The organism is Nocardia goodfellowii (assembly GCF_017875645.1).
Classification (GTDB): Bacteria; Actinomycetota; Actinomycetes; order Mycobacteriales; family Mycobacteriaceae; genus Nocardia; species Nocardia goodfellowii.
Map to the genome: position 1 here is coordinate 1 of NZ_JAGGMR010000001.1, position 57,671 is coordinate 57,671.

The following is a 57,671-nucleotide window of genomic DNA, read 5'->3' on the forward strand; positions in this document are numbered from 1 at the left end:
GGGGGCCTTTCGCAATGATGTTCCGGCGGTGTCCTACTCTCCCACACCCTGTCGAGTGCAGTACCATCGGCGCAGGTGGCCTTAGCTTCCGGGTTCGGAATGGGACCGGGCGTTTCCCCACCGCTATAGCCGCCGTAACTCTATGAAACTATCCACTCCGGAAACCGAACCGGCCCCCGCGCGGGGGTGGTTGGTTTCTGAAACGGTGTGTGTTGTTTCAGATACCGCACAGTGGACGCGTAGCTTCTTTGTTGGTAAGTCCTCGGCCGATTAGTACCAGTCACCTGCACCCGTTACCGGGCTTCCAGTTCTGGCCTATCAACCCCATGGTCTGTGGGGGGCCTTAACCCCTCGAAGGGGGTGAGAAACCTCATCTTGGAACAGGCTTCCCGCTTAGATGCTTTCAGCGGTTATCCCTTCCGAACGTAGCTAACCAGCAGTGCTCCTGGCGGAACAACTGGCACACCAGAGGTTCGTCCGTCCCGGTCCTCTCGTACTAGGGACAGCCTTCCTCAAGTTTCTTAACGCGCGCGGCGGATAGAGACCGAACTGTCTCACGACGTTCTAAACCCAGCTCGCGTGCCGCTTTAATGGGCGAACAGCCCAACCCTTGGGACCTACTCCAGCCCCAGGATGCGACGAGCCGACATCGAGGTGCCAAACCATCCCGTCGATATGGACTCTTGGGGAAGATCAGCCTGTTATCCCCGGGGTACCTTTTATCCGTTGAGCGACACCGCTTCCACTTGCCGGTGCCGGATCACTAGTCCCGACTTTCGTCCCTGCTCGAGCTGTCGCTCTCACAGTCAAGCTCCCTTGTGCACTTGCACTCGACACCTGATTGCCAACCAGGCTGAGGGAACCTTTGGGCGCCTCCGTTACATTTTAGGAGGCAACCGCCCCAGTTAAACTACCCACCAGGCACTGTCCCTGAACCAGATCATGGTCCGAGGTTAGAAGTCCAATACGATCAGAGTGGTATTTCAACGACGACTCCACAAACACTGGCGTGTCCGCTTCACAGTCTCCCACCTATCCTACACAAACCGTACCGAACACCAATACCAAGCTATAGTGAAGGTCCCGGGGTCTTTTCGTCCTGCCGCGCGTAACGAGCATCTTTACTCGTAATGCAATTTCGCCGAGTCTGTGGTTGAGACAGCTGAGAAGTCGTTACGCCATTCGTGCAGGTCGGAACTTACCCGACAAGGAATTTCGCTACCTTAGGATGGTTATAGTTACCACCGCCGTTTACCGGGGCTTAAATTCTCAGCTTCGCCCTTACGGGCTAACCGGTCCTCTTAACCTTCCGGCACCGGGCAGGCGTCAGTCCGTATACATCGTCTTACGACTTCGCACGGACCTGTGTTTTTAGTAAACAGTCGCTTCTCACTGGTCTCTGCGACCCAGCTCAGCTCAGGAAGCAAGTTCCGTCACCAAACCAGGTCCCCCTTCTCCCGAAGTTACGGGGGCATTTTGCCGAGTTCCTTAACCACAGTTCTCTCGATCGCCTTAGTATTCTCTACCTGATCACCTGTGTCGGTTTGGGGTACGGGCCGTGTACCAACTCACTAGAGGCTTTTCTCGGCAGCATAGGATCACTGAATTCGCCTCAATCGGCTACGCATCACCTCTCAGGATATATGTCTGACGGATTTGCCTATCAGACTCCCTACAGGCTTACACCAGTACAACCACTGACTGGCCCAGCTACCTTCCTGCGTCACCCCATCGCTTACCTACTACAGCGAAGGTCCCGTGCAGCAATCCTCCCTCTCACCCGAAGGTGAGATAAGAGAACATTTGGACGGTTAGTACCACTGATTCGGCATTGGGCGCGGATACACGGGTACGGGAATATCAACCCGTTGTCCATCGACTACGCCTGTCGGCCTCGCCTTAGGTCCCGACTCACCCTGGGCGGATTAACCTGGCCCAGGAACCCTTGATCATTCGGCGGACGAGTTTCTCACTCGTCTTTCGCTACTCATGCCTGCATTCTCACTCGCGTAGCCTCCACGGCTGGATCACTCCGCCGCTTCCATGGCTACACGACGCTCCCCTACCCACCCACACCACTGCATAAGTTTCCGCAGAAACAGATGAATGTCTTGTGTGAGTGCCGCGGCTTCGGCGGTGTACTTGAGCCCCGCTACATTGTCGGCGCAAAATCACTTGACCAGTGAGCTATTACGCACTCTTTCAAGGGTGGCTGCTTCTAAGCCAACCTCCTGGTTGTCTTCGCGACTTCACATCCTTTTCCACTTAGTACACGCTTAGGGGCCTTAGCCGGCGATCTGGGCTGTTTCCCTCTCGACTACGAAGCTTATCCCCCGCAGTCTCACTGCCGCGCTCTCACTCACCGGCATTCGGAGTTTGGCTGATTTCGGTAAGCTTGTAGGCCCCCTAGACCATCCAGTAGCTCTACCTCCGGTGAGAAACACGCGACGCTGCACCTAAATGCATTTCGGGGAGAACCAGCTATCACGGAGTTTGATTGGCCTTTCACCCCTACCCACAGCTCATCCCCTCAGTTTTCAACCTAAGTGGGTTCGGGCCTCCACGACGTCTTACCGTCGCTTCACCCTGGCCATGGGTAGATCACTCCGCTTCGGGTCTAGAACATGCGACTGTATCGCCCTATTCGGACTCGCTTTCGCTACGGCTACCCCACACGGGTTAACCTCGCCACATGCCACTAACTCGCAGGCTCATTCTTCAAAAGGCACGCCATCACCCCCAGCCGACCAAACGACTCAAAGGCTTTGACGGATTGTAAGCGCACGGTTTCAGGTACTATTTCACTCCCCTCCCGGGGTACTTTTCACCTTTCCCTCACGGTACTAGTCCGCTATCGGTCACCAGGGAGTATTCAGGCTTACCGGGTGGTCCCGGCAGATTCACAGCAGATTTCACGGGCCCGCTGCTACTCGGGAGACATCCACGAGAGCCTAGGAGTTTTCGTTTACCGGGCTATCACCGTCTACGGCCGGCCGTTCCAGACCACTTCAACTAACACCTAGGTTTCTGACTCTCGCTCCATCCGGCAGAATGAAGAAGAATGTTCCCACTACCCCAACCAGACAACCCCTGCCGGGTATCACATCTGGATGGTTTAGCCTCATCCGCTTTCGCTCGCCACTACTCACGGAATCACTATTGTTTTCTCTTCCTGTGGGTACTGAGATGTTTCACTTCCCCACGTTCCCTCCACACACCCTATATATTCAGGCGCGGGTAACACGACATCACTCGTGCTGGGTTTCCCCATTCGGAAATCCTCGGATCACAGCTCGGTTGACAGCTCCCCGAGGCTTATCGCAGCCTCCTACGTCCTTCATCGGCTCCTGGTGCCAAGGCATCCACCGTACGCTCTTAAACACTTACTAACAAAGATGCTCGCGTCCACTGTGCAGTTCTCAAACAACACACAAGAATGATCCAAAACTCAGCACCAGCCGGAGAAACATCTCCGCGGTATGAACTGAAGAACCAGTCTCGTCGTTTGTTTCGCCTTGAAAGAACGCGTGTTCTTTCAGGACCCAATAGTGTGCCGGTATATTCACCGCCAACCAGTCGTGTGACCGATTGATAGTGCGATGAATGCTGTCAGTGTTCCACCCATGAGCTCCGCCGGACTACATGTGAGTCCGAAACGGCTCTGCCAGTTGCTCATTCACCTACGTGAAGAACTCACTGGAGATGCTCCTTAGAAAGGAGGTGATCCAGCCGCACCTTCCGGTACGGCTACCTTGTTACGACTTCGTCCCAATCGCCGATCCCACCTTCGACGGCTCCCTCCCACAAGGGGTTGGGCCACCGGCTTCGGGTGTTACCGACTTTCATGACGTGACGGGCGGTGTGTACAAGGCCCGGGAACGTATTCACCGCAGCGTTGCTGATCTGCGATTACTAGCGACTCCAACTTCACGGGGTCGAGTTGCAGACCCCGATCCGAACTGAGACCGGCTTTAAGGGATTCGCTCCACCTCACGGTATCGCAGCCCTCTGTACCGGCCATTGTAGCATGTGTGAAGCCCTGGACATAAGGGGCATGATGACTTGACGTCGTCCCCACCTTCCTCCGAGTTGACCCCGGCAGTCTCTCACGAGTCCCCGCCATAACGCGCTGGCAACATAAGATAAGGGTTGCGCTCGTTGCGGGACTTAACCCAACATCTCACGACACGAGCTGACGACAGCCATGCACCACCTGTACACCAACCACAAGGGGGCACCTATCTCTAGGTGTTTCTGGTGTATGTCAAACCCAGGTAAGGTTCTTCGCGTTGCATCGAATTAATCCACATGCTCCGCCGCTTGTGCGGGCCCCCGTCAATTCCTTTGAGTTTTAGCCTTGCGGCCGTACTCCCCAGGCGGGGTACTTAATGCGTTAGCTACGGCACGGATCCCGTGGAAGGAAACCCACACCTAGTACCCACCGTTTACGGCGTGGACTACCAGGGTATCTAATCCTGTTCGCTACCCACGCTTTCGCTTCTCAGCGTCAGTTACTTCCCAGAGACCCGCCTTCGCCACCGGTGTTCCTCCTGATATCTGCGCATTTCACCGCTACACCAGGAATTCCAGTCTCCCCTGAAGTACTCTAGTCTGCCCGTATCGCCTGCAAGCTTGGGGTTGAGCCCCAAGTTTTCACAAACGACGCGACAAACCGCCTACAAGCTCTTTACGCCCAGTAATTCCGGACAACGCTCGCACCCTACGTATTACCGCGGCTGCTGGCACGTAGTTGGCCGGTGCTTCTTCTACAGGTACCGTCACTTGCGCTTCGTCCCTGTCGAAAGAGGTTTACAACCCGAAGGCCGTCATCCCTCACGCGGCGTCGCTGCATCAGGCTTTCGCCCATTGTGCAATATTCCCCACTGCTGCCTCCCGTAGGAGTCTGGGCCGTGTCTCAGTCCCAGTGTGGCCGGTCACCCTCTCAGGTCGGCTACCCGTCGTCGCCTTGGTAGGCCATTACCCCACCAACAAGCTGATAGGCCGCGGGCCCATCCTGTACCGATAAATCTTTCCACCCCAAAGCATGCACTCTGAGGTCATATCCGGTATTAGACCCAGTTTCCCAGGCTTATCCCGAAGTACAGGGCAGATCACCCACGTGTTACTCACCCGTTCGCCGCTCGTGTACCCCGAAGGGCCTTACCGCTCGACTTGCATGTGTTAAGCACGCCGCCAGCGTTCGTCCTGAGCCAGGATCAAACTCTCCGTTGAAGACTCTCGAAAAGCCTCGAAAGGCTAATCAAAAATATCTGAACTAGAGTCCGAAAACCTAGCAAAGCCAAACACCAGCAAAAAGATTCGCTGTTGTTAAATGTCCAACCATCCCAACCGGGGGGTATGAGATAGCTAGAACCAATAAAATATTGGCACTGACATTCATCGACACACTATTGAGTTCTCAAAGAACACACGCACACACATCCACCACTCGATCTCTCGGGGGGTTTCAGCGAGGCAACTTGAACAGCTTAGCTCAGCCAGGCGCCCAGGTTCAAATCCGGGGTTCCAGTCGAGCTAGTGTGATCGTCAGGCGCTCCTCGTACAACCTCGTGTCCCTCGCTCCGCGTCTCCGCTGAGGCTCCGGGTTGGTGTCCGTGTCGCTCTGACTCGATAAAAGTTACGTGGCGCGATGATCAATGTCAAATCGCCTGGTCACAACCAACTTTCGGCGTCAACCCGCGGTACGCGAGGTTAATTCGCCGCCCCGACGCGCTCCACCTGACCGCCCAGCGACTGCAACTTCTCGACGAAGTTCGGGTAGCCGCGGTCGATGTGGAAGACATCGTGCACCTCGGTGACTCCGTCCGCGCACAGGCCCGCCAGCACCAGGCCGGCGCCGGCGCGAATATCGGAGGACCAAACCGGGGCGCTGGACAGCCGCGGAATCCCGCGGACGACCGCGTGATGGCCGTCGGTCCGCGCATCGGCGCCCAGACGGATCATCTCCTCGACGAAGCGGAAACGCGCTTCGAAGATATTTTCGGTGATCATCGAGGTGCCGTCCGCGATCGCGGCCAGGCCGATGGCCATCGGCTGTAGATCGGTCGGGAAACCCGGGAACGGCAGGGTGGAGAAGTTGACCGCGCGCGGACGCTCCTGCTGCACCACGCGAAAACCGTCCACGTCGAAGGAGATTCGGGCACCGGCCGAGCGCAGCTTGTCCAGCACGAGTGACAAATGCTTGGGATTCACCCCGGTGACCTTCACATCGCCCATCGTCATGGACGCGGCGATCCCCCAGGTCGCGGCGACGATCCGGTCGCCGATGACGCGGTGGTCGGTCGGCTTCAGCGTCTTCACACCCTGGATCGTGAGCACGGACGTACCCGCGCCACTGACCCGCGCGCCCATCCGCACCAGCATGTTGCACAGATCGACGATGTCGGGTTCGCGCGCGGCGTTGTCGATGACCGTCTCCCCCTCGGCGAGCACCGCCGCCATGAGGATGTTCTCCGTCGCACCGACGGACGGGAAATCGAGCCGGATACGCGCACCCTGCAGCTGATCGGCCTGGGCGACGACACAACCGTGCTCGATTTCGCTGGTCGCGCCCAGCAGACGCAGACCGGTCTGGTGCATATCGAGCGGGCGGGAGCCGATGGCGTCACCGCCGGGCAGCGCGACGACGGCGCGCTTGCACCGCGCCATGAGCGGGCCGAGCACGCAGACCGAGGCACGGAACTGGGTGACCGCCGGAAAGTCGGCGTGGTACTTCGGCTCGGCGGGCGTCGTGATGGTCACCACCGAGCGGTCGCCCGGGGCGTCGTCGGTAATGGTGACCTCGCAGCCGAGACCGCGCAGTACCTCGGCCATCAGGGGGACGTCGAGGATGTCCGGGCAGTTGGTGATCGTCGACGTGCCCTCCGCCAGGAGGGCGGCGGCCATCAGCTTGAGGACGCTGTTCTTCGCGCCTCCCACTGTCACCTCGCCGACGAGCCGATTGCCGCCGGTGACCAGAAACCGTTCGCTCACGCCACAACCTCGCCGGCGCTCGGTTGTGGTGTGCCGGAGGGCGCAGTGCCCACGGTTCCCTCGCTTCGCTCGCTCACGGGGCTAGCTTATCCATCCACGAGACGGCACATGTGTGTGTACGCGATCCCGGTGCACGGCTGAGCGGTTTGCGTGAAATGCGCTACCCCGTCACCAAGCCGAAGAGACTGTAAATCCGGGCCTCTCGTTCTGCGGCACCGTTGCATTTCGACTACGCTACCGCCGAGTCAGTTCGCTCGATGTCGACAGACCAACCCGCGGCGCAGCGCGCCCACCCTGGTGTCGGCCGAGGTCGAATCCCCTACCGACACCACAGGATCGAGGAATTCTCCGTTGATCACCGGCATACCGGGTCGAGCAGTCCGACCCGGCGCTCTCCTATCCAACCCCTGCTGAGCCGCTATGGATATCCCCGCACTCCAATCGAGTTGGCGCGACGTCGAGAAGGTCGGCGACGAAGCGGTTCTGTACTTCTACTCACACCTGTTCATGGCGCATCCCGATGTGCGGGCCATGTTCCCGGTTTCGATGGCCACGCAGCGCGGCAAGTTCTTCGCCGCCCTCGGCCGCATCGTCAGCAATGTGGACAAGATCGGCGCCGACCCGAGCTTCGTGCAGCAGCTCGGCCGCGATCACCGCAAGTTCGAAGTCGTTGCTGATCATTACCCCGCCGCCGGCGCCTCGCTGCTCGCGACCCTGCAGTACTTCCTGGGCGCCGCCTGGACCGACAGCCTCGCCGCCGATTGGGCCGAGGCCTACGGCATCGTCGCCAAACTGATGGTCGTCGCCGCCGAGGACGACGAAGCCACCTCCCCCGCCTGGTGGGACGCCGAAGTCATCGGCACCGACCGCCGCAGCATCGATGTCGCGGTGCTGCGAATTCGCCCGACCGAGCCGTACCCGTATGTGGCCGGACAGTCGATGGCCGTGGAGATTCCGCAGCGGCCCAAGATGTGGCGTTACTACACTCCGGCGAACGCGCCGCGGGCCGACGGCACCATCGATCTCAATGTGCAGATCGTCGCGGGCGGGCACGTCAGCGCGCCCCTGGCCCGCGAGATCCGGCCCGGCGACACGGTGCGGCTCGGTGCGCCGATCGGCACTGCGCTCACCCTGGCCGACGATCTGCGCGGCGATCTCCTGATGGTCGCCGGCGGAACCGGCCTGGCGCCGATGAGCGCGGTCATCGAACAGCTGGACGCGGATTGGCGGGAAACCGGCCGAACCACGAATGTCCATCTGTTCCACGGGGTTCGGACGCAATGGAACCTCTACGAACATCATTTCCTCAGCGAGATGGCCAACACCCGGCCGTGGTTCCGCTACACGCCGGTCGTCTCCGAAGACCCGACCTACCCCGGCGCCAAGGGTGTCGTCGGAACCGTCGCCGCCCAGGCGCACCACTGGCAGGGCTACACCGCGCTGGTGTGCGGATCAACGCCGATGATCGAGCACACCACCACCGCGCTGGCCGCGGCGGGCATGCCGCGCTCGGCTATCAGGTTCGAACAGTTCGACACGGTCGCGGAGCAAGAGCCCGCAGCGGCCGAGGCACCGGCAGCGATCGGCGCCGACACTATTCCGGCGGGGGCCGGGCATGAGGTGACGACATGGCGCTGAAGCCACGCGATATCGAGAAGGCGAAGTTCAAGAGATCGGCTCTGGGGCGGCGCGGTTACGACGAGAACGACGTCGAGGAATTCCTGGAGCGGGTCGCGCGCGAGGTGTCGCGGCTCAATGCCACCAATAAGCGGCTCAGCCAGCAACTCGAGTTCAGCGGTGAGAAATCGCTGTTGTCGGACAACGATTATCTGGCCTCCCGGGTCGCCGATCTGGAACGCCAGCTCGCGATGTACAAGTCCTCGACACCCGCGGACACGTTCACCGTCGAGCAGCTGCGCTCCGATCTCGCGGCGGTGCGCCGGGAAAACCATCAGTTGCGTGAGGAAGCGCAGCACGACCTGCTCGGGGTCAACATCCGCGCGGTGAACATGCTGAGCCAGGCGCAGTTGTCGGCGGAGTCGACCGTGGCCGAGGCCGAGGTCTACGCTCGCGAGCTGGTCGCGGCGGCCCGGCAGCAATACGCGGACATTCTGCGCCAGGCACAGGAGTCCGCGGCGCAGGCGGCCGACGGAATCGCCTCGCTGACCAATGTGCCCACGGGGGCGCCGGATCCGGTGCCCGCCGAGATCGAGTACATCCGCACCTACGCGCAGATCGCGCAGAAGCAGATGCACACCATCGTCGAGGCGCTGTTCAGCGAGATCGACAAGCTCGGCGAGCCGAAAGCGCCGCAGCAGCAGAACGCTTCGCGTCCGGTGCAGGCCGAGATCTCGACGCCGGTCGAGGCCGTGGACAAGCCCGCTCCGGTGTCGTACTGGAGTCCGGCGCAGCTCACCTCTTCCGACGACTTCAGCCACTAGTGCCGCCGAATCCCAAGCTGCGAATCGAAATTCCTTGCGCTACAGTGCTTTTCGATTCGCGGCCGAGGTTCGAAACGGCCACGACGAATTGAGAAGGGTAAGCCTGCAATGGCGGATTCCATTTATGACCAGATCGGCGGGGCCGAGGCCATCGCCGCTGTCGTCGACGATTTCTACGTCCGGGTACTGGCCGACGAGGAACTGGCCAGGTTCTTCACCGGCGTGAACATGTCCCGGCTCAAGGGGCTGCAGACCGAATTCTTCTGCGCCGCCCTGGGCGGACCAGAGACCTACAGCGGCGCCGGGATGCGTGACGTGCACCAAGGCCGCGGGATCGCGCAGAAGCACTTCGACCTGGTCGCGGGGCACCTCATCGCCGCGTTGAGTGGCGCGGGCGTGCCCGACGACACCGTCGAGCAGATCATCGCGGCGATCGCGCCGCTGTCCGACGACATTGCCAGCGCGGGCGTGCAGAGCTGATCGACAAACGCCGAAAGGGCCCTTTCATCCCGCGCGGATGAAAGGGCCCTTCGTCGTTTCGCGGCCGACTACTACTTCGCGCCGCCGGGCTGCCAGAGCACATCGCCGCCAGGGTTGGTGACCCGGCTGAGAATGAACAGCAGATCCGACAACCGGTTCAGGTAACGCGCGGGCAGCACGCTGGTGTCGTCCGGATGCGCGTCCACCGCGGCCCACGCCGAACGCTCCGCGCGCCGGGCAACGGTGCGCGCGGTGTGCAGCAGCGCGGCCAACGGGGTGCCGCCGGGCAGAATGAACGAATTCAACGGCGCCAGTTCGGCATTGAACTCATCGCACCAGCCTTCCAGGCGGTCGATGTAGTCCTGCGTGATGCGCAGCGGGGGATATTTGGGCTCGGCCACCACCGGGGTGGACAGATCCGCGCCCGCGTCGAAGAGATCGTTCTGCACCTGGCGCAGCACCGCCAGAATCTCGGGTTCGGGATCGCCCAGTGCCACGGCCACGCCGATCGCGGCATTCGCTTCGTCGCAGTCGGCGTAGGCGGCCAGGCGGGGATCGTTCTTGGAGACCCGGGAGAAATCGCTGAGACCGGTGGTTCCGTCATCGCCGGTACGCGTGTAGATCCGCGTGAGGTGCACGTTCACGAGATCCAGCGTAGTGGCTGGCGGGATCAGAGCCCGCCGAGACGGCGGGTGCGGTCCGACGGGCGGGATTCGACCCAGGACAGGAAAGCCGCGCGAGCGCCCCGGTCCAAGGCGATCTCGAAGCCGCCGTGGGCATCGGATACGCCGGTGACGATGATTTCGTCGGTCATGATGTCGTATTCGTCGCCGACGGGGCCGCGCCGTTCGCCGATCTCGATCCCCTGCCGGCGAATCACGGAATCGGGGCCCAGCTTCAAGCTGGTGAGTTTGTAGAAGACGAGGCGATCCTCGTCATAGCGGATCAAACCGTGCCGCCAACCCTGGCCACCGTTGGCGGGCAAGACCCGTAACAAGGCGGAGGTGCCGCCGCGGCGCAGCATTAGCAGGCGGTAGGTAGAAATCAGGGCGAGCGCGACCAGCATCAATACCAGGGTGATCAGAACAATCATCCCGGTCTGCAATGCGGTCCGTCCTTTCGCCCGGCCACCAGGCGCGGCAGCCGTTACCCATCCGTTGCGATATTCAAACACGAGTCTACAAACAGGCGACCACGGGGTAGCCCTTGTCCGACCGAAAAGCATTGTCGGCGGCGAAGATAACCTTCGCCGCCGACCTGCGCTATGAAATTACAACCGTACTCTCGTCAGTGCTCGGCGAGCGCTTCGACCGCGCGCACCTGAGCCTGAGCCACCGTCCGGTCCTCCTCGGAGGCCTCGGCGTCGGCGAGCACCTTGCGGGCCGCGTCGACATCGACCTCACCGGCGAACTCGGCAGTCTCGGCCAGCACCCGGACCGTATTGGCCGTGACGGAGAAGAACCCGCCGTGCACCGCCGCGACGATCCGCTCACCCTCGACCGGAACGATGGTCACGGTGCCGCCCTCGACCAACTGGCCGAGCAGCGGCTCGTGTCCCGGCATGATGCCGATCTGGCCCTCGGTGGTCTGCGCGCTGACGAACGAGGCCTGGCCGGACCAGAGCCTGCGTTCGAGCGCGACGAGGTCAACTGACATGTCCTTGCTGGACTCAGCCATCGTGGACTACTTTCCGGCGATCTTCTTCGCGGCCGCCTCGACGTCGTCGAGACCACCGCAGGAGTTGAACGCCTGCTCCGGGAAGTGGTCGAACTCGCCCTTGCAGACCCGGTCGAAGTCGTCGATGGTCTGCTCCAGCGGCACGACCGAGCCCGGCTGACCGGTGAACTTCTCGGCCACGATGAAGTTCTGGCCGAGGAACTTCTCCAGACGACGGGCGCGGCCGACGAGGACCTTGTCCTCTTCGGAGAGCTCGTCCATACCCAGGATGGCGATGATGTCCTGCAGTTCCTTGTACTTCTGCAGGATCCGCTTGACCTCGTTGGCCACCGCGAAGTGCCGGTCGCCGACGATCGAAGCCTCGAGGATACGAGAGGTCGAGGTCAGCGGGTCGACAGCCGGGTAGATGCCCTTCTGCGAGATCGGGCGGGAAAGCTCGGTCGTCGCGTCCAGGTGGGCGAAGGTGGTGGCCGGCGCCGGGTCGGTGTAGTCGTCGGCGGGGACGTAGATCGCCTGCAGCGAGGTGATCGAGCGACCACGGGTCGAGGTGATGCGCTCCTGGAGCTCACCCATCTCGTCCGCCAGCGTCGGCTGGTAACCCACGGCGGAGGGCATACGACCCAGCAGGGTCGAGACCTCGGAACCGGCCTGGGTGAAACGGAAGATGTTGTCGATGAACAGCAGCACGTCCTGGTGCTGCACGTCGCGGAAGTACTCGGCCATGGTCAGAGCCGAGAGGGCGACGCGCATACGCGTGCCCGGCGGCTCGTCCATCTGGCCGAAGACCAGGGCGGTGTCCTGCAGGACGCCCATCTCTTCCATTTCCAGGTGCAGGTCGGTGCCCTCACGGGTGCGCTCACCGACGCCGGCGAACACCGACGTACCGGAGAACTCACGCGCGATACGGGTGATCATCTCCTGGATCAGCACGGTCTTGCCGACACCGGCGCCACCGAACAGACCGATCTTGCCGCCCTTCACGTACGGGGTCAGCAGGTCGATGACCTTGATGCCGGTCTCGAGCAGCTCGGTCTTGCCTTCGAGCTGATCGAAGCTCGGGGGCTTGCGGTGGATGCCCCACTGCTCGCCGTCGCGGCCCAGGCCCGGGCTGTCCAGGCAGTCACCAAGGGCGTTGAAGACGTGGCCCTTGACGATGTCACCGACGGGCACCGAGATCGGCTTACCGGTGTCGGAGACGCTCGCGCCACGGACCAGGCCGTCGGTCGGCTGCATCGAGATGGTGCGCACGATGCCGTCGCCGAGGTGCTGGGCGACCTCGAGGGTGAGGGTCTTGGCCACCGACTTCAGAGCGATGTCGGCGTGCAGAGCGTTGAACAGCTCGGGGATCGAGCCGCGCGGGAACTCGACGTCCACGACGGGGCCGATGACCCGGACGACGCGGCCTGCGGTGCCACCGGCCCGAGCCGTGGTGTCTTGAGAGACAGCTGCGGTCATTGGTTTGGTTTCTCTTCCTGCGCTTTAGTCGCGGTCGCCGCTCGCGGCCAGCGCGTTGACGCCACCCACGATTTCGCTGATTTCCTGCGTGATCTGGGCCTGACGCACCGAGTTCGCCTCGCGCTGCAGCACACTGGCCAGCTCGTTGGCGTTGTCGGTGGCGGCCTTCATTGCGGTGCGCCGAGCCGCGGACTCGGATGCCGCTGCCTCGAGCAACGATGAGTAGATACGCGTGTTGATGTACTTGGGCAGCAGCGCCGCCAGCAGCACATCGGCGTCGGGCTCGAACTCGTACTGGGCCTTGATGTCAGCGGTCTCGGAATCCGAGAAGCTGTCCTCGCCCATATCGAAGCTCTCTTCGATGAAGCTGACCTGGATCGGCGCCAGGCGGCGCACCTCCGGGGTCTGCGTCAGCATCGAGACGAACCGGGTGTAGACGACATGCAGTTCGTCGACACCGGCGATGTTGCCCTCACCGTTGGGTGCGGGCACCTCGCCGTCGGCTCCGGCCATGAACGCCTCGACCAGGTGGTTGCACGCGGCCGACGCATCGAGGTAGGTCGGCTGCTGGGAGAACCCGGTCCACGCGGCCACCGGCGGACGGCTGCGGAAGGTGTAGTACGTGAGGCCTTTGTTGCCCATCACATACAGCACCGGCTCCTTGCCCTCGTTGCGCAAGGTGGTCATCAGCTCTTCAGCGCGCCGGAACACGTTGGAGTTGTAACCACCGCACATGCCGCGGTCACTGCTGATCACCAGAACCGCTGCCCGGCGCGGGTTTTCCCGCTCGGTCAGCAGCGGGTGCGCCAGGTTCTTCGACGCACTCGCCAGCTCGGCCAGCGCCTTGGTGATCTCCTCGGCGTACGGCTTGGCGGCCGCGACCCGGGCCTGAGCCTTGGTGATTCGCGAGGTCGCGATCAGCTCTTGGGCCTTGGTGATCTTCTTGGTCGAATTCACACTGCGAATGCGGGAGCGCAATTCACGCAAGCTTGCCATTGGTCACCCTCCCTTCATTCGCCAGTTCCGAATAGCGCATCAGCTAGTCCGACTTACTTCTCGACGTGCTTGCGGGTAACCGACAGCTTCTCGACCTCTTCGTGGTCGAGCTCGCCGGCTTCCGCCTCGTTCACCACGCGGCTGCCGTCCGAAGCGAGGAAGCCCGCCTTGAACTTGTCGGTCGCCGACGTGATGGCCTCGGCCGCATCGCCGTCGAGCGGCTTGGCGCCACCCTGCAGCGAGTCGAACGCGTCCTGGGCGTTGCGGTGCAGGTCTTCGAGCAGCTCGCGGTTGAAGCGACGGATGTCGCCGACCGGAACCGAGTCGTAGTAGCCCTTGTCCACCAGGAAGATCGAGATGACCTGGTCCTCGACCGAAACCGGCGAGTACTGGTTCTGCTTGAGCAGCTCGACCCAGCGGGCGCCGCGCTCGAGCTGAGCCTTGGAGGCGGCATCCAGGTCGGAGGCGAAGGCGGAGAACGCCTCCAGCTCACGGAACTGGGCCAGCTCCAGACGCAGCGAACCGGCGACCTTCTTCATGGCCTTGGTCTGGGCGGCGCCACCGACACGGGAAACCGAGGTACCGACGTTGATCGCCGGGCGGACACCCTTGTTGAACAGGTCGGACTCGAGGAAGACCTGGCCGTCGGTGATGGAGATGACGTTGGTCGGGATGAACGCCGAGACGTCACCGGCCTTGGTCTCGATGATCGGCAGACCGGTCATCGAGCCCGCGCCCATGGCGTCGGAGAGCTTCGCGCAACGCTCCAGCAGACGCGAGTGCAGGTAGAAGACGTCACCCGGGTACGCCTCGCGGCCCGGCGGGCGACGCAGCAGCAGCGAGATGGCGCGGTACGCCTCGGCCTGCTTGGTCAGGTCGTCGAACACGATCAGGACGTGCTTGCCCTGGTACATCCAGTGCTGGCCGATGGCCGAACCGGTGTAGGGGGCCAGCCACTTGAAGCCGGCGGAGTCCGAGGCCGGGGCCGCGACGATGGTGGTGTACTCCATCGCGCCGTGCTCCTCCAGCGCGGCCTTGACGCCCGCGATGGTGGAACCCTTCTGACCGATGGCGACGTAGATGCAGCGCATCTGCTTCGCCGGGTCGCCGGACTCCCAGTTCGCCTTCTGGTTCAGGATGGCGTCGATGCAGACCGCGGTCTTTCCGGTCTTGCGGTCACCGATGACCAGCTGACGCTGGCCGCGGCCGATGGCGGTCAGGGCGTCGATGGCGGTGATGCCGGTGGCCATCGGCTCCTCGACCGGCTGACGCTCCAGCACGGAAGCGGCCTGCAGCTCGAGCACGCGACGCTCTTCGGCCTCGATGTCGCCGAGGCCGTCGATCGGCTGGCCGAGCGGGTTGACCACGCGACCGAGGAAGTTGTCACCGACGGGGACCGAGAGCACGTCACCGGTCCGCTTGACTTCCTGGCCCTCTTCGATCTCGGCGAACTCGCCGAGGATGACCGCACCGATCTCGCGGTCTTCGAGGTTCAGCGCGACGCCGAGCACGCCGCCCGGGAACTCGAGCAGCTCGTTGGCCATTGCCGAAGGCAGGCCGGAGACGTGCGCGATGCCGTCACTCGCGTCGGTGACCACACCGATTTCTTCGATGGAGGTCTCGGGGGTGTAGCTCTGGGTGTAGCTCTCGATCGCGCTACGGATCTCGTCGGAGGAGATCGTCAGCTCCGCCATGTTCTTCCTGCTCTCGCTGTGTCGTTCTCGAATGTCGGGGGGTGGGCTAGGCCAGCTCGCGGCGCAGCCGCTCCAGTCGGCCGATGGCGCTGCCGTCGATCACGTCGTCGCCGACGCGGACAACCAGCCCGCTCAGCAGATTCGGATCGACCTCGACGTGTACTGCGACCGGCTTTCCGTAGATGCGCTGCAGGGAGCCGGCCAGCCGGTCCCGCTGCTCCTGGGTCAGCTCGATCGCGGCCTGCACATGCGCGACAATCTGTTCGCGCCGGGCGGCCGCCAAGTCGGACAGCGCGTCGAACGCGTCGCCGATGCTGGTCTTTTGCCGGACGACGGCCTGTTCGGCGAGGGCGACCGTGATGTCGGAGGCCTTGCCGTTCAGCAACCGGGCGATCAGTTCGCGCTTGGCCTGAGCCGGCTTGCCGCGATCCGACAGTGCCTGCTCCAGTTCGGGGCTGTCGGCGATGATGCGTCCGAGCCGGAACAGCTCGTCCTCCACCGCGTCGAGCTTGCCGCTGTCGGCTGCCGACTCCAGCAACGCTTCCTGCCCGAGCAACACCAGGGTGTCGACCAGATCGGCGGTGCGGGACCAGTCCTGGGCCACGGCGGTGGTCAGCACTGCCTGTGTGGCAGGACTGACCTTGCCGCCGAAGACCCGCTCGCTCAGCTCGGCACGCGCCGAACCAGGCACCGACACGTCCGCGAGCGCAACACGCAGCGAACGCTGTTCGTCCAGCACGGCGACAACGGCGAACAGTTCAGAGCCCGTCGTGGCGGCAACGCTGTCGCTTCCGGTCAGAGCGGCGCGCAGCGCCTCTCGGGACCGGGCGCTCGCCTCACGGCTCGCTGCGTACATGCTTCTCACTTTCGCGTCGTTACCTTCCGACCCCGATGCCGGCATTCGACTCGTCGAGTTCGGTCAGGAACCGCTCGATCGATGCCGCCTGCTTGGCTTCGTCCGAAACCGACTGACCGATAACCTTCTCGGCCAAGTCGACGGCCGTACGGCCGACTTCGGAACGCAGCTCGTTCTGGATCTGCTGGCGCTGGGCTTCCAGCTGGCTGTGGCCGGCGGCCACAATGCGATCGCTCTCGGCCTGGGCCTCCGAGCGCATCTGCGCCAGGATTTCCTGCCCCTGGGTCCGGGCTTCCTCACGGATGCGCGCGGCTTCCAGGCGAGCGTCGGCCAGCTGCTGCTTGTACTGCTCGAGTGTCTGCTGGGCTTCTTCCTGCGCGACCTCGGCGCGGGCGATGCCGCCCTCGATCTTCTCGGCACGCTCGTCCAGCACCTTCATCAGGCGGGGAACGACGTACTTGTAGAAGACGATGCCGATTACGAGCAGGCAGACTGCCGACCAAAAGATGTCATACGGCTCGGGAATGAGGGGGTTGCGTTCCTCCCCCGCAGTTTCCGCGAGCACAGTCATGCCGGTCATGGCAATCAGAAGATGAAGCCGGCGACGAGGCCGATCAGGGCCAGCGCCTCGGTGAACGCGATACCGAGGAACATGTTGGTCCGGATCGTGCCCTGCAGTTCGGGCTGGCGGGCGATGCCCTCGATGGCCTTACCGACCACGATGCCGACGCCGATGCCGGGGCCGATGGCGGCCAGGCCGTAGCCGATGGCGCCGAAGCCCTTGAACTTCTCGCCGGTGGTGGCGGCTTCCTGGGCCAGGTACGCGAGGCTCATGAGTTTCTTTCCCTTTCTGTTGCACACACCGCCGGTCGGCGGGGAGCAGGTATCCAGTCGTTAGTTGTCGGTCAGTGAGAATCTGCGTGCTGGGCAAGTCCGATGTAGACGGCGGTCAGCAGGGCGAAGACGTACGCCTGCAGGAAGACCACCAGCAGTTCGAACAGCGTGAATCCGAGGCCGGCCAGCAGCGAGAACGGCGAGAAGATCTTCATCCACGCCACGGCGTCGAAGAGGAAGAACTGCGTCGCGCTGAAGAACAGGACCAGCATGATGTGGCCCGCCAGCATGTTCGCCATGAGTCGGACGGTCAGCGTGAACGGCCGGAGCACGAAGGTCGAGATGAACTCGATCGGGATCAGCAGCAGATGCAGCGCGGGCGGAACATTCGGAACCACGATGGAGCTGCGCATGTACTTGAGGAAGCCGTACTTCTTGATGCCCACGTAGTTGAAGGTGACGTAGGCGAGCACGGCCAGTACCAGCGGCATGCCGATGCGGGCGTTCGACGAGATGTTCAAACCCGGAATGACACCGGAGAAGTTCAGAAAGAGGACCGTGAAGAAGATGGTCGCGATGAGCGGGAAGAACTTGCGCCCGGATTCTTTACCGAGAACCTCGTCGCAAATCTGCTCCTTGACGAAGAGCAGGCCATATTCGGCGACGTTCTGCAAGCCGCGCGGGACGATCTTCGGGCTGCGGAATGCCAGCAGCATGAAGCCGAGTAGCAGCGCCGTCATCAGGATGCGAACGAGCATCAAACGGTCGAGTTCGAAGAACGTTCCCTCGAACAGCACAGCTTCAGGGAAAAAGTCATCTAGCGAAGGCGCATGGAACTCGCCCGCCGCCAAAGTGGTGACGCTCAGCGTTCTCTCCCGTGTTCGGGCCGCGGGTACGGTCATATCCCGCGGTTCGATCGGACATTGACGATCAATTTGGGTCGACTAGGTCGGCTCGAAGTTCGTCAGCAGCTGAGCGGCAAACCGCTTGGGCGTCTGTACGTGTGTCGGCGACATCGTCGACATGCAGAACCGAAACCCTCCGGGCCCGGTACGGCAGTAAGCATAGCGGCACTTGGCGGGGTCTAGGTGACCCCCCCTACCTTGGGTGCTTGCTTACCAACACTTTACCAAGTTATCTACGACGCTGTGTAGGGGGGTGAGCATTTTTCCTACTCGCCGGTATCGGAGTCGCCCGCCGGAGTCGTCACGTACGGAACCTTCTGGCGCAGAACGCCGTAGGTCTCGGCGCCCAGAACGATCAGCAGCGCGCCCACCACGGTGAGGAACAAAGCTATCCGGTTGTAGAAATCGAATTGCTGCAGCAGGGCCACCACCAACAGCACCACGAGCAGCTTGCCCACCCAGCTGACCAGGATGATCAGGCCCGCGGTGCTCGGCGGCAGCTTGGCTCCGAACAGCACCGCGGCGGCCGTGGTGAGGATGAATCCGCCGCCGATGGCGGCGCCGATCAGCGCGCCCCACAGGCCGGGCATCCCGGCCGCCGCGGTCGCGATCGAGACGGCGAGCACCACCAGGACGACCAACCCGATGAGGCCGTATCGCAGCGCCGACCGCAGCGGAGCGTCGGGTCCGGGGATCGGCTTCGGAGTAAAGGTCACGATCGGAACTTTACCCGGGCGGCAGCCGGTCCGCGGCGGCCCCGTTACGGCGCAGACCCGGAACGGCAGTCACTACCAAAGCGAGCAGCAACCCCGCAGCCATCACCAATACGACCACCGTTCGATCCATCAGCGAACTGCCGACCGCGCCGAACGCGAGCACGCCGACCCACAAATAAATGAGCAACACCACTCGCCGCTGCGAATGTCCGATCTGCAACAATCGGTGATGTAAGTGCATTTTGTCCGGAGTCGAAAAACTCACGCCCGCACGCACCCGGCGCACGATCGCCAGCACGAGATCCAGCACCGGAATAAACATCACCGCTCCGACCAGCAACAGCGGCGAGAGCAGGCCGACGACGTCGCGCGGACCGAAGCCCTGCAGCGGAATGCGGCCCGAGGCACTGGTGGACACCGCGGCCAGCACCAGACCGATCAACATCGAACCCGAATCACCCATGAAAATCCGGGCGGGCGAGAAATTGTGCGGCAGAAAACCCAGGCACGCACCCGCCATGGCGGCGGCGAGCAGCGCGGGCGGGTAGGTGTCTACCGAACCGCGCTCGCTCATCAAACCGACAGCAAACACGAATACCGCGGCGGCGCAAATCAATCCGAGGCCTGCGGCCAGACCGTCGAGCCCGTCGACGAAGTTCATCGCGTTCACCAGCGTGACCGTCACCGCGACCGTCACCAGGCCGCCCTGCAGCGCGTCCAGCGAAACTGTCGAATTGGTCAAAGGGTTGTAAATGGAGTACCAGCTCAGGCCCATCACCGTCATCACACCGGCCGCCGTGACCTGACCGGCGAATTTGGTCAGCGCGTCCAGACCCCAGCGATCGTCGACAATGCCGACTGCCACGATGATCGTGGCCGCGATCAGCACTGCCGAAATATCGGGGGCGTAGTCGAACCCACGACGCAGGGCGGGCAATTGGTGCGCGAAGAGCAGGGCGGCGATCAAACCGACATACATGCCGACACCGCCCATCCGCGGAATCGGCTTGACGTGGACATCACGCTCCCGGGGCACGGCTACCGCGCCGAACGCGATGGCCAGCGTCCGGATTCCGCCGGTGGCCAGGAACGTCACTGCGGCCGAGATCAGCAGCACGAGCAGTAGCTCGCGCAGCGGCACAACAGCACTCATCCGATCACCGGGCAGCAGGACTGGTGAGTTCGTCCGGCTTCATCCCGAGCACCTCGGCGATTTCGGCCACCGGCACCGCGCCCGCGCGCAGGATCCGCGGCTGATCGGAGGTGAGGTCGACGATGGTGGAGGCGACGGCATGATCGGCCGGCCCGCCGTCGAGATATACATTGACCAGGGAACCGAGCTGATCGCGCGCCTCGGCGGCGGTCGTGGCCGGCGGCTGACCGGACACATTGGCGCTGGACACCGCGAGCGGGCCCACCTCCCGCAGCAACTCCAGCGCGACCGGGTGCAGCGGCATCCGCAGCATCACCGTTCCGCGCGTATCACCGAGGTCCCAGGCGAGCGAAGGCGCTTGCTGCACAACAAGACTCAGGCCACCAGGCCAGAACGCCCGGATCAGCTCCCGGGCCTGCGGACGCACCGAGAACACCAGGCCATCGATGGTGTGCCAGGAACCCACCAGCACCGGCACCGGCATGTCCCGCCCGCGCCGCTTGGCCGCCAAAAGCGAGGTCACCGCGGTCGCGTCGAAGGCATCGGCGGCCAGGCCGTACAGCGTGTCGGTGGGCAACACCACCAATCGCCCCGACTTCAGGGCGCTGGTCGCTGCGGACAGTCCGGCGGCACGCGAGTCGGACTCCGCGCAGTCGTAGACGGTACTCACGGCCCCTATGTTAGAGCTAGACGTCAGCAACACGAACGGCAGCCGGGGGGAACAAGAAACGAGCCATCCGGCAGGTCTGGACCGCCGGATGGCTCGTTGATGGTACGTATCAGAGCACTACCCAGAGCGACTGGCCGCCGGCCGAGTCCCCGACACACCTGCCGTCGCGGATATTCTTGACAACAGTGAGGCGGTGATTCAGAACAGCGGAGCAGGCTTCCGGGGCCGTGGCATACCGCCCATGGGATCCTGCCTTCCAATAGGCCATACATTGCCAGTTGTCACTCGGCTGTGTCCCTGGCGCGCACCGGGGCTGGGCATCTGCAAAGCCCGGTCCAAAAAGAGTTGAGCTGACAACGGCTCCAGCGATAACCGCGAGACGTACGAACATACTTCCCCCCAATGTGATTCACAACACGTAGTCGTAGATCATACTGCGCGACGACGGTTACGGACAAAGGGATATTGGGCGTTCCGTTAAGTGCGGGTGGCGACCACGAAGCGGGGTTTTTCCGCAAGGTCCAGGTGTTCGGCGATGTCGGTGAACTGGCCGGATTCGGCGAGCAGCTCGGCGGCAGCGGAGCCGTTGGTGTCGTCGTGTTCGATGGCGAGGGCGCCGGTGGGGCGAAGCAGGCGGGTGATCACGGGGATCATCGGGCGGATGACATCGAGGCCGTCCGCGCCCGCGAACAGGGCGCGGTGTGGATCGTGTTCCGCCACTTCGGGATCCAGCTGCGCGCCCGCGGGAATGTAGGGCGGGTTGGAGACGACCAGGTCGACGCGGCCACTCAGGTCGGTGAGCAGAGTGGGGCCGGTGGCGTCATCGGCGTAGAGAGTGATCGGGGTGTCGCCCGCCGCGATGCGGTCGTCGGCGTTGCGGCGGGCCCACTTCAGGGCATCGGGATCGATTTCGACCGCGTGCACGTCGGCATCGGGACGGGCGTGCGCGATCGCCAGCGCCAGCGCACCGGAACCGGTGCACAGGTCGACGACGATCGGCTGGTGGTCGTGCGGCAGCGCCGCCAAACGCGCCAGTGCCCAGGCGAACAGGACCTCGGTCTCCGGACGCGGCACGAAAACACCGGGACCTACCGCGAGATCGATCGCGCCCATGGCGGCGATCCCGGTCAGGTGCTGCAGCGGCACATGACGCGCGCGCTGGTCGACGAGCGCGCGGAAATCGGCGAGCAGGCCGGGTTCGACCAGCGGAACCAGCGCCAGCCGGCCACGTTCCACCCCGAGCAGATGCGCCGCCAGCAGTTCGGCATCGGCGCGCGGACTATGCATGCCCGCGGCGTGCAATACCTCGGCGGCTTCGTTGATCGCCGGGCGCAACGCCACCCGGCGAACCTCGGCCGGTGCACCTTCTACCGTGCTCATACCCGCACCTCGCCGACGCTCGGCTCCGGCACGCGCAGTGCGCGCCGGTACCTGATTCGCTCACTGCGTTCGCTCATGCGCTCCAGGTTATTCCGCGGCCATGCGGGCTTCGCGGTCCGCCTTGCCCAGGGCGTCGAGCAGGGCGTCCATATCGCCCGCGAGCACGGCGTCGAGATTGTGCGCCTTGAAACCGATGCGGTGGTCGGCGATGCGGTTCTCCGGGAAGTTGTAGGTGCGGATCCGCTCGGAGCGGTCGACCGTGCGGATCTGGCTGGCGCGGCCCGCGGCGGCTTCCTGTTCGGCCTCTTCCTCGGCCAGGGCCTGCAGCCGCGCGGCCAGCACCTGCATGGCGCGGGCCTTGTTCTGCAACTGCGAGCGCTCGTTCTGACAGGTCACGACAATGCCGGAGGGCAGATGCGTGATGCGCACGGCGGAGTCGGTGGTGTTGACGCCCTGGCCGCCCTTGCCCGAGGAGCGGTACACGTCGATCCGCAGATCGGTTTCGTCGATCTGGACTTCTTCGACCTCGTCGGGTTCGGGGTAGATCAGCACGCCGGCGGCGGAAGTGTGGATGCGGCCCTGCGACTCGGTGACCGGCACGCGCTGCACCCGGTGCACGCCGCCCTCGAACTTGAACCGCGACCAGACACCGTCGCGGGCGGCGTCCCTGCTCTTGATCGACAGCGTGGCTTCCTTGTATCCGCCAAGGTCGGAGACGGTGGCGTCGAGCACCTCCACCTTCCAGCCGTGCCGTTCGGCATAGCGGATGTACATGCGGGCCAGGTCGGCGGCGAACAGCGCGGATTCCTCGCCGCCCTCACCGGATTTGACCTCGAGGACGACATCGTCGCCGTCGTGCGGGTCACGGGGGGCGAGCAGGTCGGCCAGGGTCTTCTCGAGTTCCTCGGCCTGGCGCTGCAGTTCGGGAATTTCCGAGGCGAACGCCGGATCGTCGGCGGCCAGCTCCTGGGCGGCGGCCAGATCGTCGTGCGCGGCCTTCAGCTTGTTATAGGTGGACATCACCGGCGCCAGCTCGGCGAACCTCTTACCGACCCGGCGCGCGGCGCCCGCGTCGTTGTGCAGCGACGGATCGGCCAACTGCGTCTCCAGGCCCTGGTACTCGGCCAGAATGTCGTCGATCGCGGACGGCTGCGTCATGATGTGCTTCCTTGTCTATTTCTGCCGTGCGAGGGGCTCTGGAAATGCACCGACGCCCGGTCTGCAGCGCAGAACCGGGCGTCGATGGGGAAGCTAGGAGGCGTCTTCGGCCTTCTTGCCCGCACGCTTGCCGTAACGAGCCTCGAAGCGAGCCACGCGGCCGCCGGTGTCGAGGATCTTCTGCTTGCCGGTGTAGAACGGGTGGCACTGCGAGCAGACCTCGACGGTGATGTGTCCGGACTCCTTGGTGGAGCGAGTCTGGAAGGTGTTGCCACAACCACAGACGACGGTGGTGTCGACGTAGGTCGGGTGGATTCCTGCCTTCATGGGTGTCCTTTCGAAATTGGCCGCCGGGTCGCCCGCGAAGGAGCGTGAACCGGAGCCGACTAGGCGGGATTGTCTGCCGATGGGCAGACGCACAGCGGCCCAGTATGCCAGAACCGCCACTACGCTGCCAAAACGCCCCCGGCCCCCGCTCTATTCCCGGGGCCTGAGTAGGCCCGCTTCCCGCCCGCCCCGAGAAGTGCGGGCACGCGATCGGAGCGCTCTTGCGGAACCCTAAGACGGGTAGTTCGCTACTCAAGAATGCGAACACAGCTGTTCATAGAGTTTGGGGACCTGAAGTAGAGAGCACACCGGCGTGCCGAAGACAGAGAGGAGAACGATATGAGCAACCGCATCGCCTCGGCGGTTTTCGGTTTGTTGACTCTCGCTGTCGCGGTGGGCTGGTTCGCGATACCGGAAACCTCCCCCACCTATCCGGCAGCGGAAACCGTCGGCTACTACCAGGCCGACGCCGCCGCCCCGGACGCCGCGGACTCGGCCACCATTCTACTGACCTTCATGATCGCCGGAGCGGCGCTCATCGGACTGTTCTTCTTCCGCCCTGATACGCCGAAAGGGCCTCGCCTGCGCGAGACCCTTTCGGCAGCACTCGAGTTCGTCCTACTCGTCGATCGCGCCACCCGGCGCTGTCTTGCTGACCGACATCAGGAACTCCAGGTTGTTCTTCGACTTCTTCAAACGGTCGATCAGCAGATCGATCGCCTGATGCGAATCCAAGCCGGACAGTACGCGGCGCAGCTTGTGCAGCACGGCCGCCTCGTCCGGGCTCAGCAGTAGTTCGTCCTTACGGGTACCGGACGGGTTGACGTCCACCGCGGGGAACACGCGCCGTTCCGCGATCTTGCGGTCCAGCTTGAGCTCGGCATTACCGGTGCCCTTGAACTCCTCGAAGATCACCGTGTCACCGGTCGAACCGGTTTCCACCATGGCGGTGGCGATGATGGTCAGGGAGCCGCCGTTCTCGATATTGCGCGCCGCGCCGAGGAACCGCTTGGGCGGGTACAGCGCGGTCGAGTCGACACCACCGGAGAGGATGCGGCCCGAGGCAGGCGAGGAGTTGTTGTACGCACGGCCCAATCGGGTGATCGAGTCGAGCAGCACCACAACGTCTTTGCCCATCTCCACCAGACGCTTCGCCCGCTCGATGGCGAGCTCGGCGACCGAGGTGTGATCTGACGGCGGCCGGTCGAAGGTGGAGGCGATGACCTCACCCTTCACCGAACGCTGCATATCGGTGACCTCTTCGGGACGTTCGTCGACCAGCACAACCATGAGGTAGACCTCGGGGTTGTTGATCGCGATCGCGTTCGCGATGTCCTGCATGATCGTCGTCTTACCGGCCTTGGGCGGCGAGACGATCAGGGCGCGCTGGCCCTTACCGATCGGCATGATCAGGTCGATCACACGCGTGGTCAGCTTGTTCGGCTGAGTTTCCAGGCGCAGACGCTGGTTCGGGTACAGCGGCGTGAGCTTGCTGAACTCCGGACGACGCCTCGCCGCCTCGACCTCGCCGCCGTTGACCGTGTCCAGGCGCACCAGCGGATCGAACTTCTGCCGCTGGTTGCTCTGCTCGCCGTCGCGCGGGGCGCGCACCGCACCGGTGATCGCGTCACCGCGGCGCAGGCCGTTCTTACGCACCAGGTTCATCGACACGTAGACGTCGTTCGGCCCGGCCAGGTAGCCCGAGGTGCGGACGAACGCGTAGTTGTCCAGCACGTCCAGGATGCCGGCGACCGGCTGCAGCACGTCGTCCTCGCGGATTTCGAGCTCGCGGGCCTCGCTGCCGGTGGTGCCGCCCTCGCGGTCACGCCCACGGCGCCGTTCGCGGAAACGACGGCCTCGGCGGCCGCGGCCACCTTCCTCGTCGTCGCCGCCACGGTTGTCGCGGTCCCGATCCTGGCCACCACGGTTTTCACCGCCGCGGTTCTCGCCACCACGGTTTTCGCCACCACGGTTTTCGCCACCGCGGTTGCCGCCGTTGCCATTTCCGTTCTGGTTGCGATCGCCGGACTGGCTGCGCTCACCCGACTGGTTGCGCTCACCCGACTGGCCGCGTTCACCCGACTGATTGCGATCGCCGGACTGATTGCGCTCACCCGACTGGTTGCGCTCCCGGCGACGCTCGCCCTGTTCGGCATCCTGCTTCGGCTCGTCACCACGCGCCTCGGCGTTGTCGCCGCCGGATCGCGCCTGGTCACGGCCGCGCCGCTGCCGACCCCGGCCTCGCTGGCCGGCTTCCCGGCCGCCGTCCTCGGCGGCCTCGACCGGCGCGGCATCCGCCGGCGCGGTGTCGGTCTTCGCGGCCTTGGCCGGAGCGGCCTCAGGCGCGGCGGCGGCTTCGGGAGCCGCGGCCTTGGGCGCCTTCGCCGGTGCGTCGTTCGCCGCAGGCGTCACGTCGAGGGTCGCCTGCTCGGCCTTCGCTTCGCCGCGCGTGGACTTCTCAGCCTTCTCGGCTTTCGCGGGCGCCGGCTTTCCGGCCTGATTCTCCTTGATGGCGGCGATCAAATCGCCTTTGCGCATTCCGGAGGTTCCTCGGATTCCGAGCTCCCCCGCAAGCTGGCGCAACTGCGGCAACAACATTCCAGTCAGCCCCGATCGTGCGACGTCGGTGTGTTCGCTCATCTTCGAAATCTGTCCGGATTCACTTTCGCGACCCGAGTTATTTGGGTTGGAATCCACCCCGGGTGTCGCGAGCAGGTCCGTATCTGTCACGGAAATCCTTTCCTTCCCTCGATTGCCGTGTGCTATTTCGAGGGTTCGTCCCGCAGTCCGGGCACTGTGCCGGACTCGGATGCCGTATATCACCTGCTCCACCGGACCCGGCGGTTGCGCCACCGGTTATGCAGGGCCCAACTCCAAGAAGGTGGGAGAGATCATTCCAGTTGCGCAGCTACGCAGCACCTCCATGGCCTGGAGGCTCGAGCCTGGAGCCTGCTGGAGCGATTGCCCTGATGAAGCACCGGCGTCTGATGCGCACGATGTACGGACTTGCCCAGGATAGCTGGATAGTGTGAAGCTCGGCAAGGCAGACTCGCCGTTAGCTGACCTGGACTCCCTCGGCGAGTCCAGGCTCGACCACGCGGAGGCCGTCGGCGGCCGCGAGTTCGGCCAATTCCACGGGGAATTGGCTGGTACACAAGGCCAGTACCGTCGGCCCCGCGCCGGACACCGTCGCCGGAATCCCGGCTTCCCGCAATCGCGCTATCCAGGCCGTCGTCAACGGCAGCGCGGGCGCCCGCTGCGCCTGGTGCAGGCGGTCCATGGTGGCCGACATCAGCAGGTCAGGACGCTTGGTGAGCGCCACGACCGCGAGCGCGGCCCGGCTGACATTGAACGCGGCGTCGCCGTGCGGCACCGTATCGGGCAGCAAACCCCTGGTATGCGCGGTGGAGGACCGAACCTCGGGAATGAGCACCACCGGGCGCAATGAGGAATGCGCGTCCAGTCGCACGGCCCGGTAGCCGCGACCATGGGAGCTGTCCGCCTCGACGGCGGATTCGGTCCAGGACACGACGACGCCGCCGAGCACGCTGGCCGCCGCGTTGTCCGGATGGCCTTCGAATTCCGAAGCCAGCTGCACCTGCTCTGCCAGGTCCAGGGCGAGTTCGGGATCGAGTTTCGCGGCCAGCGCGCTGCCCGCGGCCAAGCCGCCGACCACCGCGGAGGCCGAGGAACCGAGACCGCGGGAGTGCGGAATCACGTTGCGGCACACCACATCGAGGCCATCGGCCCAGACGCCGGCGGCCTCCAGGCCACGCTCGATCGCCCGCACGACGAGATGCGAAGGACCCCAGGGCACGTCATCGGCGCCCTCACCCTCGACCCGGATCGTAAGGCCGGAATCGGTAGTGCGCACTTCGATCTCGTCGTAGAGGCCCAAAGCCATTCCGAGCGAGTCGAATCCGGGCCCGAGATTGGCGGTCGAGGCCGGAACCCGGGCGGTGACCGCGATTCCGGCGGGCAAGGTCCGGGCCCGAGCCGAATTCCGCTCGGCGTCGGGAGCCAATTGGGTTTCGCGCGAGTTCAACTCAGGCCAGCTCGAGTTCGCGGGCGATGGCGACCGGGTCCACCGCGATGGCCTGCACCTGCGGCATGCCCAGCAGGGCGGTGTCGGGGTCCTTGAGGCCGTTGCCGGTGACGGTGCAGACGACGGTGAGACCGGAATCCAGCCAGCCCTCCTTGCGGGCCGCCAGGACACCGGCGACCGACGCGGCCGAAGCGGGTTCGACGAACACGCCCTCGGTGGCGGCGATCAGGCGGTATGCCTCGAGAATTTCCTCGTCGGTCGCCGCGCGGAAGGTGCCGCCGGACTGCTCCTTGGCCTCCATCGCGCCGTTCCAGGACGCCGGGGCGCCGATCCGGATGGCGGTGGCGATGGTTTCCGGGTTCGACACCGGAGCGCCGTTGACCAGCGGGGCGGCGCCGGCGGCCTGCACGCCGAGCATGCGCGGCAGGCCGTTGGTGCGGCCGTCGGCGTAGTACTCGCGGTAACCGCGCCAGTACGCGGTGATGTTGCCCGCGTTGCCCACGGGCAACGCGTGCACGTCGGGCGCCTTGCCCAGCACATCGCAGATTTCGAAGGACGCGGTCTTCTGGCCCTCGATCCGGGCCGGGTTGACCGAGTTGACCAAGCCGACCTCGGGGAAGTCGGAGGTGACCTTGCGGGCCAGCTCCAGGCAGTCGTCGAAGTTGCCGTCCACCTGGATGATCTTGGCGCCGAGCATGACGGCCTGGGCCAGTTTGCCCATGGCGATCTTGCCCTGCGGGATCAGCACCGCGCAGCTCATGCCGGCGCGGGTGGCGTAGGCGGCGGCCGATGCCGAGGTGTTGCCGGTGGACGCGCACAGCACGGCCTTCTGGCCGCGGTACTTGGCGTCGGTCATGGCCATGGTCATGCCCCGGTCCTTGAAGGAACCGGTCGGGTTCGCGCCCTCGACCTTGAGGTACACCTCACATCCGGTCAGCTCCGACAGGTGCGGTGCGGGCACCAGCGGGGTGCCGCCCTCGAACAAGGTCACCGGCTCCCAGTCGGCCGCGCCTTCGAGACGGTCACGGTAGGCCGCGATCAGGCCCGGCCAGCGGGAGTGCACCTTGGCCTGCGGCGCGACACCTGTCGTATTCATTCGTCCGTGCCTTCCAATCTCAAAACGCTGGTCACCGATGTGACGGATTCCATCTCCGCCAGCGCGGCGACGGTGTCCGCGAGCGCCGACTCCAGGGCGTGGTGGGTGACCACGACCAGTCGTGCGCCCTCGCCGTGCCCGGCCTGGCGGACGGTGGAGATGCTGACGCCGTGGTTGGCGAACTCCCCCGCGACCTTGGCCAGGACACCCGGGATGTCTTCGACCTGCAGGTTCACGTGGTAGCGGGCCGGCGTGTCACCGATCGGGGCGATCGGTAGCTCAGCATAAACCGATTCGCCCGGAGCCCGGCCACCGTAGAACTTGTTGCGGGCGGCCATCACCAGGTCGCCGAGCACCGCGGAGGCGGTCGGCGCGCCACCGGCGCCCTGCCCGTAGAACATCAACCGGCCGGCGTTCTCCGCCTCCACGACCACGGCATTGAAGGCGCCGTTGACCGCGGCGAGCGGGTGCTTGCGCGGGATCAGCGCCGGGTAGACGCGGACCGAGATACGGTCCTTGCCGCCCTCGGCCGCGGGCGGGTTACCCGGAATGCGTTCACAGATAGCCAGCAGTTTGACCGTGCAATCCAGCGCGGAGGCGGTTTCCAGATCCTCGGAGGTGATCTTGGAGATGCCCTCGCGGTAGACGTCGGCGGCGGTGACCCGGGTGTGGAACGCCAGCGAGGCCAGGATCGCGGCCTTGGAGGCGGCGTCGTAACCCTCGACGTCGGCCGTCGGGTCGGCCTCGGCGTAACCCAGCCGGGTCGCTTCCTTCAGCGTGATCCCGTAGTCGGCGCCGGTCTCGTCCATCGCGGAGAGGATGAAGTTGGTGGTGCCGTTGACGATGCCGACCACCTTGTTCACCCGGTCACCGGACAGCGACTGGATGAGCGGGCGCACCACCGGGATCGCCCCGGCGACGGCGGCCTCGAAGTAGAGGTCGGCGCGGTTGCGCTCGGCGGCGGCGGCGAGTTCGCCGGTGTAGTCGGCCAGCAGTGCCTTGTTCGCCGAGATCACCGACTTGCCCGCGTTCAGCGCGGCCAGGATCAGGCCGCGGGCCGGGTCGATACCGCCCATGACCTCGACGACCAGGTCGACGTCGGCGCGCGCGACCAACGCTTCGGCGTCGGTGGTCAGCAGTTCGGCCGGAAGGCCGCGGTCCCGCTCCAGGTTGCGCACGGCGACGCCGCGCAGCAAGACCGGAGCACCGACCCGCGACCGCAGATCATCGGCATGGTCGCGGAGGATGCGCACGACCTCGGTGCCGACATTGCCCATACCGAGCACCGCGACGCCGATCGGACGATCGATGCCCCAGCTACTTCTCTGTTCGGGCGCACCCGCCACCCGACCGCCAACCTCGGCGGAATCGCTACGCGATGCTGTCATTGTCGTTCACCTCCAGGCTGAGCAAATCCGCCACCGTTTCCCGGCGCAGAATCAAACGCGGCTGACCATCCCGGACGGCGACGACCGCCGGACGGGTCAACTGGTTGTATCGGCTCGACATCGAATAGCAGTACGCGCCGGTCGCCGCGACGGCGATCAGGTCGCCCGGACCGACGTCGGCGGGCATCCACGTGTCGCGGATGACGATATCGCCACTCTCGCAATGCTTTCCGACGACGCGCGCCACCACGGCGGGCGCCTCCGAGGATCGCGAGACCAGGCGGCAGTCGTAATCGGCCTGATACAGCGCGGGCCGGATGTTGTCGCTCATACCGCCGTCGACGCTGACGTAGCGGCGGCGGTTGCCACCGTCGAGTGAGACGTCCTTGATCGTGCCGACCTCGTAGAGGGTGACGGTGCCCGGTCCGGCGATGGCCCGGCCGGGTTCCACCGCGATCTCCGGCGTGGGCAGGCCCGCGTGCGCCGCCTCGGTCTCCACCAGGCCGCGCAGTTTCAGCGCGAACTCGTCCAGCGGCGGCGGATCGTCGTTGGGCAGGTATGAAATACCAAGGCCGCCACCGAGATCCAGGATCGCGATCTGCGCGGTGCGCTCGACGCCGAACTTCTCGATGGCTTCGCGCAGCAGGCTGAGCAGACGGCGAGCGGCGATCTCGAAGCCGTCGATCTCGAAGATCTGGGAACCGATGTGCGAGTGCAGGCCGACCAGGCGCAGATTGTCGGCGTCGAAGACCCGGGCCACCGCCTCCATGGCATTGCCGCCGGCGATCGAGAAACCGAACTTCTGATCCTCGTGCGCGGTCGAAATGTATTCGTGCGTATGGGCTTCCACGCCGACGGTGACACGGACCAGCACGTCCTGCACCACGCCCGCCGCGGCGGCGACCGCCTCCAGTCGCTCGATCTCGTAGAGTGAGTCGACTACCACGTGGCCCACGCCCGCGGCGACCGCCGCCTCCAGCTCGGCTACGGATTTGTTGTTGCCGTGCAAGGCGATTCGCTTCGCGGGGAAACCCGCGTGCAGCGCGATGGCGAGTTCGCCGCCGGAACACACGTCCAGGGACAAGCCCTCGTCCCGGATCCAGCGCGCGATCTCACCGCACAGGAAAGCCTTGGAGGCGTAGTGCACCCGGGCATTCGGGCCGAAAGCGCGCACCATGTCGCGGCAGCGGGAGCGGAAATCGTCCTCGTCCACCACGAACAGCGGGGTGCCGAACTGCTCGGCGAGATCGCGCACCGGCACACCGGCCAGGCTCACCACACCGTCCTCGGCGCGGGAAGCGTTGCGCGGCCACACATTCGCGGGCAGCTCGATCATCTGCTTTGGATCGCTCGGACGCTCCGGCAGACTCGGGGCGTGCGGAATGTCGGCATGCCGCGGACCAGCGGGATGTGCGCCACTCATGACCGCGCCTCGCTGACACTCGGCTCCGTCATGCGCGGAGCGCGCCGGCGCGTGGTTCGCTCGCTGCGCTCGCTCACATCATTTCCTTTCGGGTTCGCGAGTGCGCGCACGCAGCTCGATAGGTGGGGGTTCACAGCTCCGCCTCGGACCTCGGGGGGAGCTGTGTCATCAGCTCGCTCACATTCGCTCCGGTGCGCTCACGCCCAGCAGAGCGAGGCCGTTGGCCAGCACCTGACGGGTCGCCTTGACCAGCTGCAGCCGGGCGGCGTGGCGCGGGGTGACCGGCTCGTCGCCCTTGGGGAGCACGCGCATGTCGTCATCGGACTGGAACGGGTGGTAGGCGCCGGCCAGTTCTTCGAGGTAGCGCACGACGCGATGCGGTTCGCGCATCTCCGCGGCGGTCGCCACGACGCGCGGGAACTCGCCCAGGACGCCGATCAGCTTGGTTTCGCGCTCGGCCGTCAGCAGACCGAGATCCACTGGCACCGAAGCGAATTCGAACTCCGCCGAATTCCGCGTAATGCTGCAGGTGCGCGCGTGCGCGTACTGCACGTAGTAGACCGGGTTGACGCTCTCCTGCTTGGTCCACAGGTCCAGATCGATATCGATGCTCGAGTTCACCGAGGAGCGGACCAGCGAGTAGCGCGAGGCGTCGACGCCGATGGCTTCCACCAGATCGTCGAGCGTGATCACCGTGCCCGCGCGCTTGCTCATCTTCACGGCGGCGCCGTTCTTCACCAGGTTCACCATCTGGCCGATCAGCACCTCGACGGTGTCCGGGTTGTCGCCGAACGCCGCGGCGGCGGCCTTCAACCGGCCGATGTATCCGTGGTGGTCCGCGCCCAGCATGTAGATGCACAGGTCGAAACCGCGCGCCCGCTTGTTCTGGAAGTAAGCGATGTCACCGGCGATATAGGCGGAGGTGCCGTCGCTCTTGAGGACGACGCGGTCTTTGTCGTCGCCGTATTCGGTGCTGGCGATCCACCAGGCGCCGTCCTTCTCGTACAGATTGCCCGACGCCTTCAGCTCCGCGACGGCCTTGTCGACCGCGCCGGAGGCGAACAGCGAGCTCTCGTTGAAATAGACGTCGAAGTCGCAGCCGAAGTCGTGCAGCGTCTTGCGGATGTGGGCGAACATCATCTCGACGCCCTCGTGCCGGAACAGCTCGTGCCGTTCCTGCTCGGGCAGGGTCGCCGCACCCGGGTGGTTCGCGACGATCGCGTCGGCGATCTCGGTGATGTAGGCGCCCGCGTACCCGTCGGCCGGGGTCGGCGCACCGGTCGCGGCGGCGACCAGCGAGTTCGCGAAGCGGTCGATCTGCGCGCCCGCGTCGTTGAAGTAGTACTCCCGGGTCACGTCGGCGCCCTGGGCGGACAGGATGCGGCCCAGCGCGTCACCGACGGCGGCCCAGCGGGTGCCACCCAGGTGAATCGGGCCGGTCGGGTTCGCCGAGACGAATTCCAGGTTGATCTTGGTGCCGGTCAGCGACTCGCCGGTACCGTACGCGGCGCCCGCTACCAGGATCTTCTCCACGATCGCGCCCTGGGCGGCGGCGGCCAGCCGGATGTTCAGGAAGCCCGGCCCGGCGACGTCCGCGCTCGCCACACCGTCGGCCTCGGCAAGGGCACTGGCAACCCAGGTCGCGAGCTCGCGCGGGTTGGTTCCGACTTTCTTGGCAACCTGCATCGCCAGATTCGTGGCATAGTCACCGTGTTCCGGATTACGGGGGCGCTCTACATTGACCTCGTCGGGCAGGACCGCAGGGTCCAGTCCACGTTCGACAAGCACCTTCGCGGCAGTTGCGCGGAGGAGAGATGCAAGGTCAGCTGGAGTCACGAGTAACTATCCTATGGTCTGGGCAGGTGAACACCTTCGGGCGGGCACCGCGCAGCACTAGCGGAATCATCACGTCGAGAGAGCACAACGAGCGATGCCGAGTAGTAAAAGCGCCTCGAAATCGGCCAAGGCCGTCCGAGCCGCCGGGAAGGCCTCACCTTCCCTCCGCAAGGGGGGCGGCACAAGCCAACTTCGACAGAAGCGTCAGATCCCATGGCTGGCCATCGGTGCCGCCGCGGTAATCATCGCATTGGTCGGCGCATTGGCCTACAGCCTGGTCCCGAAGTATCGCGAGCAGGCCGAGCTCGACAAATACACGCCGAGCGCCGAGAAGAAGGATCCGTCCGACCAGATCCCGGGCGTCGTGAAGAAGGACTACGCGCACGGCGCCGGCAAACACATCCAGCCGACCCAGCGCGTCGCCTACGACACCACCCCGGCCTACGGCGGCCCACACGATTCGTCCTGGGCGGCGTGCACCGGCGTGGTGTACAGCAAGCCGATCAGGACCGAGAACGCGGTGCATTCACTCGAGCACGGGGCGGTGTGGATCACCTACAACCCCGACAAGGTCGACGCCGCCGGGCTGGACGCCCTGAAGCGCAAGGTCGAGGGCAAGCAGTACACGATGATGTCGCCGTACCCCGGCCTGGAATCGGCGGTTTCGCTGCAGTCCTGGGGACATCAGCTGAAACTGGACGACCCGAACGACAAGCGCGTCGGGCAGTTCATCACCGCGCTGCGGCAGAACCCCTACGGCGTGTACCCCGAAATCGGCGCGGACTGCTCCAACCCGTACTTCGACCGGGACAACCCCGCGCCCTTCGATCCCGCACCGCCGGGCCCCGACGCGGTGCCCGTGGACGGCACCGGCATCCCGACCGACCAGGCCGAACTCGGCGGCGGCCAGCCCGCCATCCCCGGTGTACCGAACATCCCGGGCCTGACCGGACTGCCGACCGCGCCCGCGGCGCCCACCGAACCCGCGGCACCGGCAACACCCTGATGACGGCCGACAGCGAAACCGAGTCCGGCTTCCGGACGCAAGTGCGTGGTCAGCGGACCGCGCTGCTGATCCTCGGTGTCCTCGGGGCGATCCTGCTCGGTTTCGCCGTCGGCACCATGGCGCGCATCCCGTTGGACGGCGCGGCCGAACCCGATCCCGGCGCCGTCGATATCGGGTTCACCCAGGACATGTCCGCGCACCACGCGCAGGCGGTGGAAATGGCGGGCGTAGCCCTGCTGCGCTCCACCGACAACGATGTGCGCCGGCTCGCCTACGACATCATGACCACCCAGCAGGCGCAGGTCGGCCGCATGCAGGGCTGGCTGCAGCTGTGGGGCAAGCCCGCCCAGGGCATCGACGGCTACATGGCCTGGATGACCGAACCGTCCACCGGGCATCACGGCGGCGCGTCCACCGCCGCGCAGCACACCGGCCCGATGTCGACCATGCCCGGCATGGCCACCGCCGAGGAACTCGCCGCGCTGCGCCAGATCCCGGTCATCGAGCTGGACACCATGTTCCTGCGTCTGATGCTGCGCCACCACCAGGGCGGCCTCTCGATGATCCAGTACGCCGCCGAGCACGCGGAGACCACCGCGGTACGCACCCTCGCGGAAACCATGGGCGGCACCCAGCAGAACGAAGCCCAACTGATCACCCGCATGCTCACCACCCGAGGCGGCACCCCCCTCCCCCTCAACTGAGCGCGAACTCCCCGGCCCACCCTGCTTTTTGGCGGTAGGCCGGGGATGCGATACGCTTTCCCCGCCCGATCGGACGCCCTCCCGGCGCCCGCTCGAGAACTATCCCGCCCTCGTAGCTCAGGGGATAGAGCGTCTGCCTCCGGAGCAGAAGGCCGCAGGTTCGAATCCTGCCGAGGGCACCGTTCCACTCGTGGTTGGCTCATGCTCATCGAGAGCATGAGCCTTTCTCGTTTCACTCGATTCTTGTGGGGTGCAACCCCACACCCGCCCGGCGGGCTTCGCCCCCGGACCCCCGCTCGCGGCTGCGCCGCATTGTTATCCGGGTCGCCTTTAGTTCGCGCACGCTGGGCCATCCGTTGGCGACAGACGCCCGACGGGTAGCAGCCCGACTAGTTTCGATCACAGCGCGACCGGTTCGTGTGGTGGTCGGCGATCAGCGCAAGCGCCACGCAGCGGCCAGATGGAAGTTCCCGGGTTGCACCGTCCCCGCGTCCGGACGGCAAGCCGGGCTGAAATTCGTTGGAGAGGTGGCTACTCGGTCATGCCACGGCGGAGCCGTTCTCCCAAAGCGTCTTGCCGCTGCTCGTACTCGGTGGTCGTGATCGTCCGGACCTCGAAGCCCGGCGTCTGCTCGCCGTCGAGATGGCGTTGCGTCAGCTCCCAGTGCTGAGCCACATACGCGTCGTCCTGCATCCGCCGCTGAGACTCTGCGATCAGCCGGTCCTTCGCGTCATCGCGGTCGGTTCCGGTCACGAACCAGTCCTCACCCGGGTAATAGGCTCGCACCGATCCGTCACCCTGCGTGACAAACATCGGGCGTTGGACGACATGGACAACCGGTTCAGGGGCGGACTGCGGGTCCGGGTGCATAGAAGATCTCCCTCGAGCCGTCATCATGATGGACGTAGCAGATGTATTGCATGCCGGGATGGCCAACGACCGGACCGGTGTACTTGCAATCAACCGTCGTGGCCGCCGCTGGCGCTGTCGATGCGACCATTGGCAGCATGAACGCTGCCGCAACAGCAACAATGGGCGCCATAATTTTCGCGAGCATCTGATCCCCCCTAGATTATTCGATGCCGCGAATGATCGCCGATGTACGCCGCTCCCGCACAGGTATCGCGAACATTGTGCAGCCTCACAGCGATTGGGCGTCGAGCACTACTGAAGCCGCCGGGATGAAGTCGTACCGTCAGGGTGCTGCCCGCTTTGGCTGACCATGGATTTTCGATTCGAGGCTGCGTCGGGCACTTCTGGTGTCGGCGCTGTGGCCCGGAGGCTGGGGAGGATTCGGTAAGGGTGGGCGTTGGCGAGGGGATTCGGTATTTGGGTTCCGTGGTTGCCGTCGTGTTGCTTGACCGCGGGTAGTGGTCGGGTTGTGATGGCGGGATGACACAGGAGTGGTGGCGGGAGTTGCCGCCGGCGGCGGGGGCGTTCGTCATGGCGACCGGGATTGTCTCGGTGGGGTTGCATCTCACGCACTTCGATGTGGCGTCTTGGGGCACGTTCGGGCTGGCGGCCGTGGCGTGGGTGGTGTTGGCTGTGGATTTCACTGCTCGGTTGCTGCGGGATCGGCCGCGGTGGCAGAGTGAGGCGGCGACTGCGCCTGCGCTGACCGGGGTTGCGGCGACGACGGTGTTGGGTACGCGGATTTCGCTGGCGGGGTGGCAGTGGGTGGCGGGGGTGCTGCTCGCGGTTGCGGTGGTGGTGTGGCCGGTTCTGTTGGTGTTCGTAGTGCGGCATTGGGGGAAACGGATGCCGGGGGCCGCATTTTTGGTCTGCGTGTCGACGCAAGGGGTGGCGGTGCTCGGTGCCACGCTGGCTCAGGCGGGTGCGGGTGACTGGTTGATTTGGGGTTCGCTGGTGTTCTTCTGCTTGGGGCTACCGCTCTATGTGGCGGCGTTTACCCATTTCGATGTGACGCAGGTCTGGGAGGGGCCAGGGGATCAGTGGGTGGCCACCGGGGCGCTGGCTATTTCGGCGCTGGCGGCCTCGAAACTCGCGGCGTGGCAACGCTGGACCGGTGCTGGGCACACCGTGCTGGGCGTGGTGACGTTGGTTCTGCTGGGGCTCTGCCTGGTGGGTTACGGCGTGCTGCTGGCGGCGGAAGTCTTCAACAACCGTCCGGGGTACAACATTCGGCGCTGGGCGACGGTCTTTCCGCTCGGTATGACGGCGGTCGCGGCGCTGTCCACGTCCGCCGCCTTGGCGATCCATCCGCTGCACTCGCTCGGTGTGCTGCTCCTGATCGGAGCGGCCGCTGTCTGGGTGTTCACTTTCGCGGAATTGTTGCGGAGCTCGTGGCGGGAAGCGCGGGCCGTTCGGCCGTAATGCGCGCGCGGTGGCTATTTCGACCAGTCGACGCGATCGGCCATCGCACGGAGACGGTCGCGGCGGGACGGGCTGGTTTCACCGATCCAGGCGATCAGACCGTAGACGTGAGCGCGAAAGTCGTGGTGGCCGTCGCGGTTCTGGGCGGTGGGGCCGGTGCGCAGGCAGTTGTGCAGGAGGGCGCGCAGGGCGTCGTAGCGGTCGCGCGGGACCGCGGGATGGCTGTTGACGACGAGGCCGGCGAGGATCTGGCGCTGGTGCGGGCGACGGATCCGGGTCTTGCCGGGGTGGATGGCGAAGCCTTCGGACTTGGCGATTTTCGTTACCAGCCAGAGGATTTCAGCCGCATCGAGGTCGCTCTTGCCGGAGATCGCCAGATCGTCGGCGTAGCGCGTGTACTCGAGGCCGCGCCGGATCGCGTATCCGGTGAGACGACGGTCCAGGCCGTGCGCGATCAGATTGGCGAGCCTGGGCGAAGTCGGTGCGCCCTGCGGTAGATGTCTGGCGCGCAGCAGGTTTCGCTGGTCATAGTCGAGGCCGCGAAGTTCGGCGACCGGAGTGGCCGTGGTGCACAGGTCGGCCAGGATCTGGGCGATCGCCGGGGCATAGCCACAGGCCGCGAAGATCGCGCGAACGCGAGCGACGGTGATGCTGGTGAAGAAGTCACGCAGATCCAGGTGGACGACCACTTCGGCACCGGCGTGCGGCTCGGCGAATGTGCTCGCGCTGCGGCCCTTCTCGAATCCGTGGCAAGCCGGATGCGCCGGAATTCCACTGAGCACATGGCGCAGGATGCGGCGCTGTATTTCGCGTAGGCGAACCTTCGGCGCTTCGACCAGTCGCACGCCATCGGACTTCCGCAATCGACGGTATCGATAGTGGGTCAACGGTTTCGAGGCACGGCGCAACCAGCCACCGTGGTCGGCGAACCAGTCGAGTTCGTCCGGTGTGACATTGAGCAGCGCGCACAGGCCCGCACGATCAGGAAGCTCGGCCGCACCGAAAAGTACAGGCGCCGACAGTGGTTCGAGCGGTACGACGACCGTCGCCATTTTCGGCAGTTCGGCCAGTAACCGGCACAACGTGCCGACCGGATCGAGCGGTTCGCTGGGCATCAGGTCGGTGACTCGGCGGGCCAGATCCTCGGCTCGCTCCGGTTCGACGATCTCGGCGAAGGCCTCGGCCAAGTTCGACCGGGTCCACTCCGCATCGAGGAACTCGAAGGCGTAGGCCAGTTCTCGCGCCAGCTCCGCTGGAACCGCTCCGGTCATGGACGGTGGAGTACGACGGCGGCGAGGCGACCAGAACCCTTCGTCCTCCGTACCAGGACGCACGCGGAGCGTGCCCGGTGGTTTCGGACGCTGTGCCCAACTGATCTGCCTGACCCAGGGGTTTCCCCTGAGACGGGTCGCTTCGACCCACTCTCGCCTCGCCGCTGTCGCACCGCGATACTCTGGCACACCGTTCGCTTCGAGTCACCTGCCGTCGGCCGGTACCCTTCCCGCATGACCTGCTGCGGGCCGTCGCGCCGGACCTTCCTGGGTGCCGTCGGGCTGACCGCGCTGCTCTCGGCGACCGGCGCGGGCGGAACGAGCCCCGCACGGGCACAGTGGAATCCGCTGGTGGCGACCGATTTGGAAGTGGTCACGGTGACCGACACGTCGGTGGTGCTGACCTGGACGACGGGCACGCCGCACCCGGTCGGGTTGCTGCCGGCCGAGGCAGGGGGCGAGGTCCGGATCGGTCCGGCGGATTCGCCGCGAGCGCCGGTGCTGGTGCATGCCGACGCCGAGCGGACCCCGTTCCATTACGCGGAGATCCACGGACTCGAGCCGGGTCGGACCTATCGCTTCGAGGTGTGGTCCGACGGCGTCCGCGCCACGCCGGGCCTCAATCCGGCGACCGTGATCCCCGGCACTCCCGAGGCCACCGGCGAGTTCACCACTCTGGTGCCGCCACCCGGGCGTCTGGTCCGGACGTTGGCCCTGGCCAACGACGTGCACTACGGCGAAACGGTGAGTGGTGTGGTGGTCGGGCAGTTCCCGCCGGGCTTCCGTCAAGCGCCGGATCTGCCGCCCTATCCGGAGGTGATGCTGAGCGCGCTGCTGGATGATCTGCGCGCGCCCGATCGCGGGGCGCAGCGCCTGCTGCTCGCGGGCGACCTGACCGCGGAGGCGACTCCCGCGGAGGTGAACGGGGTACGCCGCGCGCTCGACGGCTGGGGTAGGCAAGGTCGTGACTATCTCGCGGTGCGGGGTAATCACGATCGCCCGCATATCGGTGACGACTATCGATCCTGCTCCGCGCTCGGCGACCATTTCGATTGCTGGGGACCGCAATTCAACGGCCGGCAACAGTTGATCGCCGATGAGATCGGCGGCCTGCGCGTGATCGGGTTGGATACCAGCCAGCTGGACGCCTCGGGCGGCCGGATCGAACGCCCGCAATTCGAGCGGCTCGCCGAATTGCTGCGCACCGAACCCGATCAGCCGACGCTGGTGTTCGGCCACCACCCGGTGACCCGGGAATCCGGATACAGCAATATCGCGGGCCCGGGATTCATCCTCGATCAAGCCGACAGCGCCGAACTGCAAGCGCTCTATGCCCGCAGCCCCGGCGTCTTCTTGCAGCACAGCGGCCACACCCACCGCAATCGCCGGACCCGCCCGGACACCGACTGCGCCGTGGAGTTCCTGGAAGTGGCCGCGGTGAAGGAATATCCGGGCGGTTACAGTCTGCTGCGCCTCTACGAGGGCGGTTATATGGTCAATTTCTACAAGACCCGTACCGCGGCGGCACGCCGGTGGAGCGGCGTCACCAGGGGTGAATTCCTCGGATTGCAGCCCTTCTATACCCTCGGTACCTGCGCGGACCGCAATCACGTTGTACTGCGCGATTTCTCGGGCGTTGCCCGAATTACCGCATAGAGCGAGCGGCGGGAATCGAACCCACGTAAACGGCTTTGCAGACCGCTGCCTAAACCTCTCAGCCACGCCCGCCTCGCCTATCACTTTGCCGTTTCACGACGCGGCGGCCCATCGTTGAGCTCAGCGTGATTCGAATCCCGGATCGGCATGGAATGATCGGAGCCATGTCCCGGCCACGCCCGCTTCCGCTCGACCCAATCGAGGAGGCCCACCGCCAATGGGTCGGCCACGGCTGGGGTGCGGTGGCCGACGGCATGGCCGCGGTGACCTCCCTGGTACGCGCGCAGCAAATCGTGATGGCCCGGGTCGACGAAGCACTCAAACCGACCGGCCTGACGTTCTCCCGCTACGAACTGCTCGCCCTGCTGAGCTTCAGCAAGACCGGCGCGTTGCCGATGGCCAAGGCCAGCGCCCGGCTACAGGTGCATCCCACCAGCGTCACGAACACCGTGGATCGCCTGGAGGCGGCGCAGCTCGTGCGACGTGTTCCGCACCCCAGCGATCGGCGCGCCACCCTCATCGAAATCACCGATGCGGGGCGCGAACTCGTCGCCGAGGCGACCGAGGAACTCAATGCCAAGGTCTTCGCGCAGCCCGGTCTGCCCCCGGACCGCCTGCATACCCTGCTGCAACTGCTCGCGGAGTTCCGGCACGCCGCCGGCGATTTCGACACCGGGGCCGAGCCGGCCCGCTGGACCGCCCAAGATCGTTGACCCGCAACCGAACTGGACAGTCGGGTATTCGGCTGTCCGGGCGTGTCCATAACGTTCCGGCATCCAAGTAGCGAATTCCGCGGCCGCACATCTTGGCAGCGGCGCGGAAAAGGTCCACCATGGAGCGCATGGTGCTGGTCTTGGGGGTATCGGCAGGCGCTGGTGGCGCCCGCGCGGTATTGACGCATTCCGATCAGCCACATCTTCCGCCCATCGACCGCTGCCGGGTGCCCCGCCGGGCCGGTGGCGGCGTCGAGGAAGCCGCCTTCGAAGCGATCCGGCAAATGCGCCGATCCGCCGACCGGCGCGACGAACTGATCACCGGAACCGCGGTGACCTGCCGCTGTCCGCTGCACGCCGACGCCATCCGGGCGGGTGCCGGCCACCTTCCCCTCACCGTCGTCTCCGAACCCCTTGCCCAGCTGCGGTATCTGCGTTTCACCGGCCAGCTGCCCGAGGACGGCACCGTGCTGCTCTACGACCTCGGCAGTTCCGGTCTCACCATCACCCACGTGGACTGCCGCACCGACTCCATCCTGTCCAGCAAGCGCAGCACGGTTCTCGGCGGTGACGGCTTCGACGCATTGCTGCGCTGGCAGCTGGCGCGCGACGGCGTCCTCACCGACAAGGTCACCTGCCGTCGCCACCGCGAGGCGCTCAGCGTCGACCGCGTGGTGACCGCGATGGACGACAATTCCGGCGGCCGCGCGGTGCTCACGCGCAGCGATATCGCCGAGCTGTGCGCCGCCGGGATCCACCATTCGGTGTCGTTCGTGCACCAGACGATCGAGCAGACCGAGACGCCACCGGACGCGATCGTGTTGCTGGGTGGGTGCGTGCGCAGCCCCAGCATTCAGGAAACGCTCGCCGAATCAATCGACCTGCCGTTGATCTACGACCCGGAACCCGAAGCGGTTTCCGCTCGCGGCGCGGTGCTGCTGGCCACCGGTCGCCCCGCCGCGGAACTGCGCGGCGCCCGCGCGACCCTCGGCGACCTCACCCCCGGCACCGTCGATCGCCGCAAACTCATTGCCGCGCTCGCGGTCACGGCCGCGCTCGGCGCCACCATCGCGGGCGTGCTGGTCATGGATCAGGATGCGGCCTCCGGCCACGACGGCACCTCACCCACTCCCGCCGAAATCGTGGGCATCCCACCGGCGGATTCCTTCCGCTAGCCGCGCAACGCACCGCGGCACCGCCATTCGGCGAATGACGATGCCGCGCTGGTGGTTCGGTGAACTCAGCGGTGGTCGAATTCCGCCGGACGCTTCTCGACGAAGGCGGTCATGCCTTCCTTCTGATCCTCGGTGGCGAACAGCGAATGGAAGACCCGGCGTTCGAAACGCAAGCCCTCGCCGAGGGTGGTCTCGAAGGAGCGGTTCACGGCTTCCTTGGCGATCATGACCGAGGGCAGCGACATGGCGGCGATGGTCTCGGCCACTTCGAGGGCGGTCGTGATCAGGTCGGCGGCCGGGACGACGCGCGAGACCAGGCCCGCGCGCTCGGCTTCCTCGGCGTCCATATTCCGGCCGGTCAGGATCAGGTCCATGGCCTTGGCCTTACCGACCGCGCGGGTGAGCCGCTGCGACCCGCCCATGCCGGGGATGACGCCGAGCTTGATCTCGGGCTGACCGAACTTGGCGGTGTCGGCGGCGAGCAGGATGTCGCACATCATGGCCAGCTCGCAGCCGCCGCCGAGGGCGTAACCTGCGACCGCGGCGATGATGGGCTTGCGGAAAGCGGTCAGCCGGTCCCAGCCGGCGAAGTGGTCGGCGAGGAACATGTCCATATAGGACTTGCTCTGCATCTCCTTGATGTCCGCGCCCGCCGCGAAGGCCCGATCCGAGCCGGTGAGGACGACGGCGCCGATCTCGCTGTCCGGTTCGAGCTCGTCGAGGGCGGCCGAGATATCGGCGCGCACCTGCGAGTTCAGCGCGTTGAGGGCCTTCGGCCGGTTGAGCGTGATCAGGGCGACGCGGCCCTTACGCTCCAGCAGAATGGTCTCGAAGTCGGGCCCGCCCGTCGCCCGGCCGCCACCCTCCACTGAATCGCTACGCGATGCAGCCATCATTGTTCTCCCTCGGATCGCTTGCGGATGTCGGTCACGATAGCGGAGAAGTCCTTGCCCGATTCCGTCTGGTTGAACCGGTTGTAGATCTCGGCGGCAAGCTGACCGATGCGGCCGTCGACGCCGTTGGCGCGCAGTGCGTTCGCGGCCAGGCCCAGGTCCTTGGTCATCAGGGCAGTGGCGAAGCCCGGTTGGTAGTCGTTGTTGGCCGGGCTCGCCGGAACGGGGCCGGGCACCGGACAGTAGCTGGTCAACGCCCAGGACTGGCCGGAGGCCGTGGAGACCACGTCGAAGAATTTCTCGTGCGTCAGGCCCAGTTTCTCGCCGAGCACGATGGCCTCCGACAGAGCGACCATGGAGATGCCGAGCAGCATGTTGTTGCAGATCTTGGCGGCCTGACCGACGCCGGAGTCGCCACAGTGCACCACCTTGCCGCCCATCACCGCCAGCACGTCGAGGCCGGCGGCGAAGGCCTCGGCCGTGCCGCCGACCATGAAGGTCAGCGTGCCGGCGGCGGCGCCCGCGACGCCACCGGAGACCGGCGCGTCCAGGACCCGATGTCCCGCTGCGACAGCACGTTCCGCGGCTTCTTTGGCGTCGGCGACATCGATGGTGGAGCAATCGATGAACAGCGTGCCGGGCTCGGCGGCGGGCAGCAGTTCCGCGTAGACGTCGAGGACGAGCTTGCCGTTGGGCAGCATCGTGATCACGATGTCCCGGTCCGTGGCGGCGGCCACGGCCGAATCCACCACCGTGGCACCGTCTTTGCGCGCCTGCTCCTGGGCGGCGGGCACCGGATCGAAGGCGAGCACGTCGTAGCCCGCCTCGACCAGGTTGGCGGCCATCGGGCCGCCCATGTGCCCCAGGCCCAGGAATCCGATTTTCTCCTTGCTCATTTGCCCAACCCCAGTTCCTTGTCACCCAATCCGGCGAAGTACGCGTCGACCCGCTCGTCGGTCACCTCGGCCAGTGTCGCGGGCGACCATTGCGGATTGCGGTCCTTGTCGATCACCTGGGCGCGGATGCCCTCGACCAGATCGTGCGAGGACAGCGAGGCGATGGAGACGCGGTATTCCTCGTTCAGCACCGCCTCCAAGCTCGGCAACTCACGCGCGGTACGCAGTGAACGCAGCGTCACCTTCAGGGCCACCGGCGATTTCGAGAGGATGTCGACCGCCGCCTGATTCGCCTCCGGCGCGTCGTGGGCACGCAACCGGGCGACGATCTCCTCGACGGTGCCGGCGCTGTAGCAGGCGTCGATCCAGCCCTGCTGCGCCGCGAGCACGGATTCCGGTGCGGCCGTGGCGAATTTGGCGATCGCGATCTCCGCGGTTTCGCCACGCAACGTATCCAGCAGAGCCGGAATGTTTTCCGAGGCCACGTAGTAGTCCGCGAAGCCGGCGGCGATGGCGTCGCCCGCGGTCATCCGCGCGGTGGTCAGCGCGACGTGCGTGCCGATCTCGCCCGGGGTGCGCGACAGCAGATAGGTGCCACCGACATCCGGGATGAAGCCGATCCCGACCTCCGGCATGCCGATCTTGGAGCGTTCGGTGACGATGCGGTGGCTGCCGTGCCCGGACAGCCCGACGCCGCCGCCCATCACGATGCCGTCCATGACCACCACGTACGGCTTGGGGTAGCTGCCGATCAGTGCGTTGAGGATGTACTCGTCGCGCCAGAACACGCCGGTCGGCGAATCCGCGCCCGCGGCGCCGGATGCGGCGTCTCGATGGATGGCGACGATATCGCCACCCGCGCACAGGCCGCGCTCGCCCGCGCCGGTGACGACGACCGTGCGGACCGCGTCATCGGTCGCCCAGGCCCGCAGCGCGGCCAGAATCTCCAGTGCCATCGCGTGATTGAGCGCGTTGATGGCCTTGGGCCGGTTCAGCGTGATCAGGCCGAGCCCGTCGCGCTTGTCGATAAGAACCTCTGTCATGCCGCTCCTACCACTGAGCGGGCGACAACCACCCGCATGATTTCGTTGGTGCCCTCGAGGATCTGATGCACCCGCAGATCCCGGACGATCTTCTCCAGCCCGTACTCGGCCAGGTAGCCGTAGCCGCCGTGCAGTTGCAGCGCCTTGTTCGCCACCTCGAAACCGGCATCGGTCGCGAACCGCTTCGCCATCGCGCACAGTTCGACCTTGTCCGGCGCGTCGGCGTCGAGCGCGGCCGCGGCCCGCCACAGTAGCGTTCGAGCCGCTTCCAGTTCGGTGCGCATGTCGGCGAGCTGGAACTGCAAGGCCTGGTTCTTCAGCAGCGCCTGCCCGAAGGCCGTGCGCTGAGCCAGGTACGGCACGGTCTTGTCGAGGGCCGCCTGCGCGCCACCGACCGAGCAGGCCGCGATATTGAGCCGGCCGCCGTTGAGGCCGTTCATGGCGATCCGGAAGCCGTCGCCCTCGGCACCGAGCCGATTGGCGGCGGGCACCCGGGCGTCCTGCAGAATCACCTGACGGGTGGGCTGCGCGTTCCAGCCCATCTTTCGCTCGTTCGGGCCGACCGACAGACCGGGCGTGTCCGCGGGCACGATGAACGCCGAAATACCGCGCGCCCCTTGTTCGCCCGTGCGCACCATCAGCACGTAGACGTCGTTGGCCCCGGCGCCGGAGATGAATTGCTTGACGCCGTTGAGGATGTAGTCGTCCCCGTCGCGCACCGCCTTGGCGCTCAGCGCAGCCGCGTCCGAACCGACGCCCGGTTCGGTCAGCGCGTAGCTGGCCAGCTGTTCCATCGAGGTCAACGACGGCAACCACCGGTTACGTTGCCGCTCATCGCCATAGCTGTCGATCATCCACGCCGCCATGTTGTGAATGGAGATGTAGGCGGCGATGGCCGGGCAGCCGGTGGCCAGCTGCTCGAAGATCCGCACGGCGTCGAGCCGGCGCAGGCCGGAACCGCCGACGTCCTCGCCGACGTAGATGCCGCCGAGCCCGAGCGGACCGGCCTTGCGCAGCACGTCTACCGGAAAGTGTTTCTGCTCATCCCATTCCAGCGCGTTCGGCGCCAGGAACTCGTCGGCGAAGCCGCGCGCGGTGTCGCGGATCGCCTTCTCGTCGTCGTCCAGATCGAACACTGCGGGTTCTCCTGTCGCTTCGTTCGTCCGGATCAGTCCATCGTCGGAATGACGAACGCGTTGGACTCCTTCATCCCGGACGGCCAGCGCTGGGTGACGGTCTTGGTCTTGGTGTAGAAGCGGATGGAATCCGGGCCGTGCTGGTTCAGATCGCCGAAGCCGGACCGCTTCCAGCCGCCGAAGGTGTGGTAGGCGATCGGCACCGGGATGGGCACGTTGATGCCGACCATGCCCACCTGGACGCGGGTCGCGAAATCCCGGGCGGTGTCGCCGTCGCGGGTGAAAATGGCGACGCCGTTGCCGTACTCGTGCTCATTGGCGAGCCGCAGACCCTCTTCGTAGTCCTTGGCGCGCACGATCGAGAGCACCGGGCCGAAGATTTCCTCCTTGTAGATCCGCATCTCGGCCGTGACATTGTCGAAAAGCGTGGCGCCGGCGAAGTAGCCGTCCTCGCCGCCTTCGACCGTCAACCCGCGACCGTCGATGACCAGCTCGGCCCCCTCATCGATGCCGAGCTGGACATAGGAGTTGACGCGGTCCACACCGTCGCGGCCGACCAGCGGGCCGAAGTCGGCGCCGGGGTCGTCGGAGCGGCCGACATTGAGCTTGTGCACGCGCTCGATCAGCTTCTCGCGCAGGCGATCCGCGGTCTCCGCGCCGACCGGGACGGCCACCGAGATCGCCATGCAGCGCTCCCCCGCGGAGCCGTAGCCCGCGCCGATGAGCTGGTCGGCGACATCGTCGAGATCGGCGTCCGGCATCACGATGGCGTGGTTCTTGGCGCCGCCGAAGCACTGGGCGCGCTTGCCGTTGGCCGAGGCGGTCTCGTAGATGTACTGCGCGATCGGCGTCGAGCCGACGAAACCGACCGCCTTGATGCGCGGGTCGTGCAGCAGCGTGTCGACGGCTTCCTTGTCGCCGTTGATCACGTTGAACACACCGGCCGGCAGACCGGCTTTCAGGAACAGTTCGGCCAGGCGCAGCGGCACCGAGGGATCGCGCTCGGACGGCTTGAGGATGAAGGCGTTGCCGGTGGCCAGCGCGGGCCCGGCCTTCCACAGCGGGATCATGGCCGGGAAGTTGAACGGGGTGATGCCCGCGACCACACCGAGCGGCTGCCGCATGGAGTACACGTCGATGCCGGTACCGGCCGATTCGGTGTACTCGCCCTTGAGCAGATGCGGGATACCGCAGGCGAATTCGATCACCTCGAGGCCGCGCTGGATATCGCCCTTGGCGTCGGCGATGGTCTTGCCGTGCTCGGAGGAGAGCAGCGCGGCCAGCGAATCCATCTCGTCCTGCACCAGGGTCAGGAACTTCATCAGCACGCGGGCCCGCTTCTGCGGGTTGAACGCGGCCCATTCCCGCTGCGCCACTTCGGCGTTCGCGATCGCCGCCTCGACCTCGGCTTTGCTCGCGAGCGGCACCCGGGCTTGCACCTGGCCGATATTCGGATCGAACACGTCGCCGAAGTTGCCGGAGGTGCCGGGGACGTGCCGCCCACCGATGAAGTGCGTGAGTTCGCGAACCATGCCAGTCCTGTCTCGTGTGATAGACGCTGTTCAGCCCGGTACGACTGATCTGCGGCCATCCTATAGTTGGACATCCAAGTAAATAGCCAGAGTGTGACCGATCACACGCGAGGCCTACCGATGCGCGTCCGCTGGCGGAGTGACGCACACCACCGTAGGATTAGTTGGACGTCCTAGTATCGGACGCAACGCACCCCCGGAGGCATTCGTGGCCGACCTGTACCAACCCCAGCACCCCGTCCGGTTCGTCACCTCGGCGGCCCTGTTCGACGGACACGACGCGGCCATCAACATCATGCGGCGCATTCTCCAGGCCCAGGGCGCGGAGGTGGTGCATCTGGGGCACAACCGGGCGGTCAGTGAGGTCGTGGACGCGGTGCTCACCGAGGACGTCCAGGGCGTCGCGGTCAGCTCGTATCAGGGTGGGCATGTCGAGTACTTCGAGTACCTGGCGGAGGCGTTGCGCACGGCCGGCGCCGGGCACGTGCGGATCTACGGTGGCGGCGGCGGGGTGATCGTCGCCGAGGAGATCACGCGGCTCGCCGCGGCCGGAGTCACCATCTTCTCCCCCGAGGACGGGCAGCGACTCGGGCTGCCGGGGATGATCAATCAGCTGATCCGGGATTGCGATCAGGATCTGGCCCAGCAGCCCCCGGCGCTGGACGGCGTGCTCGCCGGGGAACGCCCCGCGCTGGCACGGGCGATCACCTGCCTGCAGCAGGACACGTTGCCCGCCCCGGATCGTCAGGCACTCGACGACGCGGCGGCCGCGCGCACCGTGCCGGTCCTCGGCATCACCGGCACCGGCGGCTCCGGAAAGTCCTCGCTCACCGACGAATTGGTGCGCCGACTGCGTTCGGATCAGCAGGACAAGGTACGCGTGGCCATTCTGGCGGTGGATCCGACGCGACGACGCGGTGGCGGCGCGCTGCTCGGCGACCGGATCCGGATGAACGCGCTCGACGGCGACCACATCTTCTTCCGATCGCTGGCCACCCGGGGTGGACGCGAGTTGCCGGAGAACATCGACGGCATCGTGAACGCCTGCAAGGCAGCGGGTTACGACCTGGTCGTCCTGGAGACGCCCGGGATGGGCCAGGGCGACGCGGCGGTCACCGAGCACGTCGATGTGTCGCTGTATGTGATGACGCCCGAGTTCGGCGCGGCCTCCCAGCTGGAGAAGATCGACATGCTGGATTACGCGGACGCGGTGGCGATCAACAAGTTCGAGCGTCGCGGGGCGGCCGACGCGCTGCGCGATGTCTCGCGGCAGTTGGTGCGCAATCGCGAGGACTTCAGCGCGAAGCCCGAGGACATGCCGGTTTTCGGCACCAGCGCGGCGACTTTCAACGACGATGGGGTGACGGCGCTCTATCAGCATCTGGCCGGGTTGCTGGCCGAGCACGGTCTGCCGTTGGAGCCGGGAGTGCTGCCCCGGGTGAACACCCGCGCGTCCACCCGATTCGCGCAGATCATTCCGCCCGCACGGGTGCGCTATCTGGCCGAGATCGCGGAGGCGGTACGCGACTATCACGCCGAGACGGCACGTGGTGTGCTTGCCGCACAACGGGTTCAGCGTTTGGAATTGGTGGCTTCGGAGCTGCCGGGGAACACGGAGCTGGCCGACCTGCTGGACAAGGCGCGCACCGAGCTCGGTGCCGCAGATGCCGAATTGATCGCGCAGTGGCCCGCCTTGGCCGAGTCCTATCGCGGTGACGAGCAGGTCATCCAGGTGCGGGACAAGGAGATTCGGACCTCGCTGCGGCGCGAAACGCTCTCCGGTAACAGTATTCCCCGGGTCGCGCTCCCCCGGTTCACCGATCATGGTGACCTGCTGCGGTTCCTGCGTTCGGAGCATCTCCCGGGCCGATTCCCGTTCACCGCGGGAGTCTTCCCGTTCAAGCGAGATGGCGAGGACCCCGCGCGCATGTTCGCGGGCGAAGGAGATCCGTTCCGGACCAACCGCCGCTTCAAGGTGCTCAGCGCGCATTCCGATGCGAAAAGGCTGTCCACCGCGTTCGATTCGGTGACGCTCTACGGCCACGACCCGGCCGAACGACCCGATATCTACGGCAAGGTCGGTACGTCCGGGGTGTCGATCGCCTCGCTCGAGGACATGAAGGCGCTCTACGACGGATTCGACCTGACCGCGCCGTCGACCTCGGTTTCGATGACGATCAACGGTCCCGCCCCGACGATCCTGGCCTACTTCCTCAACACCGCGATCGACCAAGCGCTGGACCGGTTCACCGCCGCGGCGGGGCGGGAACCCACGGCGACGGAGGCGGCCGAGATCCGGGCGCGCACCCTGGCCACCGTGCGCGGCACCGTGCAGGCCGACATTTTGAAGGAGGACCAGGGCCAGAACACCTGCATCTTCTCCACCGAGTTCAGCCTCCGGATGATGGCCGACATCCAGGAGTGGTTCGTGCGCAACAGCGTTCGCAACTTCTACTCGGTTTCGATCTCCGGCTATCACATCGCCGAGGCCGGGGCGAACCCCATCAGTCAGCTGGCCTTCACCCTCGCCAACGGATTCACCTACGTCGAGGCGTATCTGGCGCGCGGCATGCACATCGACGACTTCGCGCCGAACCTGTCGTTCTTCTTCTCCAACGGCATGGATCCGGAGTACTCGGTGATCGGCCGCGTGGCCCGGCGCATCTGGGCCATCGCCATGCGAGATCGCTACGGCGCCAATGATCGTTCGCAGAAGCTGAAGTATCACATCCAGACCTCCGGCCGGTCGCTGCACGCGCAGGAGATGAACTTCAACGACATCCGCACCACCCTGCAGGCGCTCATCGCCATCTACGACAACTGCAACAGCCTGCACACCAACGCCTACGACGAAGCGGTCACCACACCCACCGAGGAATCGGTGCGCCGCGCGCTCGCGATCCAGCTGATCATCAATCGCGAGTGGGGCATCGCCATGAACGAGAACCCTTTGCAGGGCAGCTTTCTCATCGAGGAGCTCACCGACCTGGTCGAGGAAGCCGTGCTGCTCGAATTCGAACGGATCAGCGAACGCGGTGGCGTGCTGGGCGCCATGGAGACCGGCTATCAGCGCGGCAAGATCCAGGACGAGTCCATGCGGTACGAACAGCGCAAGCACGACGGGTCGCTGCCGATCGTGGGAGTCAACACCTTCCGCAATCCGCACGGCGAACCGCAGCACGTCATCGAACTGGCGCGCGGCACCGAAGCGGAAAAGCAGTCCCAGCTGCAACGGGTCCGCGATTTCCAGAACCGGCATCGCGATCCCGCCCATCGGGCGCTGGCCCGGCTGGAATCCGTGGCCCGTACCGAGGACAACATTTTCGAGGTCCTGATGGACGCCGCGCGCGTCTGCACACTGCAGCAGATCACGGACACGTTCTTCCGCGTCGGCGGCCAATACCGGCGCAATGTCTGAGGCCACTGTGTGACAATCGCCGAAGTCAAGGGCTTTCGGTGCGGTAGGGATGAAAAGATATGGATCTCGCGGAAATTCGGATCATCGACACGCATGTGCATCTGTGGGACCCGTTCACCACACCCCGAAAATTCGGGGGCACCGCCAAACTTTCCCGCTACCTGCCGATTCCGGTGGATGTCGCGAAGAAGCTCGCCCCGAAGCGGGACCTCGAGTTCACCGGTGACCCGACCGTGTATCTGAGCAAATACCTGCCGCCGGACTATCGGGCCGACGTGGCCGACGTATCGATCGACCACTTCATGCACATGGAAGTCGAGTGGGCCGGAAAGGGACCGCTGGCCAAGGCCGACGAGACGAAGTGGCTCGCGAATCTGCCCACGCCGGACGGACTACCGCTGTGCGGGATCATCGGTAGCGCCGACCCCGCGGCCGATCGATTCTCCGAGTTGCTCGACGCGCACCAGGCGGCCTCGCCCCTGTTCCGGGGTGTCCGCACCATGGTCGGTCACCATCCCGATCCGGGCGTCCGGTCCTTCTGCAAGGTCGAAAAAGCCCTCACCGCACCGGCTTTCCTGGACGGCTTCGGGCATCTGGCCGAGCGGGGGCTCTCCTTCGACGCCTGGGTCTACTCGCACGCGCTTCCCGATGTCACGGCGCTGGCCAAGCGGTACCCCGAGGTGACGATCATCATCGACCATTTCGGCACGCCCGCCGGCATTTTCGGTCCGGTCGGCAAACACACCGGCAGCAATCCGAGTATGCGCCGGGAGCTGTTCCTCCGCTGGCGCGACGATTTCGCCGAGCTGGCCGGCAATGCCAACGTCGTCGCCAAGTGCAGTGGCGCGATGATGCCGATCCTCGGTCATCCCGTGCCGCCGCGCGGCACCTCGACCTCGGTCGAGGAACTGCTCGACCGGATCGGGCCGCTGGTGGAACACGCGCTCCAGGTCTTCGGTACCGAGCGGATGCTGTGGGGCTCGAATTTTCCGCTGGACAGGGCAATCACCAGCATCGCCAACGGTGTGCGGGCCATCGCCGAGGCGGTGACCGGGAACGGCGGTGGACAGGCCGAGCTCGAGCAGGTCTTCCGCGGAACCGCGCAGCGGGTGTACCGGCTGGCGCTCTAAGCCACCAGCGGAGTCACCAGCAGCCACAGCACACCGCTGATCAGGACCAGGTTGGCCCAGAAAAGCGTGGCCAGGACGATCTCGGTGCACAAACGTTTGTGCGGGACTACCTCGGTGCCCCAGGTGGATTGGTTGTCGGCCAGCTCCACGACGCTGAAATAGACACCCCAGAGCAGGATTTGATGGCCGGCGCAGAGCAAGGCGAGCAGGCGCGCGCCGATGCTCGGGCCGGGCACGAGTAGGAAGGCGGAAAGCACCGCCAGGAACGTGCCGGACAGCAGGATCGCGAGCCAGGGCGCGGCGTACTCGAACACCCGATGCCACAGGGTGGCGAGACGTCCGGGACGGTGCCGGAGCATGGCTCCAGTGTGCGCGCGGATCGGTGCGCGCGGAACGAATTGCAGGTCAGCGGACCGTGGCGGCGGCGAGTTGCGCGCTGAGGGTGGCGCGAGCCGTGGCCAGCGACGGGCCGTACCAGGTGAGGGCGCGGCCCTCGACCAGCGCCACCGGGATATCGGGAAAGGCGTCCGGACCGTCGGTTTCGGTGAAGACGTACGGTTCGTCGGGGAGCACGGCGAGGTCGATGCCGCGGGTGAGTTCGTGCTCGGCGAGGCGGGGATACCGGTCGGGGCGGTTCGCATGCACCAGTTCCAGGCCGAGGCGGCGGGCCAGGTCCGCGGTGAAGGTGTCGCGGCCGACGACCATCCACGGGTTGCGCCAGATCGGGATCACGGCCCTGCGGACCGGGGCGGCGGCCGGGGCGGCCCAGACCTGCTCGGATTCGCTGAGCCAGGCGGGGATATCGACGCCCAGGGCGACGGTGCACAGCCGGGCGAGCGACGCGAGCGCCTCGTTCACGGACTCGATCTTGGTGACCCACACCGGAATTCCGGCCTCGCGCAAACGGTCCACATCGATGCGGCGGTTCTCCTCCTGATTGCACAGCACCAGGTCGGGAGCCAGTTCGATGACGCGGCGGACATTCGGGTTCTTCGTGCCGCGGACCCGCTCGACCGCGAGACCGGCGGGGTGCGTGCACCATTCGGTCGCGCCCACCAGGACGTCCGGACAGGTCAGCGCCACCGACTCGGTGAGCGAGGGCACCAGGGACACCACCCGGCGCACCGGCTCGGTGAGCGGGACCGCACCGCCCAGATCGTCCGGCGCCCACCTGGCCTGCCGGGAGCTCATGCCAGAATCCGCGCGCAGAGCACCCGAAGTCGCTCGGGCGGCAGTTCCGGCATGATGTTGCCCGCACCGAGCACGAGCAAGTAGAGGATCTGCGCGGTCTGTTCGGCGTCGGCCTCGGGATAACCGCACTCCAGCAGCAGCTCGCGCAGGAACCCCAGGCGGGCGGCGTCGACCCGCTCCTTGGCCGCGGCCGCCAACGGATCGTCCAAGGCCCAGGCGCGGATCGCGACTTCGAGGCGCGCGGGTTCCTCGTCGGCGAGCACCAGCTCGATCAGCAGTCGCAGCCGGGCGTGCGCGTCGAGTTCGGTGGCGGCCTGCACCTCCCGGATATAGCGCAGCGTATGCAGCTCCTCGAAGTACGCCAGCAGAGCCTGCTTGTAGCCCGACATGCTCGAGAAGTGGTGGTAGAACGACCCGGTACTCAGCCCGGCCGACGCGACCAGCTTGTCGATGGTGAGGCCGTGCGCGCCCGCGGTCCCGAGAATCGCGAGTCCGGATGTCAGCCATGAAGTCTTGCCCGCCACGCTGTCCAGCCTATAACATAACTTTTGTTCTGTTCTGAGAACCTGATCTTCTGGAGGTCGCGATGACCGCGATGACATCCACTCCCCACCGCACCATCGCCTGGGCCGGACCCGTACACACCGTGGGCGCGGGCCTGCTCGGCGCGATCGGCTTGGCGCATCTGCTGGTGGTGCACGCGTTCAACGGTCCGGACCCCGCCGGTGAAGAGGTCGTCAACGAACTGTCCCGGAACACCGCCGCGCCGCTGTTCGAAGGCGGACGGCAGGTCACCGTCTTCGGTCTCAACACCGGCTACAGCGTCGGAATGGGCCTGTGCGCCATGCTTTTCGGCGCGCTGGCCGTCGCCGCGGCGCGGCGTGCCCCGCAGTTGCTTGAGCGCTGGTCACTGTTCAATCTAGTGTGCACCGCCGCCGCGGCGGGCACCTGCTGGATCGCGTGCCTGTACTTCCCGGAACCGCCGATCGTGGCATCTGCCCTGGCCACAGCATGTTTCGCCGCCGTATTGGTCGCGGGGCCCAGCGCCAAGGACGGCGCAAGGGCAGCGAATGGACAGTAATCGGGCAGTTCCGCGGCCGGGTAGGCGGAGCACACTGAGACATGGCACCCGGCGTCGGGAAAGTCCCGGCCCGCATCGCACCGGGTAGGGATCCAGCCAGACAAAGCCCGGGAAGCGTAGTCGGCCCCGGCGCCGGGTGCCTGGCGAGCAATCACTTGCCCCGGTGAGTGCCTCCGCCATCCCACGGACGCCAGGTCCAACTGCCCGCATCGGGATCCGCAGACCTCGGATGCGCCGGGCCTGGCGTCCCGGGGATGGCCGGTCGGCGATTCGGCAGGACTCAGCGATTCAAGAGCTCATAGAAGCCGCGCAGTTCGCGCAGGCCCGCCGCGGCGGCGGGTTCGTCCTCACTACTCATGCGCAAGACGCGGCGCAACAGGGTGGGGTCCAGATCGTCCAGGGCGGAACGGAATTCGAGCTTCGGCAGGTCCGGTAGCACCGCGTTGTCGCCGTAGGGATCGGTGCTCTCGACCGGTTGCGGGTCACGTTCGATGCCCGCGATCAAGGTATCGAGATCCAAGCCGCGCAAGGTGAGAATTTCCCGGGGGCGCTCGTCGAGACGTTCGGCGAGCAGGTAGCAGACCGCGGCGACGTGTTTGCAGGGCCAGCCCGGGTCCGGGCAGGTGCATTCGAAATTCAGGTCGGCGGCGGTGGTCGGGAGCAGCAGCGGACCCAAGCCGGTGGGCAGGGCGCCCCCGGCGATGTCGGCGAGCATGCCCGGCGCGGTGCGGATGGTCTCGATCAGGATCTCCAGTTCCTCGTCCCGCAGGGGGCGGACGGTGAACACCGCGGTGAACGGACGCGGTTGGCTGCCTTGCACTTCCGCTGTCACGGCACCCGGCTGGATTCGGTAGCTCACCACCTGTCCGGAGCGGGCATAGGTGCGGCCCCGGGCCAGCCGCCCCGGTTCGGCCATCGCCTCCACGGCCTCGATCAGGGCCTTGCCCCACCAGGTGCGGCCGAAACCGCCACGGCGACTACGGGCTTCGACGCCGCCCCGGACCGGCAGCCGCTTGCCGTACTTGCTGAAATCGTCCACCGGGCTCATTCGCCGACCGCCTCCGCGCCGAGGGTGAACAGCTCGCGCAGTTCCTCGGTGCTCATCTCGGTGATCCAGTTCTCGCCCGTACCGACCGCCAGCTCGGCGAGATGCTTTTTGCCGTTGATCATCTCGTCGATCCGCTCCTCGATGGTGTCGACGCACACCAGCTTGCGTACCTGCACATTGCGCTGCTGGCCGATCCGGAAAGCCCGGTCGGTGGCCTGGTTCTCGACCGCGGGATTCCACCAGCGATCCAGGTGCACAACATGATTGGCGGCGGTGAGGTTGAGGCCGGTGCCACCGGCCTTGAGCGAGAGCAACATCAGCGGCGGCCCGTCGGCGGACTGGAAACGCTCGACCATGCTGTCGCGCCGCTTCTTCGGCACGCCGCCGTGCAGGAACGGGATCTCGGTGCCGAACCGCTCGACGAGGTAGGGGGCGATGATCTCGCCGAACTCGCGAAACTGGGTGAACAGCAATGCCTTCTCGCCATCCGCCAGCACCGATTCCAGCACGTCCTCGACCAGGGCGAGTTTGCCGGAGCGGTGGTTGCCGCGCAGCAGCACGCCGGAGCCGTCGCCCAGGAAATGCGCGGGATGGTTGCAGACCTGCTTGAGCCTGGTCAGCGCGCCGAGCACCGCGCCCTTGCGCGCCATGCCTTTCGCGCCCTTGATCTTCTCCAGCATGTCCTCGACCACCGCCTGATAGAGCGCGGCCTGCTCCACGGTGAGATTGGCGCGCACCGTGATTTCCAGCTTCTCCGGCAGATCCGAGATGACGGCGGGATCGGTCTTCACCCGGCGCAGCACGAACGGCTGGGTCAGGAAGCGCAGGCGGGAGATGGCGTTCTGATCCCGTTCGCGTTCGATCGGAACGGCGAAGCGGGCGCGGAAGGTCTGCGCCGTGCCCAGCAATTTGGGCTGCGCGAAATCGAGGATGGAGCGCAATTCCTCGAGGCGGTTCTCCACCGGGGTTCCGGTGAGCGCCAGGCGATGCCGGGCGGGCAGGGCGCGAGCCGCGCGGGCCTGCCGGGTGTTCGCGTTCTTGATGTGCTGGGCTTCGTCGAGCACGACGCGTTCCCAGGGCTGACCGCGGAATTGCTCGACGTCGCGAGCCAGCAGCGCGTAGGTGGTGATCACCAGATCCGCCTCGGCCACAGCGGCATCCAGCTCCGCGCCGGTGCGCCGGCCCGCGCCGTGGTGCACCAGCACCCGCAGGCCGGGGGCGAACTTCTCCGCCTCGCGCTGCCAGTTGCCGACGACGGACATCGGGCACACCAGCAGCGTCGGATTCGTGGGCTGATCCTCGGCGGCTTCGCGCTCGTGCAGCAGCAGGGCGAGGACCTGGATCGTCTTGCCCAAACCCATGTCGTCGGCGAGCACCGCCCCGCAACCCATGCGGTTCATGGTGGCCAGCCAGGCCAGACCGCGCTCCTGATAGGGGCGAAGCTGGGCCCGCAGACCGATCGGCGCGGCGACCGGCTCCGGATCATGCCGCCGATCCAGGATTTCCGCGGCCCAGCCGGTCGCGTTGACCTCGGTGACCGGAACCTGGGCCACGCGTCCGCTCGCCAGCTCGCCGAACATGTCGGCCAGCGTGATCGGGGTGTTGTCGGTATGGGCGGCGACGTAGCGGGCCGCGGCGGCAAGCACTTTGTGGTCGGCCTGCACCCATTCGCCGCGCAACTGCACCAGATCGGATTTCGAGCGCACCAGGCGCTCCATCTCGGCTTTGGTGAGGACGGTGTCGCCGAGCGCCAATTCCCAGCGGTAGGAGACCAGCCCACGCATGCCGACGGTGCTTTCGGCGGCGGGCACGGCACTCGAGACATCCAAGCGCATGGAGGGTTCGGTGATGTTCCAGGCGCGCGGCAACAGCAACTTGATGCCTGCCGCCCGCAGCGCGTGCGCACCGTGTTCGACCAGAT

The 57,671-nt window shown here is 65.8% G+C and carries 47 protein-coding genes, 2 tRNA genes and 3 rRNA genes (1 of these 52 running past the window's edge); 13 read left to right on the plus strand and 39 right to left on the minus strand.

Going from position 1 to position 57,671, the window contains the following annotated elements; translation table 11 throughout:
• Positions 1–20: 20 nt before the first annotated feature.
• The 4 genes from rrf to murA form a co-directional block, all read right to left on the minus strand.
• A 5S ribosomal RNA gene (gene rrf, locus BJ987_RS00005) occupies positions 21–137 on the minus strand.
• A 113-nt stretch (positions 138–250) separates the two neighbouring features.
• Positions 251–3,389: ribosomal RNA gene (locus tag BJ987_RS00010) — 23S ribosomal RNA — on the minus strand.
• A 324-nt stretch (positions 3,390–3,713) separates the two neighbouring features.
• Positions 3,714–5,232: ribosomal RNA gene (locus tag BJ987_RS00015) — 16S ribosomal RNA — on the minus strand.
• The 16S, 23S and 5S rRNA genes sit together here, the layout of an rRNA operon.
• A gap of 480 nt (positions 5,233–5,712) precedes the next feature.
• Positions 5,713–6,993, minus strand: coding sequence for a UDP-N-acetylglucosamine 1-carboxyvinyltransferase (murA, locus tag BJ987_RS00020; protein WP_209883471.1), 1,281 nt, complete (start codon positions 6,991–6,993; stop codon positions 5,713–5,715).
• Between the two features lie 420 nt (positions 6,994–7,413).
• Between murA and BJ987_RS00025 the strand changes: the two genes are divergently transcribed.
• From BJ987_RS00025 to BJ987_RS00035, 3 genes are all read left to right on the plus strand, one after another.
• Positions 7,414–8,631 (plus strand): globin domain-containing protein, encoded by a 1,218-nt coding sequence (locus BJ987_RS00025; protein WP_209883473.1) that lies wholly within the window; start codon positions 7,414–7,416, stop codon positions 8,629–8,631.
• Positions 8,622–9,434: a DivIVA domain-containing protein gene (locus BJ987_RS00030; RefSeq protein ID WP_209883474.1), complete on the plus strand. Its 813-nt coding sequence runs from the start codon at positions 8,622–8,624 to the stop codon at positions 9,432–9,434. Before BJ987_RS00025 ends, BJ987_RS00030 begins: the two co-directional genes overlap by 10 nt.
• Positions 9,435–9,542: 108 nt before the next feature.
• Positions 9,543–9,914 carry a group I truncated hemoglobin gene (locus tag BJ987_RS00035; RefSeq protein WP_209883476.1) on the plus strand — a complete coding sequence of 124 codons (372 nt, stop codon included), beginning with the start codon at positions 9,543–9,545 and terminating at the stop codon, positions 9,912–9,914.
• A gap of 71 nt (positions 9,915–9,985) precedes the next feature.
• Here BJ987_RS00035 and BJ987_RS00040 read toward each other — a convergent pair whose 3' ends face one another.
• The 22 genes from BJ987_RS00040 to argS all read right to left on the minus strand — a co-directional run bounded on the left by BJ987_RS00040 (position 9,986) and on the right by argS (position 33,523).
• Positions 9,986–10,558: a cob(I)yrinic acid a,c-diamide adenosyltransferase gene (locus BJ987_RS00040; protein WP_209883478.1), complete on the minus strand. Its 573-nt coding sequence runs from the start codon at positions 10,556–10,558 to the stop codon at positions 9,986–9,988.
• 26 nt (positions 10,559–10,584) lie between these two features.
• A complete protein-coding gene (locus BJ987_RS00045) occupies positions 10,585–11,007 on the minus strand; it encodes a DUF2550 domain-containing protein (RefSeq protein WP_209883480.1) in 423 nt (140 codons plus the stop codon).
• A gap of 194 nt (positions 11,008–11,201) precedes the next feature.
• A complete protein-coding gene (locus BJ987_RS00050; RefSeq protein ID WP_209883481.1) occupies positions 11,202–11,591 on the minus strand; it encodes a F0F1 ATP synthase subunit epsilon in 390 nt (129 codons plus the stop codon).
• Between the two features lie 6 nt (positions 11,592–11,597).
• Positions 11,598–13,046, minus strand: coding sequence for a F0F1 ATP synthase subunit beta (gene atpD / locus BJ987_RS00055; protein ID WP_209883482.1), 1,449 nt, complete (start codon positions 13,044–13,046; stop codon positions 11,598–11,600).
• A gap of 24 nt (positions 13,047–13,070) precedes the next feature.
• Entirely contained in the window at positions 13,071–14,042 is a 972-nt protein-coding gene (locus BJ987_RS00060) for a F0F1 ATP synthase subunit gamma (protein ID WP_209883483.1), read from the minus strand.
• Positions 14,043–14,095: 53 nt separating this feature from the next.
• Positions 14,096–15,736 carry a F0F1 ATP synthase subunit alpha gene (atpA, locus tag BJ987_RS00065; protein WP_209883484.1) on the minus strand — a complete coding sequence of 547 codons (1,641 nt, stop codon included), beginning with the start codon at positions 15,734–15,736 and terminating at the stop codon, positions 14,096–14,098.
• 46 nt (positions 15,737–15,782) lie between these two features.
• A complete protein-coding gene (locus BJ987_RS00070; protein WP_209883485.1) occupies positions 15,783–16,592 on the minus strand; it encodes a F0F1 ATP synthase subunit delta in 810 nt (269 codons plus the stop codon).
• A gap of 19 nt (positions 16,593–16,611) precedes the next feature.
• Positions 16,612–17,172: a F0F1 ATP synthase subunit B gene (locus BJ987_RS00075; protein ID WP_209883486.1), complete on the minus strand. Its 561-nt coding sequence runs from the start codon at positions 17,170–17,172 to the stop codon at positions 16,612–16,614.
• Between the two features lie 5 nt (positions 17,173–17,177).
• Entirely contained in the window at positions 17,178–17,426 is a 249-nt protein-coding gene (locus BJ987_RS00080; RefSeq protein WP_209883487.1) for an ATP synthase F0 subunit C, read from the minus strand.
• Between the two features lie 71 nt (positions 17,427–17,497).
• Positions 17,498–18,328, minus strand: coding sequence for a F0F1 ATP synthase subunit A (atpB, locus tag BJ987_RS00085; RefSeq protein WP_194817633.1), 831 nt, complete (start codon positions 18,326–18,328; stop codon positions 17,498–17,500).
• 269 nt (positions 18,329–18,597) lie between these two features.
• Positions 18,598–19,047, minus strand: coding sequence for a Cg1360 family ATP-synthase-associated protein (locus BJ987_RS00090; protein WP_209883489.1), 450 nt, complete (start codon positions 19,045–19,047; stop codon positions 18,598–18,600).
• A gap of 10 nt (positions 19,048–19,057) precedes the next feature.
• Positions 19,058–20,200: a glycosyltransferase family 4 protein gene (locus BJ987_RS00095; protein ID WP_209883491.1), complete on the minus strand. Its 1,143-nt coding sequence runs from the start codon at positions 20,198–20,200 to the stop codon at positions 19,058–19,060.
• Between the two features lie 4 nt (positions 20,201–20,204).
• On the minus strand, positions 20,205–20,870 hold the full coding sequence (locus BJ987_RS00100) for an L-threonylcarbamoyladenylate synthase (RefSeq protein WP_209883493.1): 666 nt from the start codon (positions 20,868–20,870) through the stop codon (positions 20,205–20,207).
• Between the two features lie 477 nt (positions 20,871–21,347).
• A complete protein-coding gene (gene prmC / locus BJ987_RS00105; protein ID WP_209883494.1) occupies positions 21,348–22,250 on the minus strand; it encodes a peptide chain release factor N(5)-glutamine methyltransferase in 903 nt (300 codons plus the stop codon).
• Between the two features lie 87 nt (positions 22,251–22,337).
• Positions 22,338–23,408 (minus strand): peptide chain release factor 1, encoded by a 1,071-nt coding sequence (gene prfA / locus BJ987_RS00110; RefSeq protein WP_209883495.1) that lies wholly within the window; start codon positions 23,406–23,408, stop codon positions 22,338–22,340.
• Between the two features lie 93 nt (positions 23,409–23,501).
• A complete protein-coding gene (rpmE, locus tag BJ987_RS00115) occupies positions 23,502–23,735 on the minus strand; it encodes a 50S ribosomal protein L31 (RefSeq protein WP_209883496.1) in 234 nt (77 codons plus the stop codon).
• A 618-nt stretch (positions 23,736–24,353) separates the two neighbouring features.
• Positions 24,354–26,465, minus strand: coding sequence for a transcription termination factor Rho (gene rho, locus BJ987_RS00120; RefSeq protein WP_209883497.1), 2,112 nt, complete (start codon positions 26,463–26,465; stop codon positions 24,354–24,356).
• Positions 26,466–26,790: 325 nt separating this feature from the next.
• Positions 26,791–27,780: a homoserine kinase gene (gene thrB / locus BJ987_RS00125; RefSeq protein ID WP_245365747.1), complete on the minus strand. Its 990-nt coding sequence runs from the start codon at positions 27,778–27,780 to the stop codon at positions 26,791–26,793.
• Between the two features lies 1 nt (position 27,781).
• On the minus strand, positions 27,782–28,876 hold the full coding sequence (gene thrC, locus BJ987_RS00130; protein ID WP_209883498.1) for a threonine synthase: 1,095 nt from the start codon (positions 28,874–28,876) through the stop codon (positions 27,782–27,784).
• A complete protein-coding gene (locus tag BJ987_RS00135) occupies positions 28,873–30,264 on the minus strand; it encodes a homoserine dehydrogenase (RefSeq protein WP_281070347.1) in 1,392 nt (463 codons plus the stop codon). The genes thrC and BJ987_RS00135 overlap by 4 nt, the downstream gene beginning before the upstream one ends.
• Positions 30,248–31,687 (minus strand): diaminopimelate decarboxylase, encoded by a 1,440-nt coding sequence (gene lysA / locus BJ987_RS00140; protein ID WP_209883499.1) that lies wholly within the window; start codon positions 31,685–31,687, stop codon positions 30,248–30,250. Before lysA ends, BJ987_RS00135 begins: the two co-directional genes overlap by 17 nt.
• Before the next feature lie 177 nt (positions 31,688–31,864).
• Complete coding sequence (argS, locus tag BJ987_RS00145) at positions 31,865–33,523, minus strand: arginine--tRNA ligase (RefSeq protein WP_209883501.1); 1,659 nt, start codon at positions 33,521–33,523, stop codon at positions 31,865–31,867.
• 94 nt (positions 33,524–33,617) lie between these two features.
• On the opposite strand from argS, the gene BJ987_RS00150 reads away from it, so the two are divergent.
• The 3 genes from BJ987_RS00150 to BJ987_RS00160 all read left to right on the plus strand — a co-directional run bounded on the left by BJ987_RS00150 (position 33,618) and on the right by BJ987_RS00160 (position 35,412).
• Positions 33,618–34,529 carry a thioredoxin-like domain-containing protein gene (locus BJ987_RS00150; RefSeq protein WP_209883503.1) on the plus strand — a complete coding sequence of 304 codons (912 nt, stop codon included), beginning with the start codon at positions 33,618–33,620 and terminating at the stop codon, positions 34,527–34,529.
• Positions 34,529–35,233: a DUF305 domain-containing protein gene (locus BJ987_RS00155; RefSeq protein ID WP_209883505.1), complete on the plus strand. Its 705-nt coding sequence runs from the start codon at positions 34,529–34,531 to the stop codon at positions 35,231–35,233. The genes BJ987_RS00150 and BJ987_RS00155 overlap by 1 nt, the downstream gene beginning before the upstream one ends.
• Before the next feature lie 106 nt (positions 35,234–35,339).
• Positions 35,340–35,412: transfer RNA gene (locus BJ987_RS00160), tRNA-Arg, on the plus strand.
• Between the two features lie 352 nt (positions 35,413–35,764).
• Here the strand turns inward: BJ987_RS00160 and BJ987_RS00165 are convergent.
• Positions 35,765–35,986 (minus strand): hypothetical protein, encoded by a 222-nt coding sequence (locus BJ987_RS00165; RefSeq protein ID WP_209883507.1) that lies wholly within the window; start codon positions 35,984–35,986, stop codon positions 35,765–35,767.
• Between the two features lie 639 nt (positions 35,987–36,625).
• Between BJ987_RS00165 and BJ987_RS00170 the strand changes: the two genes are divergently transcribed.
• Positions 36,626–37,567, plus strand: a complete 942-nt coding sequence (locus tag BJ987_RS00170) for an SLAC1 family transporter (protein WP_209883509.1) — start codon at positions 36,626–36,628, stop codon at positions 37,565–37,567.
• Between the two features lie 14 nt (positions 37,568–37,581).
• On the opposite strand, the gene BJ987_RS00175 is transcribed toward BJ987_RS00170, so the two are convergent.
• Positions 37,582–38,838, minus strand: coding sequence for a reverse transcriptase family protein (locus BJ987_RS00175; protein ID WP_209883511.1), 1,257 nt, complete (start codon positions 38,836–38,838; stop codon positions 37,582–37,584).
• Between the two features lie 234 nt (positions 38,839–39,072).
• Between BJ987_RS00175 and BJ987_RS00180 the strand changes: the two genes are divergently transcribed.
• Complete coding sequence (locus BJ987_RS00180; protein WP_209883513.1) at positions 39,073–40,494, plus strand: metallophosphoesterase family protein; 1,422 nt, start codon at positions 39,073–39,075, stop codon at positions 40,492–40,494.
• Here the strand turns inward: BJ987_RS00180 and BJ987_RS00185 are convergent.
• A tRNA-Cys gene (locus BJ987_RS00185) sits at positions 40,495–40,566 on the minus strand.
• 92 nt (positions 40,567–40,658) lie between these two features.
• Here BJ987_RS00185 and BJ987_RS00190 point away from each other — a divergent pair.
• On the plus strand, positions 40,659–41,207 hold the full coding sequence (locus tag BJ987_RS00190) for a MarR family winged helix-turn-helix transcriptional regulator (protein WP_209883515.1): 549 nt from the start codon (positions 40,659–40,661) through the stop codon (positions 41,205–41,207).
• Between the two features lie 128 nt (positions 41,208–41,335).
• The gene (locus tag BJ987_RS00195) at positions 41,336–42,382 is read left to right on the plus strand and encodes an Hsp70 family protein (protein WP_209883517.1); all 1,047 of its coding nucleotides are present in this window, start codon (positions 41,336–41,338) and stop codon (positions 42,380–42,382) included.
• 65 nt (positions 42,383–42,447) lie between these two features.
• On the opposite strand, the gene BJ987_RS00200 is transcribed toward BJ987_RS00195, so the two are convergent.
• Genes BJ987_RS00200 through BJ987_RS00220 form a run of 5 tightly spaced genes read right to left on the minus strand, consistent with a single transcriptional unit; the run spans position 42,448 to position 47,882 of the window.
• On the minus strand, positions 42,448–43,275 hold the full coding sequence (locus tag BJ987_RS00200) for an enoyl-CoA hydratase (protein WP_209883519.1): 828 nt from the start codon (positions 43,273–43,275) through the stop codon (positions 42,448–42,450).
• Positions 43,275–44,171, minus strand: a complete 897-nt coding sequence (mmsB, locus tag BJ987_RS00205; protein WP_209883521.1) for a 3-hydroxyisobutyrate dehydrogenase — start codon at positions 44,169–44,171, stop codon at positions 43,275–43,277. The genes BJ987_RS00200 and mmsB overlap by 1 nt, the downstream gene beginning before the upstream one ends.
• Positions 44,168–45,214, minus strand: coding sequence for an enoyl-CoA hydratase/isomerase family protein (locus BJ987_RS00210; RefSeq protein WP_209883523.1), 1,047 nt, complete (start codon positions 45,212–45,214; stop codon positions 44,168–44,170). The genes mmsB and BJ987_RS00210 overlap by 4 nt, the downstream gene beginning before the upstream one ends.
• Complete coding sequence (locus tag BJ987_RS00215) at positions 45,211–46,350, minus strand: acyl-CoA dehydrogenase family protein (protein WP_209883525.1); 1,140 nt, start codon at positions 46,348–46,350, stop codon at positions 45,211–45,213. The genes BJ987_RS00210 and BJ987_RS00215 overlap by 4 nt, the downstream gene beginning before the upstream one ends.
• Before the next feature lie 32 nt (positions 46,351–46,382).
• Entirely contained in the window at positions 46,383–47,882 is a 1,500-nt protein-coding gene (locus BJ987_RS00220) for a CoA-acylating methylmalonate-semialdehyde dehydrogenase (protein ID WP_209883527.1), read from the minus strand.
• Positions 47,883–48,090: 208 nt separating this feature from the next.
• Here BJ987_RS00220 and icmF point away from each other — a divergent pair, with 208 nt between their 5' ends.
• Both icmF and BJ987_RS00230 read left to right on the plus strand, forming a co-directional pair.
• Entirely contained in the window at positions 48,091–51,300 is a 3,210-nt protein-coding gene (gene icmF / locus BJ987_RS00225; protein WP_209883529.1) for a fused isobutyryl-CoA mutase/GTPase IcmF, read from the plus strand.
• A 59-nt stretch (positions 51,301–51,359) separates the two neighbouring features.
• Positions 51,360–52,430 carry an amidohydrolase family protein gene (locus BJ987_RS00230; RefSeq protein ID WP_209883531.1) on the plus strand — a complete coding sequence of 357 codons (1,071 nt, stop codon included), beginning with the start codon at positions 51,360–51,362 and terminating at the stop codon, positions 52,428–52,430.
• Here BJ987_RS00230 and BJ987_RS00235 read toward each other — a convergent pair.
• From BJ987_RS00235 to BJ987_RS00245, 3 genes are read right to left on the minus strand one after another with little or no spacing between them, the layout of a single operon-like run.
• Complete coding sequence (locus BJ987_RS00235) at positions 52,427–52,789, minus strand: hypothetical protein (RefSeq protein WP_209883533.1); 363 nt, start codon at positions 52,787–52,789, stop codon at positions 52,427–52,429. The two genes, BJ987_RS00230 and BJ987_RS00235, sit on opposite strands and share 4 nt — an antisense overlap.
• 46 nt (positions 52,790–52,835) lie before the next feature.
• Positions 52,836–53,621 carry a helical backbone metal receptor gene (locus BJ987_RS00240; RefSeq protein WP_245365748.1) on the minus strand — a complete coding sequence of 262 codons (786 nt, stop codon included), beginning with the start codon at positions 53,619–53,621 and terminating at the stop codon, positions 52,836–52,838.
• Complete coding sequence (locus BJ987_RS00245) at positions 53,618–54,145, minus strand: TetR/AcrR family transcriptional regulator (RefSeq protein ID WP_209883535.1); 528 nt, start codon at positions 54,143–54,145, stop codon at positions 53,618–53,620. The genes BJ987_RS00240 and BJ987_RS00245 overlap by 4 nt, the downstream gene beginning before the upstream one ends.
• Before the next feature lie 62 nt (positions 54,146–54,207).
• Here BJ987_RS00245 and BJ987_RS00250 point away from each other — a divergent pair, with 62 nt between their 5' ends.
• Positions 54,208–54,702, plus strand: a complete 495-nt coding sequence (locus BJ987_RS00250; RefSeq protein WP_209883537.1) for an LIC_13387 family protein — start codon at positions 54,208–54,210, stop codon at positions 54,700–54,702.
• 280 nt (positions 54,703–54,982) lie between these two features.
• On the opposite strand, the gene BJ987_RS00255 is transcribed toward BJ987_RS00250, so the two are convergent.
• Complete coding sequence (locus tag BJ987_RS00255; protein WP_209883539.1) at positions 54,983–55,750, minus strand: SWIM zinc finger family protein; 768 nt, start codon at positions 55,748–55,750, stop codon at positions 54,983–54,985.
• On the minus strand, positions 55,747–57,671 hold the 3' portion of the coding sequence (locus BJ987_RS00260; protein ID WP_209883541.1) for a DEAD/DEAH box helicase. Its footprint extends 859 nt past the window's final position; the window shows 1,925 of its 2,784 coding nt (coding positions 860–2,784); the start codon falls outside the window, past its right edge — the gene reads right to left on this strand; the stop codon is at positions 55,747–55,749. Before BJ987_RS00260 ends, BJ987_RS00255 begins: the two co-directional genes overlap by 4 nt.

Coding starts and splice junctions, on each gene's coding strand:
- rpmE (WP_209883496.1), bottom strand. CDS start 23,735: ATGAAGGCAGGAATCCACCCGACCTACGTCGACACCACCGTCGTCTGT.
- atpA (WP_209883484.1), bottom strand. CDS start 15,736: ATGGCGGAGCTGACGATCTCCTCCGACGAGATCCGTAGCGCGATCGAG.
- BJ987_RS00070 (WP_209883485.1), bottom strand. CDS start 16,592: ATGTACGCAGCGAGCCGTGAGGCGAGCGCCCGGTCCCGAGAGGCGCTG.
- mmsB (WP_209883521.1), bottom strand. CDS start 44,171: ATGAGCAAGGAGAAAATCGGATTCCTGGGCCTGGGGCACATGGGCGGC.
- BJ987_RS00220 (WP_209883527.1), bottom strand. CDS start 47,882: ATGGTTCGCGAACTCACGCACTTCATCGGTGGGCGGCACGTCCCCGGC.
- BJ987_RS00045 (WP_209883480.1), bottom strand. CDS start 11,007: ATGATTGTTCTGATCACCCTGGTATTGATGCTGGTCGCGCTCGCCCTG.
- atpD (WP_209883482.1), bottom strand. CDS start 13,046: ATGACCGCAGCTGTCTCTCAAGACACCACGGCTCGGGCCGGTGGCACC.
- BJ987_RS00075 (WP_209883486.1), bottom strand. CDS start 17,172: ATGACCGGCATGACTGTGCTCGCGGAAACTGCGGGGGAGGAACGCAAC.
- BJ987_RS00175 (WP_209883511.1), bottom strand. CDS start 38,838: ATGACCGGAGCGGTTCCAGCGGAGCTGGCGCGAGAACTGGCCTACGCC.
- BJ987_RS00210 (WP_209883523.1), bottom strand. CDS start 45,214: ATGACAGAGGTTCTTATCGACAAGCGCGACGGGCTCGGCCTGATCACG.
- BJ987_RS00155 (WP_209883505.1), top strand. CDS start 34,529: ATGACGGCCGACAGCGAAACCGAGTCCGGCTTCCGGACGCAAGTGCGT.
- BJ987_RS00255 (WP_209883539.1), bottom strand. CDS start 55,750: ATGAGCCCGGTGGACGATTTCAGCAAGTACGGCAAGCGGCTGCCGGTC.
- BJ987_RS00250 (WP_209883537.1), top strand. CDS start 54,208: ATGACCGCGATGACATCCACTCCCCACCGCACCATCGCCTGGGCCGGA.
- BJ987_RS00170 (WP_209883509.1), top strand. CDS start 36,626: ATGACACAGGAGTGGTGGCGGGAGTTGCCGCCGGCGGCGGGGGCGTTC.
- thrC (WP_209883498.1), bottom strand. CDS start 28,876: ATGAATACGACAGGTGTCGCGCCGCAGGCCAAGGTGCACTCCCGCTGG.
- BJ987_RS00200 (WP_209883519.1), bottom strand. CDS start 43,275: ATGGCTGCATCGCGTAGCGATTCAGTGGAGGGTGGCGGCCGGGCGACG.
- BJ987_RS00150 (WP_209883503.1), top strand. CDS start 33,618: ATGCCGAGTAGTAAAAGCGCCTCGAAATCGGCCAAGGCCGTCCGAGCC.
- lysA (WP_209883499.1), bottom strand. CDS start 31,687: ATGAGTGGCGCACATCCCGCTGGTCCGCGGCATGCCGACATTCCGCAC.
- BJ987_RS00235 (WP_209883533.1), bottom strand. CDS start 52,789: ATGCTCCGGCACCGTCCCGGACGTCTCGCCACCCTGTGGCATCGGGTG.
- prfA (WP_209883495.1), bottom strand. CDS start 23,408: ATGACGCAGCCGTCCGCGATCGACGACATTCTGGCCGAGTACCAGGGC.
- BJ987_RS00095 (WP_209883491.1), bottom strand. CDS start 20,200: ATGAGTGCTGTTGTGCCGCTGCGCGAGCTACTGCTCGTGCTGCTGATC.
- BJ987_RS00060 (WP_209883483.1), bottom strand. CDS start 14,042: ATGGCAAGCTTGCGTGAATTGCGCTCCCGCATTCGCAGTGTGAATTCG.
- BJ987_RS00135 (WP_281070347.1), bottom strand. CDS start 30,264: ATGACAGCATCGCGTAGCGATTCCGCCGAGGTTGGCGGTCGGGTGGCG.
- BJ987_RS00030 (WP_209883474.1), top strand. CDS start 8,622: ATGGCGCTGAAGCCACGCGATATCGAGAAGGCGAAGTTCAAGAGATCG.
- BJ987_RS00025 (WP_209883473.1), top strand. CDS start 7,414: ATGGATATCCCCGCACTCCAATCGAGTTGGCGCGACGTCGAGAAGGTC.
- BJ987_RS00195 (WP_209883517.1), top strand. CDS start 41,336: ATGGTGCTGGTCTTGGGGGTATCGGCAGGCGCTGGTGGCGCCCGCGCG.
- BJ987_RS00035 (WP_209883476.1), top strand. CDS start 9,543: ATGGCGGATTCCATTTATGACCAGATCGGCGGGGCCGAGGCCATCGCC.
- BJ987_RS00230 (WP_209883531.1), top strand. CDS start 51,360: ATGGATCTCGCGGAAATTCGGATCATCGACACGCATGTGCATCTGTGG.
- BJ987_RS00190 (WP_209883515.1), top strand. CDS start 40,659: ATGTCCCGGCCACGCCCGCTTCCGCTCGACCCAATCGAGGAGGCCCAC.
- prmC (WP_209883494.1), bottom strand. CDS start 22,250: ATGAGCACGGTAGAAGGTGCACCGGCCGAGGTTCGCCGGGTGGCGTTG.
- BJ987_RS00080 (WP_209883487.1), bottom strand. CDS start 17,426: ATGAGCCTCGCGTACCTGGCCCAGGAAGCCGCCACCACCGGCGAGAAG.
- BJ987_RS00180 (WP_209883513.1), top strand. CDS start 39,073: ATGACCTGCTGCGGGCCGTCGCGCCGGACCTTCCTGGGTGCCGTCGGG.
- atpB (WP_194817633.1), bottom strand. CDS start 18,328: ATGACCGTACCCGCGGCCCGAACACGGGAGAGAACGCTGAGCGTCACC.
- BJ987_RS00240 (WP_245365748.1), bottom strand. CDS start 53,621: ATGAGCTCCCGGCAGGCCAGGTGGGCGCCGGACGATCTGGGCGGTGCG.
- BJ987_RS00050 (WP_209883481.1), bottom strand. CDS start 11,591: ATGGCTGAGTCCAGCAAGGACATGTCAGTTGACCTCGTCGCGCTCGAA.